Origin of the sequence: Clostridium sp. B9 (assembly GCF_050509515.1) — a bacterium.
Lineage (GTDB): Bacteria > Bacillota > Clostridia > Clostridiales > Clostridiaceae > Sarcina.
Genome location: NZ_JBNWKA010000003.1, coordinates 2,356,687 through 2,414,357, shown reverse-complemented (window position 1 = coordinate 2,414,357; position 57,671 = coordinate 2,356,687). Strand labels below are relative to the sequence as shown.

General features: G+C 28.6%; 52 protein-coding genes, 3 pseudogenes and 1 riboswitch (2 of these 56 only partly in view). Of the genes and pseudogenes, 40 read left to right on the top strand and 15 right to left on the bottom strand.

All coding sequences use genetic code 11. The annotated features are described in order from the left end of the window. A protein-coding gene (locus ACQZHJ_RS10765; RefSeq protein WP_430485554.1) for a SulP family inorganic anion transporter crosses the window boundary here: on the bottom strand, positions 1-358 show its beginning. The gene continues 1,295 nt to the left of window position 1, outside the view; only the first 358 of its 1,653 coding nucleotides appear in the window; its start codon is at positions 356-358; its stop codon lies off the left edge, out of view. A gap of 215 nt (positions 359-573) precedes the next feature. On the opposite strand from ACQZHJ_RS10765, the gene ACQZHJ_RS10760 reads away from it, so the two are divergent. Together ACQZHJ_RS10760 and ACQZHJ_RS10755 are read left to right on the top strand one after the other, a co-directional pair. Further along, a complete protein-coding gene (locus ACQZHJ_RS10760; RefSeq protein WP_430485553.1) occupies positions 574-1,209 on the top strand; it encodes a hypothetical protein in 636 nt (211 codons plus the stop codon). A gap of 170 nt (positions 1,210-1,379) precedes the next feature. After that, positions 1,380-1,916: a hypothetical protein gene (locus ACQZHJ_RS10755; protein WP_430485552.1), complete on the top strand. Its 537-nt coding sequence runs from the start codon at positions 1,380-1,382 to the stop codon at positions 1,914-1,916. A 20-nt stretch (positions 1,917-1,936) separates the two neighbouring features. Here ACQZHJ_RS10755 and ACQZHJ_RS10750 read toward each other — a convergent pair whose 3' ends face one another. After that, entirely contained in the window at positions 1,937-2,665 is a 729-nt protein-coding gene (locus ACQZHJ_RS10750) for a polysaccharide deacetylase family protein (RefSeq protein ID WP_430485551.1), read from the bottom strand. A gap of 173 nt (positions 2,666-2,838) precedes the next feature. Between ACQZHJ_RS10750 and ACQZHJ_RS10745 the strand changes: the two genes are divergently transcribed. Both ACQZHJ_RS10745 and ACQZHJ_RS10740 read left to right on the top strand, forming a co-directional pair. Continuing rightward, complete coding sequence (locus ACQZHJ_RS10745; protein WP_430485550.1) at positions 2,839-3,132, top strand: hypothetical protein; 294 nt, start codon at positions 2,839-2,841, stop codon at positions 3,130-3,132. A 12-nt stretch (positions 3,133-3,144) separates the two neighbouring features. Next, positions 3,145-4,029 (top strand): selenium metabolism-associated LysR family transcriptional regulator, encoded by an 885-nt coding sequence (locus ACQZHJ_RS10740; protein ID WP_430485549.1) that lies wholly within the window; start codon positions 3,145-3,147, stop codon positions 4,027-4,029. A gap of 58 nt (positions 4,030-4,087) precedes the next feature. Here the strand turns inward: ACQZHJ_RS10740 and trhA are convergent, their stop codons facing one another. Beyond that, a complete protein-coding gene (trhA, locus tag ACQZHJ_RS10735) occupies positions 4,088-4,735 on the bottom strand; it encodes a PAQR family membrane homeostasis protein TrhA (protein WP_430485548.1) in 648 nt (215 codons plus the stop codon). A 238-nt stretch (positions 4,736-4,973) separates the two neighbouring features. On the opposite strand from trhA, the gene ACQZHJ_RS10730 reads away from it, so the two are divergent. From ACQZHJ_RS10730 to ACQZHJ_RS10720, 3 genes are all read left to right on the top strand, one after another. Continuing rightward, positions 4,974-5,528 carry a DUF1836 domain-containing protein gene (locus tag ACQZHJ_RS10730; protein ID WP_430485547.1) on the top strand — a complete coding sequence of 185 codons (555 nt, stop codon included), beginning with the start codon at positions 4,974-4,976 and terminating at the stop codon, positions 5,526-5,528. 72 nt (positions 5,529-5,600) lie between these two features. Beyond that, positions 5,601-6,116, top strand: coding sequence for a hypothetical protein (locus ACQZHJ_RS10725; RefSeq protein WP_430485546.1), 516 nt, complete (start codon positions 5,601-5,603; stop codon positions 6,114-6,116). A gap of 123 nt (positions 6,117-6,239) precedes the next feature. Further along, a complete protein-coding gene (locus ACQZHJ_RS10720; protein WP_430485545.1) occupies positions 6,240-6,686 on the top strand; it encodes a dUTP diphosphatase in 447 nt (148 codons plus the stop codon). 55 nt (positions 6,687-6,741) lie between these two features. Here ACQZHJ_RS10720 and ACQZHJ_RS10715 read toward each other — a convergent pair whose 3' ends face one another. After that, positions 6,742-8,673 (bottom strand): ABC-F family ATP-binding cassette domain-containing protein, encoded by a 1,932-nt coding sequence (locus ACQZHJ_RS10715; protein WP_430485544.1) that lies wholly within the window; start codon positions 8,671-8,673, stop codon positions 6,742-6,744. Positions 8,674-8,839: 166 nt separating this feature from the next. Here ACQZHJ_RS10715 and ACQZHJ_RS10710 point away from each other — a divergent pair, with 166 nt between their 5' ends. Continuing rightward, positions 8,840-10,132 carry an aminotransferase class V-fold PLP-dependent enzyme gene (locus tag ACQZHJ_RS10710; RefSeq protein WP_430485543.1) on the top strand — a complete coding sequence of 431 codons (1,293 nt, stop codon included), beginning with the start codon at positions 8,840-8,842 and terminating at the stop codon, positions 10,130-10,132. A 179-nt stretch (positions 10,133-10,311) separates the two neighbouring features. Then, on the top strand, positions 10,312-10,674 hold the full coding sequence (locus tag ACQZHJ_RS10705) for a C-GCAxxG-C-C family (seleno)protein (RefSeq protein ID WP_430485542.1): 363 nt from the start codon (positions 10,312-10,314) through the stop codon (positions 10,672-10,674). A gap of 120 nt (positions 10,675-10,794) precedes the next feature. Here the strand turns inward: ACQZHJ_RS10705 and ACQZHJ_RS10700 are convergent, their stop codons facing one another. After that, positions 10,795-11,997, bottom strand: a complete 1,203-nt coding sequence (locus tag ACQZHJ_RS10700) for a 6-phosphofructokinase (RefSeq protein ID WP_430485541.1) — start codon at positions 11,995-11,997, stop codon at positions 10,795-10,797. 401 nt (positions 11,998-12,398) lie between these two features. Between ACQZHJ_RS10700 and ACQZHJ_RS10695 the strand changes: the two genes are divergently transcribed. The 4 genes from ACQZHJ_RS10695 (at position 12,399) to ACQZHJ_RS10680 (ending at position 18,682) form a co-directional block, all read left to right on the top strand. Further along, entirely contained in the window at positions 12,399-12,806 is a 408-nt protein-coding gene (locus ACQZHJ_RS10695) for a Fur family transcriptional regulator (protein ID WP_430485540.1), read from the top strand. Positions 12,807-12,894: 88 nt separating this feature from the next. Further along, positions 12,895-12,996: riboswitch (purine riboswitch) on the top strand. A gap of 75 nt (positions 12,997-13,071) precedes the next feature. Beyond that, positions 13,072-14,466: an NCS2 family permease gene (locus tag ACQZHJ_RS10690; RefSeq protein ID WP_430485539.1), complete on the top strand. Its 1,395-nt coding sequence runs from the start codon at positions 13,072-13,074 to the stop codon at positions 14,464-14,466. Positions 14,467-14,699: 233 nt separating this feature from the next. Next, a complete protein-coding gene (locus tag ACQZHJ_RS10685; RefSeq protein ID WP_430485538.1) occupies positions 14,700-17,123 on the top strand; it encodes an FN3 associated domain-containing protein in 2,424 nt (807 codons plus the stop codon). Positions 17,124-17,290: 167 nt separating this feature from the next. Further along, positions 17,291-18,682, top strand: coding sequence for an MATE family efflux transporter (locus tag ACQZHJ_RS10680; RefSeq protein WP_430485537.1), 1,392 nt, complete (start codon positions 17,291-17,293; stop codon positions 18,680-18,682). A gap of 67 nt (positions 18,683-18,749) precedes the next feature. Here ACQZHJ_RS10680 and ACQZHJ_RS10675 read toward each other — a convergent pair whose 3' ends face one another. The 3 genes from ACQZHJ_RS10675 to ACQZHJ_RS10665 form a co-directional block, all read right to left on the bottom strand. Beyond that, a complete protein-coding gene (locus tag ACQZHJ_RS10675) occupies positions 18,750-19,559 on the bottom strand; it encodes a metal ABC transporter permease (protein ID WP_430485536.1) in 810 nt (269 codons plus the stop codon). Between the two features lies 1 nt (position 19,560). Continuing rightward, a complete protein-coding gene (locus ACQZHJ_RS10670; RefSeq protein ID WP_430485535.1) occupies positions 19,561-20,238 on the bottom strand; it encodes a metal ABC transporter ATP-binding protein in 678 nt (225 codons plus the stop codon). A 73-nt stretch (positions 20,239-20,311) separates the two neighbouring features. Beyond that, complete coding sequence (locus tag ACQZHJ_RS10665) at positions 20,312-20,647, bottom strand: hypothetical protein (protein ID WP_430485534.1); 336 nt, start codon at positions 20,645-20,647, stop codon at positions 20,312-20,314. A gap of 166 nt (positions 20,648-20,813) precedes the next feature. On the opposite strand from ACQZHJ_RS10665, the gene ACQZHJ_RS10660 reads away from it, so the two are divergent. The 8 genes from ACQZHJ_RS10660 to ACQZHJ_RS10625 all read left to right on the top strand — a co-directional run bounded on the left by ACQZHJ_RS10660 (position 20,814) and on the right by ACQZHJ_RS10625 (position 29,472). Then, on the top strand, positions 20,814-21,212 hold the full coding sequence (locus ACQZHJ_RS10660; protein WP_430485533.1) for a DUF6762 family protein: 399 nt from the start codon (positions 20,814-20,816) through the stop codon (positions 21,210-21,212). A 20-nt stretch (positions 21,213-21,232) separates the two neighbouring features. Further along, positions 21,233-23,032, top strand: a complete 1,800-nt coding sequence (gene pepF, locus ACQZHJ_RS10655) for an oligoendopeptidase F (protein WP_430485532.1) — start codon at positions 21,233-21,235, stop codon at positions 23,030-23,032. Between the two features lie 16 nt (positions 23,033-23,048). Then, the gene (locus tag ACQZHJ_RS10650) at positions 23,049-24,080 is read left to right on the top strand and encodes a rhomboid family intramembrane serine protease (RefSeq protein ID WP_430485531.1); all 1,032 of its coding nucleotides are present in this window, start codon (positions 23,049-23,051) and stop codon (positions 24,078-24,080) included. Positions 24,081-24,726: 646 nt separating this feature from the next. Further along, positions 24,727-25,698: a YkvA family protein gene (locus ACQZHJ_RS10645; protein ID WP_430485530.1), complete on the top strand. Its 972-nt coding sequence runs from the start codon at positions 24,727-24,729 to the stop codon at positions 25,696-25,698. 12 nt (positions 25,699-25,710) lie between these two features. Further along, positions 25,711-26,343 (top strand): viroplasmin family protein, encoded by a 633-nt coding sequence (locus ACQZHJ_RS10640; protein WP_430485529.1) that lies wholly within the window; start codon positions 25,711-25,713, stop codon positions 26,341-26,343. Positions 26,344-26,419: 76 nt separating this feature from the next. Beyond that, positions 26,420-26,581 carry a YtxH domain-containing protein gene (locus ACQZHJ_RS10635; RefSeq protein ID WP_430485528.1) on the top strand — a complete coding sequence of 54 codons (162 nt, stop codon included), beginning with the start codon at positions 26,420-26,422 and terminating at the stop codon, positions 26,579-26,581. 307 nt (positions 26,582-26,888) lie between these two features. Next, positions 26,889-28,190: a helix-turn-helix domain-containing protein gene (locus tag ACQZHJ_RS10630; protein WP_430485527.1), complete on the top strand. Its 1,302-nt coding sequence runs from the start codon at positions 26,889-26,891 to the stop codon at positions 28,188-28,190. 16 nt (positions 28,191-28,206) lie between these two features. Next, positions 28,207-29,472 carry a helix-turn-helix domain-containing protein gene (locus ACQZHJ_RS10625; RefSeq protein ID WP_430485526.1) on the top strand — a complete coding sequence of 422 codons (1,266 nt, stop codon included), beginning with the start codon at positions 28,207-28,209 and terminating at the stop codon, positions 29,470-29,472. Between the two features lie 393 nt (positions 29,473-29,865). Here ACQZHJ_RS10625 and ACQZHJ_RS10620 read toward each other — a convergent pair whose 3' ends face one another. Beyond that, entirely contained in the window at positions 29,866-31,926 is a 2,061-nt protein-coding gene (locus tag ACQZHJ_RS10620) for a helix-turn-helix domain-containing protein (protein WP_430485525.1), read from the bottom strand. 137 nt (positions 31,927-32,063) lie between these two features. Between ACQZHJ_RS10620 and ACQZHJ_RS10615 the strand changes: the two genes are divergently transcribed. From ACQZHJ_RS10615 to hemL, 13 genes and pseudogenes are all read left to right on the top strand, one after another. Then, positions 32,064-32,345: a GIY-YIG nuclease family protein gene (locus ACQZHJ_RS10615; protein ID WP_430485524.1), complete on the top strand. Its 282-nt coding sequence runs from the start codon at positions 32,064-32,066 to the stop codon at positions 32,343-32,345. After that, positions 32,323-32,943 carry a hypothetical protein gene (locus ACQZHJ_RS10610; protein ID WP_430485523.1) on the top strand — a complete coding sequence of 207 codons (621 nt, stop codon included), beginning with the start codon at positions 32,323-32,325 and terminating at the stop codon, positions 32,941-32,943. Before ACQZHJ_RS10615 ends, ACQZHJ_RS10610 begins: the two co-directional genes overlap by 23 nt. Positions 32,944-33,157: 214 nt before the next feature. Beyond that, the gene (locus tag ACQZHJ_RS10605; RefSeq protein WP_430485522.1) at positions 33,158-33,931 is read left to right on the top strand and encodes a formate/nitrite transporter family protein; all 774 of its coding nucleotides are present in this window, start codon (positions 33,158-33,160) and stop codon (positions 33,929-33,931) included. A 184-nt stretch (positions 33,932-34,115) separates the two neighbouring features. Further along, complete coding sequence (locus ACQZHJ_RS10600; protein WP_430485521.1) at positions 34,116-34,814, top strand: Crp/Fnr family transcriptional regulator; 699 nt, start codon at positions 34,116-34,118, stop codon at positions 34,812-34,814. 323 nt (positions 34,815-35,137) lie between these two features. Continuing rightward, positions 35,138-36,154, top strand: coding sequence for an anaerobic sulfite reductase subunit AsrA (asrA, locus tag ACQZHJ_RS10595; protein WP_430485520.1), 1,017 nt, complete (start codon positions 35,138-35,140; stop codon positions 36,152-36,154). Then, entirely contained in the window at positions 36,147-36,938 is a 792-nt protein-coding gene (asrB, locus tag ACQZHJ_RS10590; protein ID WP_430485519.1) for an anaerobic sulfite reductase subunit AsrB, read from the top strand. The genes asrA and asrB overlap by 8 nt, the downstream gene beginning before the upstream one ends. 11 nt (positions 36,939-36,949) lie before the next feature. Next, entirely contained in the window at positions 36,950-37,930 is a 981-nt protein-coding gene (gene asrC, locus ACQZHJ_RS10585) for a sulfite reductase subunit C (protein WP_430485518.1), read from the top strand. Between the two features lie 192 nt (positions 37,931-38,122). Beyond that, positions 38,123-39,325: a glutamyl-tRNA reductase gene (hemA, locus tag ACQZHJ_RS10580; RefSeq protein WP_430485517.1), complete on the top strand. Its 1,203-nt coding sequence runs from the start codon at positions 38,123-38,125 to the stop codon at positions 39,323-39,325. Next, a complete protein-coding gene (locus tag ACQZHJ_RS10575) occupies positions 39,289-39,948 on the top strand; it encodes an NAD(P)-dependent oxidoreductase (RefSeq protein ID WP_430485516.1) in 660 nt (219 codons plus the stop codon). Before hemA ends, ACQZHJ_RS10575 begins: the two co-directional genes overlap by 37 nt. A 20-nt stretch (positions 39,949-39,968) precedes the next feature. After that, entirely contained in the window at positions 39,969-40,844 is an 876-nt protein-coding gene (gene hemC / locus ACQZHJ_RS10570) for a hydroxymethylbilane synthase (RefSeq protein ID WP_430485515.1), read from the top strand. An 8-nt stretch (positions 40,845-40,852) separates the two neighbouring features. Beyond that, positions 40,853-42,332 (top strand): annotated as a pseudogene (gene cobA / locus ACQZHJ_RS10565) (uroporphyrinogen-III C-methyltransferase). Positions 42,333-42,388: 56 nt separating this feature from the next. Continuing rightward, positions 42,389-43,354: a porphobilinogen synthase gene (hemB, locus tag ACQZHJ_RS10560; protein ID WP_430485514.1), complete on the top strand. Its 966-nt coding sequence runs from the start codon at positions 42,389-42,391 to the stop codon at positions 43,352-43,354. Between the two features lie 62 nt (positions 43,355-43,416). After that, positions 43,417-44,694 (top strand): glutamate-1-semialdehyde 2,1-aminomutase, encoded by a 1,278-nt coding sequence (gene hemL, locus ACQZHJ_RS10555; RefSeq protein WP_430485513.1) that lies wholly within the window; start codon positions 43,417-43,419, stop codon positions 44,692-44,694. 364 nt (positions 44,695-45,058) lie between these two features. Here hemL and cls read toward each other — a convergent pair whose 3' ends face one another. Both cls and ACQZHJ_RS10545 read right to left on the bottom strand, forming a co-directional pair. Continuing rightward, complete coding sequence (gene cls / locus ACQZHJ_RS10550) at positions 45,059-46,489, bottom strand: cardiolipin synthase (protein WP_430485512.1); 1,431 nt, start codon at positions 46,487-46,489, stop codon at positions 45,059-45,061. Positions 46,490-46,599: 110 nt separating this feature from the next. Then, entirely contained in the window at positions 46,600-48,204 is a 1,605-nt protein-coding gene (locus ACQZHJ_RS10545; RefSeq protein WP_430485511.1) for a GTP pyrophosphokinase, read from the bottom strand. A gap of 345 nt (positions 48,205-48,549) precedes the next feature. Here ACQZHJ_RS10545 and clpB point away from each other — a divergent pair, with 345 nt between their 5' ends. From clpB to ACQZHJ_RS10520, 5 genes are all read left to right on the top strand, one after another. Beyond that, a complete protein-coding gene (clpB, locus tag ACQZHJ_RS10540; RefSeq protein WP_430485510.1) occupies positions 48,550-51,150 on the top strand; it encodes an ATP-dependent chaperone ClpB in 2,601 nt (866 codons plus the stop codon). A 259-nt stretch (positions 51,151-51,409) separates the two neighbouring features. Further along, a complete protein-coding gene (locus tag ACQZHJ_RS10535) occupies positions 51,410-52,090 on the top strand; it encodes a DUF969 domain-containing protein (protein WP_430485509.1) in 681 nt (226 codons plus the stop codon). A 14-nt stretch (positions 52,091-52,104) separates the two neighbouring features. Then, positions 52,105-53,034, top strand: a complete 930-nt coding sequence (locus tag ACQZHJ_RS10530; protein ID WP_430485508.1) for a DUF979 domain-containing protein — start codon at positions 52,105-52,107, stop codon at positions 53,032-53,034. Positions 53,035-53,161: 127 nt separating this feature from the next. Next, complete coding sequence (gene pcp, locus ACQZHJ_RS10525; protein ID WP_430485507.1) at positions 53,162-53,803, top strand: pyroglutamyl-peptidase I; 642 nt, start codon at positions 53,162-53,164, stop codon at positions 53,801-53,803. Then, positions 53,803-54,243 carry a gamma-glutamylcyclotransferase family protein gene (locus ACQZHJ_RS10520; RefSeq protein WP_430485506.1) on the top strand — a complete coding sequence of 147 codons (441 nt, stop codon included), beginning with the start codon at positions 53,803-53,805 and terminating at the stop codon, positions 54,241-54,243. The genes pcp and ACQZHJ_RS10520 overlap by 1 nt, the downstream gene beginning before the upstream one ends. Before the next feature lie 72 nt (positions 54,244-54,315). Here the strand turns inward: ACQZHJ_RS10520 and ACQZHJ_RS10515 are convergent, their stop codons facing one another. The 4 genes and pseudogenes from ACQZHJ_RS10515 to ACQZHJ_RS10500 all read right to left on the bottom strand — a co-directional run. Continuing rightward, complete coding sequence (locus ACQZHJ_RS10515) at positions 54,316-54,495, bottom strand: alpha/beta-type small acid-soluble spore protein (RefSeq protein ID WP_430485505.1); 180 nt, start codon at positions 54,493-54,495, stop codon at positions 54,316-54,318. Positions 54,496-54,778: 283 nt separating this feature from the next. Continuing rightward, on the bottom strand, positions 54,779-55,753 hold the full coding sequence (locus ACQZHJ_RS10510) for a P1 family peptidase (RefSeq protein ID WP_430485504.1): 975 nt from the start codon (positions 55,751-55,753) through the stop codon (positions 54,779-54,781). Between the two features lie 74 nt (positions 55,754-55,827). Next, positions 55,828-56,136, bottom strand: a pseudogene (locus ACQZHJ_RS10505) (ECF transporter S component); the annotation flags it as partial. Between the two features lie 120 nt (positions 56,137-56,256). Next, positions 56,257-56,580: pseudogene (locus ACQZHJ_RS10500) on the bottom strand (ECF transporter S component); the annotation flags it as partial. A gap of 492 nt (positions 56,581-57,072) precedes the next feature. Here ACQZHJ_RS10500 and ACQZHJ_RS10495 point away from each other — a divergent pair. Then, positions 57,073-57,671: the 5' portion of an HDIG domain-containing metalloprotein gene (locus ACQZHJ_RS10495; protein ID WP_430485503.1), read on the top strand. It continues 58 nt past the right edge of the window; only the first 599 of its 657 coding nucleotides appear in the window; its start codon is at positions 57,073-57,075; its stop codon lies off the right edge, out of view.

The window sequence follows — 57,671 nt, the reverse complement described above, 5'->3', positions numbered from 1 at the left end:
AACTACCAAATTTTAAAATTCCAAATAAAATAAGAATAATACCAGCCATAAATGTGGCGATTATTAGCCCGTCTATACCATGGTCTTGGATAATGCCAAAGACTATAACAACGAATGCTCCAGTAGGTCCACCAATCTGAACTCTACTTCCACCTAGTAATGAAATTATGAAACCAGCTATAATTGCTGTAATAAGACCTTTTTCTGGAGATACACCAGAAGAAATACCTAATGCAATTGATAGTGGTAAGGCTATAATAGCAACTATTATACCCGCAATTAGATCTTTAAAAAATTGTTCTTTTGATAATCCATTTTCTTTATCACCTAATAAAGAAAGTAACTTTGGTTTGTACATTGAAATATATCAACTCCTTTAAAAACAGTCGACTTCTATTATATTACTTAATGAAATGTTTTACAATTTCGTAAAACGATTTTAAACGTTATTAATAAGGTAATACTATGGGTTTACAGAAAGTTTACAAAATAATTTATATAAGTAACCTATGTTACGGAATACTAAAATAATATAACATATAATTAAAACATAATTTGATTTGAGGTGAAAGTATGAGTTTATTTTTAGGAAAAATACATTTTTGGTTGTTTGATAAAATAAGATGGTTTGAAAACTTAGAGGGAGAAACATTAGAAATTGCTAAAAAACATGATATGCCAGTAGATAATTGGGTAGAATATGCTAGTGAAAGATTTGGTGAAAAAACTCCTAATAAACCATTAGATGCTTTAATAGATGAAGGAAATATTCATGGTTGGTTAGAGGCTAGAATAAATGCTGCAGAAGGTAGAGGCGCTTATTATATAACATCAATGCTTAAAGAAAATAAAAATGTAAAGAGTGAATTAATAGAGTTATATAAAGATAATGGAATTTCAAATGCTGAGGAGTGTAAGGAATTAGAAAAAGAAATGAATGCACAAGATATATACACTGCATTAAATAATTATATATTAGACGGTATGCCTTGTGATAGAGTTAATAAGCTTTTAGAGAATTCAAGTGAAAAAGTGTCTTGGGAAATGACTACAGATTTACACAAAAGATTTTGGGATGATGTTCAAGGCGATGTTTCTGTATTCCATGAATTAAGAGATGCATGGACAGAAACATTTATTAGAGAACTAAATCCTAACTTTACTTTTGAAGTGTATGAAAATGGTGAAAAGGCAATTTTGAAGGGGTAATTGTATAAATAAATAATATTTTAAATTGCGTTTTTTTAGTAGTGATTATTTGTATATAAAGTAATCACTACTTTTATATTACAAAATAAATTTCAAAATTATTATAAGTATGGCACTTTATCTTTAGACTACATATTATAATTATATAATATTTAACATAGGAGGATAATATGTATTTAGCTCAAGGTGCCATTATAAGTATGGACTTAGGTAAAGGGCATATTATTGGAAAAAATACATCAGATGAATTTGAAAATAAAATAAAAGATAGCATATGTTATTTTTTAAGAAATTTTTTAAACAAAGAAAGTTTTAATTTAATTGATTGTACCCCATATGATGAATTATCTTTGTGTAATGGAGAAGATCTTAAAAATAGGGTTAAAAGAGCTAACTTAAGTGAATCTTCATTGCATTTAACTTTGAATGTAAAAAAATCGAAGGATAATTCAATTCAATGTTCAATCAATGAATTTGACTCAAAGGGGTACAAATTTGCTAAAAGAATATGTGTGGTTTTTGAAGAAAATAATTATAGGAATAAGGGAATAAAATATTCTGATGTATATAATCTTTTGTATATTAAAAAACCATCAATAATAGTAGATTTAGAGTTAACTATAAATGATGGTGAAGATATGGTTAAAAAATGTGCTACTATAGCTAAGATATTAGTAAATGCTATATTAAGTTTGGGAACAAAATAATAAAAGCTGAGGAGTATTTCTCAGCTTTTATTTTTTAGTCTATATATTTCAGGTGTGTTTTCATCTATAACTTCAAAGGAATATCCTGATTTTTTGAAATAGTCAATTATAGATGGTAATGCCTTAGCAGAGTTTTTATTTATATATCCACAATGCATTAGAAGGACCGCACAATCATCTTTGGTAGAGGATTTTCTTAATAGTGAACTAGGAGAAAGATTAGGGCTTAGACCATCTGTGCTATCTACAGTCCAATCATATATCTTAAACCCGTTAGAGTGAAGGGAATCAACCATAGCCTTGCTTAGAGTATAAGTACTATTGTTAGTTCCAAATGGAAATCTTAAAAGAAAGACCTTTTTACCTATTATGTTTTCTATTGCAGCTTGGGTCTTTAAATTTTCTTCAAGAAAAGATTTATTGCTTTGATAAACTTTATTTCTTTCATGAGTAAAAGTATGTAGACCTATGGCATGACCCTCATCATCCATTCTCTTAACTAAGTCAGGATGCTTTTCTACTAATTCTCCTATTAAAAAGAATGTTCCTTTAACATCATTTTCTTTTAATGTGTTCAATATGCTTTCAGTTACACTTCCAGCAGGGCCATCGTCAAAGGTTAAATAAACCTTTTTTATAACTTCTTTAGATTCAGATGGAGGTTCTTCTGCTGCTGATACAATACTTATGTTTGCTAGTAATATAAATACAATAAATAGAATGATTTTTTTTGTTGATAGATGTTTCATAATTTTCTCCTTTTCTTTTATATTTGTTACCTCTTAGTTTAGTATTTTCAAAAAAAATTTAAATATTATAAAAGTACTATCTATTATTAAATAATTGATGTTTTTTATTTAGAGTACTTTGTGTTATAATAAATAAAATAAAAAATATCAAAACATAAAGAGAGTGATAATATATGGAGAAGTATTTAAAGATAGTATTAGGAATAATAGTACTAATTATAGTTGTACAGCTTGCTTTATTTGTTTTACCTTGGGTTATAGGTGGAATATTAGTATTATGGCTTGTAGGATGGATATACTTTAAATTTATAAGGAAATATGTAATTAAATATAAGCAAAAGAAAGGTGAAACAGAAGAATTCACTTATACATTCACAAAAGGTGAAGAAAAGAAAACAGAAGCAGAATATGAGGATGAAGGTCCCGTTATAGATGTTGATTTTGAAGAAGTAAAAGATGATAAATAAGGATTTGAGTATATGAATTTTAGAAAATTAAAAATATTTTTTGAGACAGCACAATGTCTCAATATGACAAAGGTTGCAAAATCTATGTACATAAGTCAGCCTTCAATCAGTCAAGCTATTGCTGAATTAGAAAGTGATCTTGACGTTAAGCTTTTTGACAGAATAGGTAAAAAACTATATTTAACTCATGAAGGAGAAATATACTTTGAATACAGTAGAAGGATATTAAATCTGTATGAGGAGGCAAATAATACTATAAAAAGCAATAAAAGTGGTCAAAAAGGAAAAATTGTAATAGGGGCAAGCACTACCATAGGAATATATATATTACCTGAGTTAATAAAAGAATTTAATGAGGCTTATAAAAATATAGAAATTTCTTTGATAATAGAAAATACACAAATAATTGAAAAATTAATTTTGGAGAACAAGGTTGATATAGCATTGGTAGAAGGTAATGTTACATCTCAAGAAGTAGAAGTTGAGAGTGTTGGAAAGGATGAACTTGTTTTTATAGCTAATCCTAATAATCCTATTTTCTCAAAGGAATCAATAAGTTTAAAGGACTTAGAAAATGAAAAGTTTATAATGAGAGAAGCTGGAAGTGGTACAAGAGAAATTGTAGAAAACTATTTAAAGAATAGAGACTGCAATTATAAAGTTTATATGGAACTTGGAAATACAGAAGCTATAGTAAGAATAGTTGAAGCTGGATTAGGCATTGCTTGTGTTTCATGTAAATCTATTGGGGAAAGAATAGAGGAAAATTCAATAAAAGAAATTTGTATTGATGATGTTAATATTAAGAGAGATTTATATCTTATATACCATAAAGATAAGTTCATATCAAAGAATATGGAAACATTTATAAATGAAATTAAAAGTACAAATATATAAAAAAAGGATATTGCGCTATTACTTAGTGCGATATCCTTTTTTATAAGTATAAATAGTTTTATAATAAGTAAAAATATATTGAAATAAAATGACACAAACTACCTAATAAAATGAAAATATGAAATATTTCATGAAAACCTAAAGCTTTAAATTCTAAAAATTTTGGCTTTATAGCATAAATTATTCCTCCTATTGTATAAATAACACCACCTATTGCTAACCAAACTAGAGCTGTAGTAGGAATGTGTTTAAAGAAGGGAATAGCGCCTAAAGATATCCAACCCATACCTATATACATAAGTGTAGATAATATTCTCGGGCAGTTAAACCAAATCATTTTAAATAAAACACCTAAAACTGTAAGGGTTATTATTAAAGTAGTTATAAATATTTGAGGCTTTCCTTCAAGACCAATTAAGCAATACGGCATATAACTTCCACCTATAAGAATGAAAATCATAGAGTGGTCTAATCTTCTTAGAAAGGCGATAGTTTCTTTTTTTGCATTTACTAAATGGTATATAGCAGATGCGCTATATAGTAATACTAAGGCGCAACCAAATAATACAACTGATAGCAGTGGTAATCCAATTCCATATATATAAGTAGCTTTTATTGTTAAGGCTTCTAGTGCAACAAGTGATAAAATGGCTCCAAATAAATGGGTAAATCCATTTAAGGGTTCTCTAAAAAATGAGTTCTTCATAATATACCTCCAAACAAAATGGTATGTAGTTTTTAAAACTACGTATTGTCATGTTATAATTATCATCTAATTTTACAAAAAATTCAACCTCCAAAAAAGGTAAAAATTTAATAATTTTTATAGAATACTTCCATATTGCTTGAAATTTTGCTTGAATACTAATAATATAATATATATAGGACAAAATGTAGTTTTAAAAACTATGTTATAGATTATCCTTGTTAAGGAGGAGACTTTTTTGAAATTAAATAATATATTAGATGAGTTAAATTTAGATAAGACTATAAATCTTGAAGATATACCAGAATTAGATTTATATATGGATCAAGTTATTCAGTTGTTTGAAAATAAGCTTGGAGATAATAAAAGATTTGAAGATGATAAAATACTTACTAAAACAATGATTAATAACTATGCAAAAGGGAAGTTATTAATGGATATAAAAAATAAAAAATATACTAAAGAACATATAATACTTATGTGCTTTATATACAATATGAAAGGAATATTAGCTTTAAGTGATATTAAAATAGCTCTAGAAAATATTGTTGAAAAATACAATAATAAAGAAATGGATAATGAAGAAGTTAGAAATCTTTATAAATTATATTTAAATGGACATTCAAAGAATATACAAGATATGAAAGAGAACCTAGATGTTGATTTAGATAACCTAGGGGAAGCGTTTGAAGGTTTGGATAAAGATGAAAAGAAGATGATTTTAGCGGCTGTTTTAGTTGATAAGGCTAACATGTATAAGAGAATAGCTGAAAAAATATTAGATACAAAATAAGTAAAATAATGTAACATTTAGAAAAAGGTAGTCATAATATGTAGTATCATATGATAATTTAGGAGGCAAATTATGGACTACAAAGATTATAGATGTAATTGTAACTGTGGAGAGATGGATGATATAGAAGAATTATTTGAAGATTTTGGCTGTCATAATGACTACCATTGTGGATGCTGTGATGACCCAAGAGATTGTTGTAAGAGACCAGAACCAAAACCAATGCCTAAAAAGGGTACAATAGAAGTTCAATGTCTTTTAGGATGTTCTGATGGAGAACCAATAAGTGGAGTTCCAGTTGAATTATATAAAATAGATTGTAATACTGGATTTGAACTTGTTGATTGTAAATATACAGATAAATGTGGAAAAGCTGTTTTTAAATGTTTAGATGATGGATTATATGCAGTAAAACAACCTGTAGATCCTTGTTATTTTGAAGCACCTCAATATTACCCATGCTATGAAGTATGCATATCTCCAAGAAATAAATTTGGAAGAGTTTGTGTAATAAACAATTTAAGAAAAAGAGAAAATTGTAACAGACCTCCAATTTGTTGCAGATGTAAAAAGGATGGCTGTAGATAATTAAGCTTATAGCAATTAATGAAAGCTCACAGAGATAATTCTGTGGGCTTTAAATTATCAATATTAAATTATATAATAAAGAGAAACTTATTTGAATTACATAATGAAAGGATTAGTTTAAGTATGAAGATTAGAATAAAATATTTTGAGGAAGCAATAAAGCTAAAGAAGATAGTGAAGGGAAATTGGATAGACGTTTATTCAAATAAAGATGTCTTTGTTAAAGAAGGAGAAAGAGCTATGATTCCTTTAGGATTTGCATTAGAATTGCCAAGAGGATGGGAAGGGCATTTAGCACCAAGAAGTTCTACATTTAAAACTTGGGGAATAATTCAAACAAATTCAGTAGGTGTTGTTGATGATACATATATAGGAGATAATGATCAATGGCATATGCCTGTTTATTGTCTTCAAGGGAAAGATACTGAAGAGAAAGGATCTTGGATTAGAAAAGGAGATAAGATAGGTCAGTTTAGAATAATGGAAGTTATGCCAGAGTTTGAATTTGAAGAGGTTGAATCATTTGGGAATGAAGACCGTGGTGGCTTTGGTTCAACTGGTACAAAATAATATCAAAATATAAAAAGCTACTATAATATTATAGTAGCTTTTTATATTTTAAACTTTAATCTTCAAGAGATTCTGAAAGGTCTTCCCAAGTAGCATAAAGAGAATCTATTTCATCTTGAACTGCTTTAATTTCATTGTTTACTCTTATACTTTCTTCAGGATTAGAGTAAACTTCTTCTTTGCAAAGCATTCCTTGAAGATTTTCAAGTTCTTCTTCTTTTTGAGGAATAAGCTTTTCAACATCCCTTAGTTGTGCTCTTAAAGCTCTTGCTGATTTTTCGGCAGTTTTTTTCTTCTTTCTCTCTTCTTTAATTTGAGTTTTGGTTTTTCCTTGGTTTATTTCATCATCTAAATCTTCATATCTATTAGGATTAGCCTTTTTATCCATGAAGTAGTTGTAGTTTCCAAGGTAAGTTTTTAGACCATCTTCTTGAAGTTCAACTATTTTATTAATAACTTTATTTAAGAAGTATCTATCATGAGATATTACTATTAAAGTGCCATCATAACTTAATATAGCATCCTCTAGAGCTTCTCTAGACATTATATCTAAGTGGTTAGTTGGCTCGTCAAGAAGTAGAAGGTTAGACTTAGAAAGCATAAGCTTTAATAAGTTTATTTTACATTTTTCTCCTCCACTTAGTAGTGATATTTCTTTAAATACATCATCACCAGTAAATAGGAAAGATGCTAAATAGTTTCTAACTTCAGTAGTAGTAAGATGAGGGAAGTCATCCCAAACCTCATCTATTATTGTTTTAGTTATATCAAGATTTGATTGTTCTTGATCATAGTAACCAGTAAAAACATTTTTACCTAGGGTTACTGAACCAGAATCAGGTTTAACCATATCCATTATAATTTTAAATAGAGTAGTTTTACCTCTACCATTTTCACCGATTAATGCAACCTTTTCACCACGTTTTAAATCAAGGTTAACATTTTGGAATAATAAGTTTTCATAGCTCTTTTTTAGATTTTCTATATGAAGAACATCGTTTCCGCTTTTAACTAAGGTTTCAAAATTAATTTTAGAAGCTTCTTTTATAACTTCAGGAGCCTCTAAACGTTCCATTTTATCAAGAGATTTTTGTCTACTTTCAGCAGCTCTGATACTTTTTTCTCTATTAAATGAACGGAATTTTTCTATTATCTCTTCTTGTCTTTTTATTTCAGTTTGTTGAAGAGTATATGCTTTAAGTCTAGTTTCTATATCTTTTTTTCTAAGTTCTAAGAATTTTGTATAACTAGCATTATAACAATGTACTTTACCACCTACAAGTTCAAAAGTAGAATTAGTTACAGCATCTAAGAAGAATCTATCATGGGAAATAACAAATACAGTTCCTTTATAGCTATTTAGATATTCTTCTAACCATTGTATAGCTTCTAAGTCTAAGTGGTTTGTAGGCTCATCTAAAAGAAGTAAATCTGGTTTTCTTAAAAGTAATTTACAAAGAGCAAGTCTAGTTTTTTGTCCACCACTAATATTTATTATTTTAGTATCAAAATCTTCTTCTAAGAATCCAAGTCCTTTAAGAACTCTAGAAATTTCTCCTCTAAAAGTATATCCACCTCTATTTTCATAAAGTTCTTGAGATAGAGTATAGTCTTTTATAAGTTTATTGTGATATTCTTCTTTGGAAGCATCATAAGGTTCATTTAGTTTTTCTTCCAACTCTTTAATCTTTTTCTCAAGTTCAGTTAAAGAAGAGAATACAGAAAGCATCTCATCATATATAGTATTTTCACTATCTAAAGATAAATTCTGAGAGAGATAACCTATAGTTTTATTTTTATCTAAGAATAATTCACCATTATCATAATCAAGTTGTTTGGTAAGAATTTTAAATAAAGTTGATTTTCCTTCTCCGTTTGGTCCTATTAATCCAACTTTATCTCCTTCATTTATATTAAATGTTACATCTCTTAAAATCTCATCAATACCAAAACTTTTACTTAAATGTCTACAGCTTAAAATTATCATTTTAAAACTCCTATCATTGAATATTAGTATTAATAATTACAATTATACTAATAATGTCTACTTTCATCAAATTAAATATATAATCTTTCAAGGAATTAAGAGAAATCCACTTTTAAGCACCTAAAATTAGATTTTAGAATAGTATATACTATTGGAGTGATGAATTATGAAGAACACTAATAATTATAGAAGTTTATTTATAGGTATTGATGATGAGATATCCATTTATAATGGAAATAAAATTGTTCCTATTAATTTAGATAATGGTGCAACAACACCAGCTTTAAAAGAATGTATGAAGTGTGTATCTGATATGCTTTATGTATATAGTTCCATTGGAAGAGGAAAAGGATATAAGGCTAAATTTTGCAATGAGTTTTATGAAAATTCAAGAAAAAAGATACTAAACTTTTTTAATGTAAAAAAACAAGAAGATTATACTGTTATATATGTTAAAAATGCAACAGAGGGATTAAATTTATTAGCAAAGTCATTAGTAAATAAAAGAGATTATGTTATAACCACTAGAATGGAACATCATGCAAATGATCTTCCTTGGAGGGAGAATTGTAATGTTTTATATGTAGATGTTAATGACAAAGGCTTGTTGAATAAGGAAAAATTAGAATCTCTAGTTAGAAAAAATAGAGGGAAAGCAAAGTATATAACAATAACAGGTGCTTCAAATGTTACAGGATATTTAAATCCAATAAATAAAATAGCAAAGTTGGCTCATGAAAATGGAATGAAAATAATTGTAGATGCAGCTCAGCTTGTTGCTCATAAAGAAATAAATATGGGTGGAAGTGGAGATGATGATCACATTGATTTTTTGGTGTTTTCAGCTCACAAGATGTATGCACCTTTTGGGTGTGGAGTAGTAATAGCCTTAAAAGATGATATAAAAGATAAGGAACCTTTATTAAGGGGAGGAGGAGCTGTTGATTTAGTTTCTGATAATAAGGTTTATCTAGATAGTGAACCAGAAAGGTTTGAAGCAGGTACCCCTAATATAATAGGAGTATGTGCACTTTTATCTGCTATAAGAATAATTGGTTCTATAGGATTTGAAAAAATAGAACAAGAAGAGGAACGATTAAGAGATTATTTATTATATGGATTGGAAAGTATGCCAGATATAATAACATATGGGGATTCTAATTATAAAGAAAGAATCGGAGTAGCTGTGTTTAATGTTAGAGATGTTCATCATGATATAATATCTGAGAGTTTAGCTGATTTAAGAGGAATAGCAGTTAGAAACGGAACATTTTGTGCTCATCCATATGCAAGAAGACTTTTGGGAATAAAAGATGAGGAATTTTGTAAGTATGCATATAGTAATGAAATAAGACCAGGCATGCTTAGGGTAAGTTTAGGACTATATAATAGTAAAGAAGAGGTAGATGAGTTTTTAAATACTCTTGAAATAGTAAAAAGAAAAGATTTTAAACTATGATGATTAACGCTGTATCTATTTAAATATTAATAAAATTCTTATATTATATGTAAGGAAGGTTATTTTATATTTATAATTGATACAGCTTATTTTATGTGATAATGTTACATAATTTTATTGCATAAAATGTTATCATTATATTATAAGAAACAAGATATGAGTAAAGGAGAAATTAAAAAATGAAAAGACCATCAGAATATCACAAAGAAGGATATACTTGTGCAGAGGCTATTTTAAAATCATATAATGAAGAGTTTGGAACAGACATACCAGTTTCATTAGGTAGTGGTATGGGAACAGGTGTAACTGTTGGAAGTCTTTGTGGAGCAGTAAATGGAGCTGTTTTAGCAATAGGATTTATAAAAGGTAGAGAGAGTAATGAAGAAAAGAATGAGGCAAGAACTTATTCTAGAGAGTTAATGAATAAAGTTAGAGAAAAATACAGCTCAGAAATATGCCTTGATTTAAAGAAAAATAAAATAAGTTGTGCAGAAATAATAGATTTTTCATATGATGCTTTAAAAGAATTATTAAATAGTTAGAGTAAGGTCTAGTGTTGTTTACTTCTACATAAATGATTAAATAAAGTTAAAACATAAGAAAAAGACATGCAAAGTGCATGTCTTTTTCTTATGTGGGTAATTTGAAAATAATATCTGATTTTATAATACAAAACTATGATAAAGAGGAAGAGAATCTCTATCCTCGAAATCGCTAATTAATGGTTTTAAATATTCTAAGCCTTCTTTAGTAATATTGTTTCCTTCGGCGTTAATCCATTCAGTAGGGAAGTATTTTATATTATTGGCGATTTTATCTGCTTCTACTAGGAATGTAGAACTTTTATATGGAAGAGATGATTCTCTTTTTATAGCAACCATATAGCCACCTTCTTCTTTAACAGAAACTTCTAAAGCTGCTTGTCCTACCATAACTGCCTCATTTACATCTATTTGAGATGCTGAGTGCATAGCACATCTTTGAAGAGTATTAAGTTCTAATGACTTTACTCTATTAGTAATACTAGCTTGGATAATTAAGTTCTTTAGGTAAGCACCAACACCACCTAGCTGAGCATGACCAAATGAATCACCACTAGCTGCTGTTTCAGTAAGAAATTTTCCGTTTTCATCTCTTATTCCTTCTGAAGCCACAATATAAACATGATTTTTTTCTTTAAATATTCTAGCTACATCATTTAAAAATTGAGTAACTGAGAAAGGCTTTTCTGGTAAATAAACTAAATCTGCACATTGCTCTCCGTTAATTGTTGCTAATGCTCCAGCAGCTGCTAACCATCCAGTATCTCTTCCCATTGTTTCTACTATAAATATTCCGTTATTAGTATAAACCTTAGAATCTAGATAAGTTTCTAAAACTGAAGTGGATATAAATTTAGCTGCACTTCCAAAACCAGGAGTATGGTCTGTATGCATTAAGTCATTATCAATAGTTTTAGGAATTCCAAAGAATTTTATATCAACATTCTTTGCTTTAGCATAGGCATTTAATTTTGCTGTTGTGTCCATTGAATCATTTCCACCAACATAGAAAAATGCTTTTATATCAAGAGCATTTAAAATCTCAAGAAGCTTTAAGTATTCCTCTTCACTTTCTTCTAATTTCTTTAATTTATATCTACAAGAACCTAAACCAGAAGCAGGTGAACTTTTAAATCTCTCTAACTGTAATTCATCCATTTCTGATAAGTTTATAATAGTCTTATTTAAGATACCTTCAATACCATTTAATCCACCATAAACATTATCATATAATTTAAGTTCCTTATTAGCTTTAACTAGTCCATAAACACTCGCGTTAATTACTGAAGTTGGACCACCTGATTGAGCAATAATACAATTCATTTTAAAAAATCTCCCCTTTAAATTAAATACAATATTACGTATAAATTGTTAAATGTGTTACACTATTTCGCCAAATGTAATACTCTGTTTACTAATATACACTAAATTTTATGAAAAATAAAGCCTAAAATACAAAAAAATATATATTTATTTATCATAATACAGTTAATATGATATACAAAAGCGCGCTGTAACTGGGTTAGACTAAAATGTATATTAATAAAATTAATGTGCTATACTATTGGATAAATAGAGTAGTATAATTATGAAAACATTTTCTTGAAATGAGTTTTAATACACAGATATAATAAATAAAGAATTTATAAATATAATATTATTGAATCAGATTTAATATGATATAATTTATAGTAGTCATTTAAATATTATTTTAGGAGATAGTTATGGATATAAAAGCAATATTTAAAGCTAAAGGTGTAAAAGTCACTAAGGCTAGGTTATTAATATACAAATTATTAAAAGAAAATGATAGAAGCATTACAGCTGATTATATATATAGTAAATGTAAAGAAATAAACCTTTCTACAGTTTATAGAACACTAGAAATATTTTTAGAAAAAGGCTTAGTAGATAAATTTGAATTAGGAGATGGAAAAAGTTCATTTAAGTTAAAAGCAGATGATGTACATAAACATATATTGGAATGTGATATGTGTCATAAAGAGATAGAAGTACCATGTCCTATGAAACAAATTGAAGAGTTACTTAGAAATCAAACTGGGTTTAAGGTTAAGGAGCATAACCTTACTTTAAAAGGTGTTTGCGAAGAATGTATGTCGGATAAAAAGTAATTATTATAATAAAGTAATAAAATAATATGGAAAAAATTAACTTGAATAAAGTGTTTACAAAAATAAAATAAGGACGTATAATCATTAATAATAAATTAAAAACATTCCCCATATATTTCTGAAGATAGGGTTCAGATGTTTCTACGAGATAACCGTAAATATTCTCGCTATGGGTAAATCGGCATATTAATGAACTTTAGTTAGTATTGGTTTACCTAAAAATCAATACTAACTTTTTTTATACTAAAATTGGAAGGAGATACAGATGACGAATTTACTAGAGAGAGTTTTTAAACTGAAAGAAAACAAAACAAATGTAAAAACAGAAGTAATAGGAGGATTGACTACTTTTGTAACTTTTGCATATGCATTATTAGTTATTCCGAATATTCTTAAAATAGGAGGAATGAACTCGTTAGGTGTAAAAGGAGATGCAGCAGCAAACTTAACTATGGCAGGTGATCCAATTATTGCTTCAGCTTTTGCTTCAGTATGTGTGGCAGCAGCTGTTGGTACTTTGATAATGGCATTTTATGCTAATTTGCCTTTTGTATTAGCACCAGGATTAGGACTTGTATCATTTTTTGCTTATAATATATGTTTAAAATTAAATTTTTCTTGGCAAGAAGGATTAGCAGCAGTATTTATATCTGGAATTTTATTTATAGTTATTACACTTACATCTATAAGGGAAAAAATAGTACACGCCATACCGGAAAATCTTAAGTTTGCAATAACAGCTGGAATTGGACTTTTTGTAGCCTTAATAGGGTTAAAAGATGGAGGAATAGTTAAGGCTAATCCAGCAACTTTAGTATCTTTCGGAGATTTTACAGATAAATATGTACTTCTTACAATAATAGGACTTATAATAACAGCTATATTAGTAGCAAGAAAAATAACAGGTGGAATGCTTTTAGGAATAATAATAACAACAGTTATAGGAATACCTATGGGGGTTACTAATTTAACAGGTATGCAATTATTCACTGCTCCTCAAATAGGAGATACATTCTTTGCTATGGATATTAAGGGCCTTTTAATGAGTAATGGAGATAGTATATTTGGAGCATTACTTACAATATTCATGGTAGTAATAACATTAAGTTTAGTTGACTTATTCGACACAATAGGAACATTAGTTGGAACAGCACAGAGCTCAGGAATGTTAGATGAAGATGGACAAGTTAAGAATTTAAGAAAAGCATTAGCATCAGATGCTGTGGGAACTACAGTGGGAGCAATGCTTGGAACTACTACGTTAGCAACTGTCGTTGAATCAGCAGCAGGTATATCAGCAGGAGCTAGAACAGGGCTTTCAAATGTAGTTGTTAGTATTTTGTTAGTTATATCATTATTCTTTAGTGGAATAATAGGAATAGTGCCACAAAGTGCTACAGCACCAGCCTTAATAATAGTTGGCGTTTTAATGATGGGAGCTATAACAGAGATTGATTTCTCAGATTTTACAGAGGCGGTACCAGCATTCTTCACAGTAGCAATGATGCCATTTACATATTCTATAGCTAACGGAATAGCTATAGGAATGATTTTCTATCCAGTAATGAAAATAGCTACTGGAAAAGGAAAAGAAGTTCATAAAGTTATATACATATTTGCAGCATTATTTATATTAAGATTTATATTAATGCCAGATTAATCAATAATTATAATAAAATGAGAAGTTGTTAGTACAAATGAAGCTGATAATAACTTAGAATAATTAGACTTCAAATTAGAGAATTTATATTCTTTGATTTGGGGTCTTTTTATTATTTTTGGATAAAATCACAAAAAAGAACTTATAGAGAAAAACTTAATAAAACCTAAAATTTGTTCATTGTTTAATCAGATTATATTACTTAAAATGAGGGTTAAAAGGAGGGCGAATTTATGATTAAATTTGAAAAGAAGAGTAAGGGCAATTTAACAATAGTAAATATATATAACTTTATAAGAAAAACAGTATATCCTAGTGGGGAATTTGTAGAGGATGATTTTCAAACTGTAATACAAGAGATTGAACTTATAAAACAATATGGGTTTCCTGCAACTTATGCATTAAAGCATGATGCCTTAATTGACCAAAGGTTTTCGGGCATTATTAAGGAATCAATAGATGAGTATGATGAAGTTGGTGCATGGTGGGAAATAACAGAAGAACTAGCTACAAGGGCAGGTGTTAAATGGAAAGGTGAAACTCCTATTGATGACCATGTTGATAAAGGGTATTCTTTAGGATACTCAAAAGAAGATAGAATAAAAATGGTTGATATCTACATGAGGGACTTTAAAGAAGTATTTGGATATTATCCTAAGACAGTAGGTTCGTGGGTTATGGATATTATAACTTTAACCTATATGTATGAAAATTATGGAGTTATAGGTGGTGCTTTATGTAGAGATCAAATAGGTACTGATGGATTTACTCTTTGGGGAGGATACTTCAATCAAGCTTATTATCCAAGCAAATTAAATGAATATATTCCAGCTCAGAGCAAGGAAATGCAATTAGATATGCCTATTTTTAGGCTTCTAGGGCCAGATCCTATATATAACTTTGAAGAGGGATTAAGACCAGAACTAAAAGGAGTACACACTTTAGAACCGGCATGGATAATTGGTCAAAGTAAGGAATGGGTTAATTGGTTTTTTGAGTGCTTAAATGATGAAGAAAGTTTAGGCTTTTCTTATGCTCAAGTTGGACAAGAAAATACATTCCTTTGGAATACTATGTATAAAGGATACGAGGTTCAAATTGATCAAGTTTCAAAATTAGAAAAAGAGGGAAAGGTAAGAGTTGAAACATTAAAAGAAAGTGCATTGTGGTATAGGGGTAAATATAATTTAACACCTCCAACATCTTTTGGGGCACAAAAGGATTGGAATACCTATAATATGAAAACTCTTTGGTATAATAGTAGATTTTATAGAACAAGTCTTTTATTTGAAAATAATGAGCTAACAATAAGAGATATACATCTATTTAATGAAAATTATAAGTCGAGATACTATGATGGAATACTTAATAGTAATGAGAGTATTTTTGATGCATTACCACTTATGAGACCTCATTACTGGAAGAATGAAATTGAGACTAGACCTGAGGTAAGCTTTGTTAAAGCAAAAAGAATTGGTGTATATGAAAAATTAAGTGGTAAAGAATTAATTTATAAAAAGCTTGGAGAAACTTCATATAAACTTAATTGGAAGATTGAAGAAGAAGGAGAGGTTGAGTTTATATGCAATGAGGATTCTATTAATATTAAGTTTAGTGGAAATATAAAAGATAAAGGAATGCTTTGCATAAATACACTTCCTGTTCTTAAAGAACTAAATTCTAATAGCTTATTGTGTGAGCATAATGATTTTAAGTATGGTATATCTTTGTTAAAGGGTGAATTCATTTTGGATGAGGATTCAAATATTTTAGTAACTAGTGAAAATGGTGAGATAGTTATTAATCTAAATACTAGCAATGTAGATATGAAAGAGTATGAATTTTTTAATGCTGAGTATTTAGGAGATAGAGAAAATTTAGATTCGTATATACCTGAATATAAAAGATACACTAAGAGTAATAAAGTAATGTTAAGAGCCTTTAGACCTATAGTAAATGTTGATACATTACTAGTTAATAAACCATTTACTCAAGAGATACTTTTAGGAAAGAAAGATAAAAAGGGAGAAATTAGATATACTTTAGATGGTTCAGAGCCGAATAAAGATTCATTGCTTTATAAAGAACCTATAGTAGTTAAGGATAGAGCTTTCGTAAAAGCTAAAGTATTTAAAGATGGATTTAAACCAAGTAATACTATTGAAAGTAGAATATATGTAACATTGCCTATAGTGGATATAAAAGGTTTAACTAATCCAACTGATCATTATATGTATAACAAAAGAGGAGTATATGATCTTATAGATGGAGAGAAAGGAAGTCTTCATTATACGGATGGTAGATGGCTTGGATATACAGAGGATATGGAGGTTGTAGTTGACTTAGGGGAAGAAAAGAGTATAAGTGAAGTAATGGTTGGATTCCTTCAAGACACTAGAGCTTGGATTTATTATCCTAAGTTTGTTGAATTTTATTATTCTATAGATGGGGAAAGTTTTGAATTTTTAGATAAAGAGGTAAAAGAGAAAAATGAAAAGAGAGTAGAAGTTGGCAAAAAAGATATAACTTCTAATAAAAGTGTTAAAGCTAGATATATCAAAGTTTTTGCAAAGAATGAAGGGATTTGTCCAGAGTGGAGTATAATGCCTGGAGAAGAACCAACATTCATGTTTGTTGATCAAATAACAGTGTTATAGAGTGAAATAGAATAGAGTAACATAGAATTATATGTATTTATGGTGTAAGGATAATAAAAAATAGGATAAAAATAGTTTTCTATAAAATAATTTTATATATTTAGATTAAGGTTTAGATGCATTATAATGTGTAAGAATAAAATTTTTTGAGGTACGTAGGGGGAAAAATGGACAAGCGAATTAATTTGACAGAAGGGAAGATAACAAGCAACCTTATAAAACTTTCCATACCTATAATGGCAACATCATTCATACAAATGGCATATAGTATGGCTGATATGTTATGGGTTGGAAGGTTAGGAAGTAACGCTGTGGCGGCAGTTGGTACGGCTGGGTTTTTTCCTTGGTTAGGTATGGCCTTTGTAATGATATCGAAGGTTGGAGCCGAGATAAAAGTAGCGCAAAGCTTAGGAAGAAATGATATTGAAAGCACAAAAGATTATATTAAGAGTGCTTTTCAAATCAATATTTTATTAGCAATATTATACTCATTGATATTATTAATATTTAATAGTTATTTGATTGGGTTCTTTGATTTAGGAGATGTAGAAGTTATTCATATGGCTGAAACATACCTTATGGTTGTAGCAGCAGGTATGATATTTGGATTTTTAAACCCAGTTTTCACTGCAGTATTCACTGGATCAGGTGATAGTAGAACTCCATTTATAGCAAATACAATAGGCTTAATATTTAATATAGTTTTTGACCCAATACTTATATTTGGAGTAGGTATATTCCCGGAAATGGGCGTTTTAGGGGCTGCTTTAGCTACGGTAATAGCACAAGCTATAGTTGCAATTAGTTTTTTATATATAATGATTAGAAGTAAGGCTGAATATTTAAAAGTAAATATATTTAGTGGAGTAAAAATAAATTGTATGAAAACATTATTCCATATTGGCCTTCCAGCAGCATTACAAAGTGGATTATTTACTGTATTCTCTATGTTTATAGGAAAAATAGTAGCAATTTTTGGACCGGTTCCAATAGCTGTTCAAAAGGTAGGATCCCAAGTTGAGGCTATAGCTTGGATGACTGCAGGAGGAATTTCTACAGCATTAAGTACATTTGTTGGACAAAACTATGGAGCTGGTAAATTAAAGCGAATAACGAAAGGGTTTAAAATAACCATGATTATTTCTTTATTAGTAGGAGTTTTTGCAACATTTGTTTTAGTTGTATTTGGAAGACAAATATTTGCTATATTTATACCTGAGGCTCAGGCGATAGAACTTGGAACGGATTATCTTAAAATATTAGGATATTGCCAGATTCTTGTTTGTGTTGAAATAACAACTACAGGAGCTTTTAATGGATTAGGTAGAACCTATATACCATCAATAGTAAGCATCTTATTAACAGGTGCAAGAATTCCACTAGCTTATATTTTATGTAGACCTGAAGTTTTAGGTCTTGATGGTATTTGGTGGGCCATAACAATAACAGGAGCTTTAAAGGGAGTTGTAGTTTATGCTATTTACAGATACCTATATAAAAAGAATAAGTTATTTAAAGTTTATAAAGATGAAAATGGAATAGAGTGTGTAAATTATTAATGAGGATTTATAGAAATAAATAAGAAAAAGGCTATATGAAAATAACTTTTCATATAGCTTTTTTAAATTATAATTTCTTTCTATTTATTATTAGTGATATTATAAGTACAAAAACTGATGTTAAAGCTATTGTACCACCTGGTGCTAAGTCGAAGAATGATGCTAAGAATAATCCACTTAAAACATCTATAACACCTATTATCATTGATATAATGAGAGATTTTGTAAATCCTTTTTTAAACTGCATTGCAGTAGCAGCTGGTATAACAATTATTGAAGAAATAACTAATATCCCCATAACTCTTATTGAAACTGAAATAGTAGCACCTACTATTATTGTAAATACATAGTTTATAAGCTTTGTATTTATTCCTGCAACCCTAGCACCTTCTTCATCAAAGGTAGTGTAAACTAACTTATCATATAAAGCAAAAATTCCTACAAAACAAAGAAGAGAAACAATTGCGATTATCATTAAGTCGCTTCTTGAAACAGTAAGTATACTTCCGAATAAGAAGGAGTTAACTGTTGTACTAGCCTTGCCACTACTAACTAATATTAGTGCTAATCCTAAACTGAATGTAAGTATAATTGACATTGATAGTTCAGCATATTTTTTATAATAATTTCTTAAAATTTCTATAAGTAATGCGCAAATAGTAGTAAATACAAATGCTGTTAAAAGTGGATTGAATCCAAATACTAATCCTATGGCAACACCTGCAAAGGATGAGTGAGAAAGAGTATCCCCTATCATTGAATATCTCTTTAGAACTAGGAAAAGTCCTATGCAAGGGCATAATAGAGATATTATGAATCCAGCCATAAATGCATTACGCATAAATTCAAATTGAAACATACTTTGTATAATCGACATTTTATAAAGAGCCCTTTCTATCTAAATTCTTTTTATTAAGTTCAGTTATGAAATCCTCAGTTTTTAAAAGTTTAGCTGAAGCATTTTTTAGTTCTAAAATATATGATGAATATTTTAATGACTTTTCTATGTTGTGTTCAACACAGATTATAGTCATATCTTTTTCTTTATTTAATTTATAAACTAGATCATATATATCTTTTTGTGTTTTTTCATCTATACCAGTGGAAGGCTCATCTAAGATTAAAATACTAGGATGACCTATTAGGGCTCTAGCTATAAATATTCTCTGTTGTTGTCCTCCAGAAAGAGAACCTATTAATTTGTTTTTAAATTCTAGCATATTAACAGCTTTAAGAACTCTATCAATTTCATTTTTATCCTTTATCTTTAAAGTTTTTAAATGTACTTTTAAAACTTCATATACAGTTATGGAAAACTGTGAGTTAAAGTTATCAACTTTTTGAGGGACATATCCAACGCTATTTAGGTTAATTTCTATATTTCCTTCAATAGGTTTTAAATATCCTAAAAGAAGTTTTAAAAGAGTAGTTTTTGAACTACCATTTTCTCCTATGATGGATATAAACTCATTTTCTGGTAAAGATAAGTTTATATTATTAAGCTGATAAGGCTTAGTTCCAGTATATGAAAAACATAGGTTATTTATTTTTATCAAATCGTATCACTCCTAGTATAATTCTAAAGTAAATTATACATTGAAATTGGGACACATGCAAATAATTTGCATTCTAAGTTAGTGGGACAATCTCCTTTAAATCCCAGATTGAGTTACCACCACGTTCAAAATAAGCATTACATGTCATTGACCTATGAGGTTCATCATAGCTAAGGCCTTTGATTTCAACTACTGCAAGGTTTCCATCTAAGAAGGAAAGCTCAAAGTTATGGACAGTTAAAAAGCTGTTTTCAACATTCCCTTTAGTAGATAAATATTCTGTTGCGAAATATAAATCCTTGCATTTTTCTCGAACATAAATTTTATTACCTATAAAAGCTAAAGAAAATATTATTATGAATAAGGAAGATATAAAAACTACAATACGTCTAATTACAAATTTATTCATGGAAACCTCCTTTATTATGTCTATAGGGATATATTACCAAATATTTACAGAATAATAAAGTATAAATAAAGCACATATTATCAACATATAAAATATATACACTTGAAAATATAATGAGAAAATTTATAATTAGTATATATGACAAAACAGGAAAGGATGATATAGTATGGATTTTTCTTCATTAGTTATAATGGAAAAAGATAAAGAAACAGGAGCTATAAAAGGGAATTTAGGAAGTTATTCAGTAGGAGATGGAGCTAATTATGTTAAAAAACTTTATTGTGTAGATGGAGATGTTAGTTTAGTCTTTGATACAGATAAAGATGTTTTAGAATGGGAATTTTCTGCAATATATGATTTGTTTAATGTGGAAGCTCTTACTTCATTAGGATATATAGTAGAAGAAGACGATGAAGAATATAATCCAACTTGGGTAGTCAAATTTAAATTTGATGAAGAACATGAGGAAATGAGAGCAGTAATAAATGAAATTTGCTCAATAGTTAATGAACAAATGAATAAGGTATTTGAGGATATAAAGGGTAAAGAAGAGGAATATAAGTAATTTTGAAAGGAGAATTTAAAATGAGTGAGGTTAAAAAATTAAGACAAAGAGCTGAAATTCCAGAATGCGATAAATGGAGAATAGATAAGATTTATAAAAATCCTGAAGCTTGGAATGAGGATTTAAAAGAATTAAAGGAAAAAGCACCAGCACTAAAAGAGTTTGAAGGAAAATTAAATGATAAGGAAAACCTAAAGAGTTTTCTTAAATTAAATGAAGAGCTTAGTAGAAAACTAGGTAAATTATATGTTTATGCTCATATGAGAAGTCATGAGGATACTGGAAATTCAGAGATGCAGGCTTTAGTGAACAAAATAGATCCATATTCAGCAGAGTTCTCAAGCTACACAGCTTATTTTGTTCCAGAAATACTAAGTTTAGAAGATGGAACAATAGAGAAATTTATAAATGAAGATGAGGATTTAAAGGTTTATAAGATTTTCTTTGATAAGATATTAAAAGAAAAACCACATATATTATCAAAAGAAGTTGAAGGAGTTTTAGCATCAGTTTCTGACTGCTTAGGAGCTGCTGAGAGCATATATTCAATGCTTACTAATGCTGATATGACTTTTGGAGAAATCACAGATGAAACTGGAGCTAAGGTTGAACTTTCAGAAGGAAACTATAGTAGCTTCATAAAGAGTAAGGATAGAAGAGTTAGAGAAGAGGCTTTCAAACTTTTATTTGGAACTTACAAAAAGTATGGAAATACTTTAGCAACAAGCTTGGCTAGTTCTATAAAAAATTTAGTTTTTGAAAGTAAGGTAAGAAAATATAATAGTTCTTTAGAAGCATCATTAAAGCCGAATGATATACCAGTAGAAGTTTATTATAATGCTTTAAAAACAGTTGATGATAACTTAAAATCTCTTCACAGATATGTTTCTATAAAGAAAAAGTTATTAAACTTAGATGAAATTCACATGTATGATTTATATGTTCCAGTTATAGAAGCTGAAAAAGATCATTTAGAGTATAAAGATGCTATTGATTTAGTTGAAGAAGGATTAAAGCCTTTAGGAAAGGAATATTTAGATATATTCAATGAAGGAATAAATGAAGGTTGGATAGATGTATATGAAAATAAAGGAAAAAGAGGAGGAGCTTATTCATGGGGTTCATATGACACAATGCCATATGTACTTTTAAACTATAACTATGAACTAAATGATGCTTCAACTTTAGCTCATGAAATGGGTCACTCAATTCATTCCTATTATACAAGAAAGACTCAACCATATATATATGGTGATTATAGTCTTTTCTGTGCAGAAGTTGCTTCAACAACTAATGAGATATTACTTATACACCATTTAATAGAAAAAGAAACTGATAAGAATAAAAAGCTATATCTAATAAATCAAGAGCTTGAGCAAATAAGAACTACAGTGTTTAGACAACTTATGTTTGCTGATTTTGAACTTAAAACTCATGAAGCTATAGAAAAAGGGGATTCTTTAACTTCTGAAGATTTATGTAAGATATGGATGGATATAAATAAGAAATATTTTGGAGAAGAAATGATAGTAGATGAAGAAATAGCTATAGAATGGGCTAGAATACCTCATTTCTATTCAGATTTCTATGTTTATCAGTATGCTACAGGATATGCAGCAGCAGCTTCATTTGCAAATTCTATATTAAAAGATGGAGAAAAAGCTGTAGAAAAATATAAGGAATTCTTAAAGGCCGGTGGATCAATGTATCCAATAGACACATTAAAGAGTGCTGGAGTAGATATGACAACATCTAAGCCTTTAGAAGATACATTAAAAAGATTTAGTGAACTTTTAGATATGTTAGAGGAAATAATTTAGAAAACGAGGATAGGCTATGAGTAAGTTTGAACAAGATTATTTTAATCTACTGATAAATAATTACGGTTTTTATGTAGAAGAACTAAAGGGAAAAGACAATAAAGAATTGTGGATAGCTATAAAAACAGTAAATAATGAGGGAAAATATGCAGTGATAGTTTCTAAATCTCATGAAGAGGAAGAGAACTTTGCCATAGCAGAAGAATATTTAAATAGTCTAAATACTAAATACTCATTACACAATATTGTTCTTTATAGAGAAGCTCCAAAAGTGGAGGGAAGTACAGAAAATTTCTTTATAGATGAAAATTATCATAGAGTTTTAGTAGATATAAATAATAGAGAAGTATTAAAAAGTGATATAACTTCGGAGCCTTTGGTTAAAATTTTAGATTTTTTAATAAAGAAAAATGAAGAACCTAAGGTCCCTTGGTATAAAAGATTAAGGTGTGAAAAAGTAACTGGGATTTTAATAGGCTTAAACGTAATTGCATTTTTAGCCTGTGTTATTGTGGCTACTATTTTAGGTGATGGATTCTTTAAAAACTTAGTAGAAATTCATCCACAAGTTCTTTACTGGATGGGAGCAAAGCATAATAATGCCATACTTTTCGATGGACAATATTATAGACTTTTAACATCAATGTTCCTGCATGCAGGAATAGTACATCTTTTATTTAATATGTATGCTTTATATATATTAGGTGATTTCATAGAAAGAATATATGGATGGAAAAAATACTTAGCTATATATTTTGTTTCAGGTATAGTAGCTGGATTATTTAGTTTATACTTCTCACCTGTAATGGGTGTAGGTGCATCAGGAGCAATATTTGGTCTTCTAGGAGCTGCCTTAGTATTTGCTTACTACGAGAAAGAAAGAATAGGAAAAGGCTTAATAACAAATATAATAGTAATAATCCTATTAAATATATTTATAGGATTAGGAATGCCCAATATAGACATCTCAGCACACTTCGGTGGATTTATAGGTGGAGCTATACTAGGACTATTCTTCCACAATTATAGAGTTATAAAGAAATCTTAAAATGAAATAGAGAGTTATATTTAAATTAGTTGAGGATTTCTATATATATGTGAAAGACCATCTTAATAAGCACTTAGAGTTTCATTGTATATGGAAAAATAATAGCGTTAAGAGACTTTTTAATATGAAGCACATTTTCTCTACGTTCAAATGTGTAAGTTCAAGATACCAAATTAAAAATTTGGACTTTCACTTAAGCGATAGCGAGTTTAAAAGTCTTAGCTATTCTTTGGGAATAGACAATAGAAACTCTTTGCGAAATTAAGTTAGGTCTGAATATATATCTAGAAACTAACAACTAATTAAATGTAAAAACACAAGAAATCCTCTGCCTGTTTAGGCAGAGGATTTCTTGTATATAATATTTGGTTTGGAGTAATTAAAAGTTTATAACACTGTTCTAGGAACAATTTTTATTATACATATTAAAAATTATAAGTCTAATCAATTCTATAAGTTTTACCAATGTAATTTATGGGATATTTTCCTTTAAGTATATTTATTTCATATAATATTTCAAAATAGGGTTATTATCTTATTAATTTAAGAAAGTATTGTTATTACAAGAAGGGAGTGTCTTTAAAATTATACTTAAATAAGATATACTAAAAGATGTTAATTTATCATAAATAAGGGGAGATGTGCTTTGCAAATTTCAAATATAGATGTAAAACTAAATAGTAATGATTTAATGAGTTTTATTAATGATTTTGTAAAAATAGAAGGATTAGAAATAAAAACTTTAAGAATAAACAATACTATAGAAGTTGAAGGAGTCTTTAAGAAGATATTAGCCTTAGGCTTTAAGGCAACCATAGAAATATTAGGAGTAGAAGGAGATAATTTAGAGGTAAGATTTTCAAAAGCTAAGCTTATGAGCCTTGGTATTTTAAAGCCATTTAGGAAAATAGGACTTAAAATAGCTTTAAAAGGATTCAAAGAGCAAGGAATATTAGTTAAAGAGGATAAAATATTAATAAATTATAAAAACATACTAGGGAAAATACCATTCTTAAATTTAAGTTTTAGAGAATTAAAAATTGAAGGGGAAATGCTTAAAATAGGAGTAGAACAGATTGATGTTGAACTTTCAAAAGTAAAAGAGCCTTCTTTAGAAATTGAAGTTAGAGAAGAAATAGAGCAGGAAGAAAAGACTGATGATTATATAATGAGTATAAATGTGGAAAAGGTTGAAGATATGTACACAAGTAGTAGAGAATATGTAACAGAGCATATCCCAGAAAAAGCTCAGCCTTATAAGGACTATATAATGTTTATACCAGATATTGTAGCTTTAATATTTAGACTATTAAAAGATTCTAGAGTACCTATGAAAACTAAGATGATAGTTGGAACATCAATTGCATATGTAAGTTGTCCTTTTGATATTATACCTGATAAGGTTCCATTCATAGGAGCATTAGATGATGTTAGTGTAGTATTCTTTGCATTAAATAGAATTATAAATGATGTAGATATAAATGTTATTCTTGAAAATTGGCAAGGAAAAAATGAATTTGTAGTTATACTTAGAAAATCAGTTGATTTCTTAAGCGGATTTACAGGAGCAAATAATTTAGATAACATATATGAAGTTATAGATGCAATAACAAATTAAAGGAGTGGAAAAATGGCAAAAAAATATTATGCTATAGCGAAAGGAAAATCAGGAGAGCCTAAAATAGTTTTAACATGGCCTGAATGTCAAAAAGAAGTTATAGGATGTAAGGGAGCAAAGTATAAAAGTTTCACTTCTATGGAAGAGGCTGAAAACTTTATTGCACTTCATAATGGAAACTCTACTTTTACTGAAGTAAGAGGAAATGAAGAAGAAATAAATGATGATGCTATCTATATATATGTAGACGGTAGTTTCATGGTTCATAAAGAAAATTATTCTTATGGTCTTGTAGTTGTTAAAAATAATGAAGTGTTATATGAGGATAATGGAGTGGGCTGTGATAAGGAAGCTATAGCCTTAAGAAATGTATCAGGTGAAGTAGAAGGAGCTATGAAAGCAACTGAATACGCAATAGAGCAAGGATATAAAGAGATAATACTTTGTTATGACTATCAAGGTATTGAAAGTTGGGCTCTTGGAACTTGGAAAAGAAATAATAGAATAACTCAAAATTATCATGCTTTTATGCAAAAAAGATTTAAGGAAATTAATGTGAGATTTAAGAAAATAAAGGGACATAGTGGAAACAAGTTTAATGATATGGCGGATATACTTGCTAAAAAAGCATTAGAAAGCATTTAATAGTATGAATTACCTCTTATAAAATGAGTAGTATTAGATAAACTAATTATGAAGTATTAATAAAGAGGTGATTATTATGGCAAATAAGTTAATGACAACTTTAGCAATAGGTGCAGTAGGTGCAGCTGTTGGAATGATGGTTACTCCAAATTTAGACAGAAGAACACAGAAAGCTATTAAAAAAGCTACAAAGAGAATGATGGATGCAGCAGGTGAATCCATGGAATGGATGAAGTAAAAAGAAGCAGCTATATTAGCTGCTTCTTTTTATTAAAAATTTTGTATATATATAGAAATTTTTTTTATTTGTAGAGAAAATTTCGATTATAATATATAATAATTTTAAAGAATAAGTATAATAATTTTAAAAAATATAAATATAAATTATAAAACTTTAAACAGGTTATGAAAAGTGTTAAAAAAAACACAAACATATATATGTTTTTACAAAAATACCGAATAATTGACATGAAAACCTAAATTTATGTTATAATTTAATTGGTTGTGGATGTTAAAATAATAACAGTAAGAGGATGATTTAAGCTATGGAAATATTATCATTGGGAGAAAAAATTAAAAGAAGAAGAAAAGAATTAAATATGACTCTTAAAGAGTTAGCGGGAGAGAGGATTACCCCAGGTCAAATAAGCTTAGTTGAGTCAGGAAGATCAAATCCTTCAATGGATCTTTTGGAGTATATTGCTCTTACATTAAATACTTCCGTTGAGTACTTAATGGAAACTGAGAAAACTCAAGCAGAAAAAATTTGTTTATACTATGAACAAATAGCTGAGGGAGCTATTTTAAATGGTGATATAAAAAAGGGTGAAAAGTTCATAGAATACGCAATATATTATGCGGATAAGTATGATTTAACATATAGAAAGGCTAAAAATTTAGCTTTAAAAGCAGAAATATTTTTGAAGAACAAAGAATATGTTCTTGCACAGCAATATTTTCTTTCAGCTAACATGTTGTTTTTACAAATAAATAGTAATGTAGATATGGTAAAAACTTATTTAAATATTGCTAAAATAAGCATACATTCAAAGGCATACTATTCAGCAAATTCATATTTAAGAGAAGCTGAAAAGATATATATAAATAATAAATTAACTGAGGATTTATTATTAGGAGAAATATATTATTTAATATCTAAGACATATTTCTTTATTGAGAATATGCAAAAAGCTATTAATTTTGCGTTCCTAGCAAAAAGTGAATTTGAAAAAGTTTACAACAAAAAGGCCTATGCTAAGAGTTTAGAACTATTGGCAGAAGAGCATGCAAAGGTTGGAGATTTAGAGAGTGCAATAGCCTATTCTAAGCAAAGCCTTAATGTTTATAAAGAACTAGAACAATTAGATAAGATAAGTTCAATAGAGGATTCTTTAGGAAAATTATTCTTTGAATTTGACAATATAGAGGAATCTTTTGAGCATTATAATAGAGCTATGAAAATAAGAGAAGAGAACACAGATTCAAAACTTTTAGATACATTGTTTAACCTATGTGAGAATCATATAAAAACAAAGAATATGGTTAAGTGTATAGAGATTCTTAATGAGATTAAGAATAAATTGAATGTAAGTGATGTTGATAGACTTATAGAATACAAGGTCTTAACATTCAGAATAGAAGTTTTACAAAATAATATAAAAGAAGCTGAGAGCATATTATTAGATACTCTTGAGATTGCAAAAAGAAATGATATGAAGAAAAAAGAAGCAGATATATCTATAAGGTTAGGTAAGTTCTATTTAGAGCTTAAGAGAGATTATGAAGCTGCAAAGTATTTGGATAAAGGGATAAATAATTTAAAAAATTTAGGCGTAATTAAAAGTTAAGGTATAGGTGAGAGTAATGGATTTTTTATCTACTGGTGAGAAAATAAAAAGAGCTAGAATATATAAAGGGTTAACATTAAAGCAACTTTGCAAGGATGACATATCTATATCTAGAATGAGCTGTATTGAAAATGGAAAAGTGAAAGCAGATAGATGGGTCTTAGAGCTAGTTGCTGAAAGATTGGAGTTAGATTTAGAATATCTTCTATGTGATGATATAACACAATTAAACAACTCTATAGAAAAGTATAGTGAGAAAGTAATATTAGAAGAAAGTGAAGCGGATGAGATAAAAGAGTACTTAGAATATTCAATGAGTAAAGAGTACGATGATATATCAGCTAAGCTTATGCATATTTTATTTAGGAACTATACAAATTTAAGGGAGTTTAGAAAAGCTAAAGAGCTTTTAAATGATTATTCTAATATATATGAGAATAATAAGAAAGGTAAGAAAAAATACTATGAAGATTTAGCTTTATATTTTATGGTTAGAAAAAACTTTTCAGATGCAATAACGTATTATAACATGTTATTAGATGCTATAATAAAAGAAGGCGTGGATAAGCAAAATAACTACTATATAGAGAGTGCTAATTGTTTAGCTATATGTTATTACAGAATAGGACAACTTGATAAATGTAAAGAACTTTTAAAATCAATATTTAAAACTACTAATATTTCACCAAATAATAATGTATTAGGTGAAAGTTATGGACTTTTATCTATTCTTGATTTATTGAGTGGAAATGATAATGCTTTTAAAGAAAACTTTGATAAATATAATAAATTATCTATGTACAAATCATATAATTGGAAAAGATTAAATAGTTTGATTATAGATGCTTTATTAAATAGAGATAAAGGTAATGAAGCATTAGAGTTAACTAGTAAATCCATAGATGAAATTAATAAAGATGATAAAATAGCATATATAGAAATGCTTTTATTCATAATAGATGTTTATAATAATAATGGACAAATAGATAGGGTTAGAGAATATTGTGAATTAGCTTTAGAGTTAGCTATAAATAAAAATAACATGTTCTTTATAGAAAGAAGTTATTATTTTAAGGCAGAACTTAGTAAGCATGAGAAGAATGATATGCAATGGGAAATGTATATGAATCTAGCAACAGATCTTCTGCTAAAGTTTGGTTCTTATGAGGAAAAGAAATCTAGATATCTAGAGATGGCAGATCTTTATCATTATTTAGATGATACCAATGAGGCATTAAAATATTTAAGTTTTGCAGTTAAAGAAGTGGATAAACTATATTAGGATAAGATAGAAAAGCCTTGGTCTATAAACCAAGGCTTTTCTATCTTATTGTTATTAAATAAGCTTATTTCTTTATACAAAAAAGAATCTAGATTTACTAGATTCTTTTTTGTATATATTAATCTATATGAAAAATATCCATTGTCTGTTGTAAAAAACTAAGTTTGCAATTAAAACAATTTAAATTAATAGGTCTAAAAAATTTTTTTAGCCTTGCCATAAATAATACCTTCTTTCATATCTTCTCTCTTTATGTTTATATTATATACCTTAATTGATAATAAAATAATTTGCATGTATGTCTTAAAAAATGTACAAATAGGAGAAGTCATTCAAGAAGGAAAGTTCTAAAATGGCAAAAAAGTACCTGTTTTTAGTGGTAATTATACAAAATCACACTTTTTTTAGTATAAATAGTTCTGCACAATACCCCTGAAGTGTAGTTTGTATATTCAAAATTGTATTTTTTTTAGCATATTCAAATTCTATCTTAGGGAAAGAGGCTTTAAATAAGATTTCTTTCTCCTCTTTTTTTAATCTTTTGGGTTTACCCATAGAGAGCCAATAGTTAAATGAAGAACCAAAGTTTTCTCCAATGGTATATTTAGTTATTCTAACGTCGCTTTCTAAATCAATTAAGTTTATAGAAATTTTTTTATCAACAAGATTTTTGATACCTCTAAGCTTAGTAAAGTTTTTGAAATCTATTAATGAATCTATTTCGTCGTTGTAAGTATAGATTAATAGCTGATATTCATCCTCAGACTTCGTAAGTATATAGCCATCCCCGTGGTAAAGTAGAGTATTTCCTAGTTTACTTAAAAAGTAATAAGCATAATATGATGGCTTTTTAATTCCCTTATCATTTACCATAGCAGGATATCCAAAGAACACTTCGTTTGTTATATCTATTTGTCTATCTAATGCATCAAAGGCTTTTATGAAGTTTAGCTTATGAGTAGAATTTATAGTGTTGTGTATTATAAATGGAAGCATATAAGCTGTATCATAAATTAAATCTATTTTGTCATTAGGGGTATAAGCATCTTCTATTAAGCTTAATTCATATTCTTCAAATAATTGATTTAAAGCTTCTTTAAACTCATCATTGAATGTTGAGGTTAACTGAAATCTTAAATCCTTAAGATCAAAGCATTCAACTTCACTAAAGAAATCTAAGAATGATTTAAACATTTCCAAAAAGTTCTCCTTAGAATACCCATTATGATTTAAAATTATTAGAGGAATTAAATCAAGTGAAGAAATATAATCGAAGATATCAAAGGTTCTAGTCCAGTTGAAGAACTTAGAACCAGGGAATATACCCATGTCTGATGAAAATACATTAAGTAGTCTTACATAAGTATAACCAATTTGTTCTTGCAAATCCTCAACTATATCTTGATTATCTTCTAAAAGTAGGTCAAAAGCATCCCCTATATTTAGCACTTCTTTATAATATTGGTTAAATTCTTCACCTTCTTTTTTCATGTTTAGTGTTAATTTGTGAATCTTATCTTCGTAGTTAAATCTAGGATAATCATCTAAATAATAAGAGAGCTCTTCTAAACTTTCTTCCAAAGGATAATATGTTATTTCTTTTTGACGATTATATTCCTCTTCAGTTATTTTATGTTTCTTTCTAAATTGAAGAGGAGTACAGTTATAATATGCTTTAAAGTGCTTATTAAAATAGCGAGTATGAGAAAATCCTATATCATAGGAAATCTCAGATATTGACTTATCACTATCAAGTAGAAGTTTAACGGATTCCTCAACTCTAGTTAAATTTAAGAGATCGGTAAAACTTAAACCAGTTGCATATTTTATTTCATGAGATAAGTAGTGAGTACTTAAAAATTCCGTATTTGCAATATCTTTTAGTGTTATATTTTTATTATAGTTATTAAAAATATACTTAGATATTCTATGGTATCTTTCAAGAAGCATATTATTTTCATTTATATCTTCATTTTCATAAAGAAGATAGTGGAAGTTATTCAAAAGGTGGAATAGAAGTTCAACTAAAGACTTCTCAATAAATTTATCATAATCATCAACCTTTTGAGCATCTTCGCATAGAAGGATTGATAAAAATACTCTAAGTTTATCATAGGATTCATCACTTTGAGCTCCTTCATCTGATGTATTTGTATAAAAAAACATATTTCCAATATCACTATAGTATTTTTCAAAAAAGTGAGGATCTATTTTGAATATTAAAACTCTATTATCCTCATTTGAATAAAGTCTATGTGTTTGTTCTGTATTTACTATTTCTATTTCATCCTCAAGTATTTCGTAACTATCAGTATCTATATCAACTTTAACACTACCTTTAAGAACATAGATTATTTCTATGGCGTCATGCCAGTGAAGTGGATAATTTTTTATGTTTGCATAATGTATAGTTACTGGAATATCTGAAGGGAAATTCACATATTCTTTTCTCATTAAAAAACTCCTTTATAAATAAAGTTTTGCTTAATAATATTATATCCTAATAAAAAGTAAAAATAAAATTTGGAAAAAATCATTACTTTAGTTGATAAATAAAAAAGTATGATTTAATATAAAAAGGGTGATGAAATTTGAATTACGTGTACATATTAAAGTGTAAAGATGATTCTCTTTATACTGGGTGGACAAATGATTTAGAAAAGCGAATAAAGGCACATAATAGTGGAAAAGGAGCAAAATATACTAGAGGAAGAGGACCGGTTAAGTTAATTTATTTTGAGGAATTTCAAGAAAAAAGAGAAGCTCAAAGTAGAGAGTACTACATAAAAAAAATGACTAAAAAACAAAAATTAGAGCTTATAAAAAACAAGGAGATAGAGGAGGAACTTTATGAAGAAGAAATTAACATATGATATTTATTTTGAAATAATATTTTATTTATTACTTGCTGGATATCTTATATATTCGCTTGTTAATAAGGATATGATATTACTTTATTCAACAGCATTAACATTTATAACATTAGTATTACCAAGAATAATTACTAAAATATTTAAGATAACATTATCACCATTTTTAAATAGTATGATTATAGGATTCATATTTATTTCAATGTTTTTAGCAAAGATGAATAATTTTTATGCTATACCACATTGGGATACTTTCTTACATGTTTTATCAGGAATATTAACATTTGTTTTAGGATATATGATTTTCTTATGTCTTAATGATTATAAAACAGACAATGTTAAACCAATTCTTATAGTAGTGTTTGCACTTATATTTGGAATAGCTTGTACAGCTTTATGGGAAACATGGGAATTCTTCACAGATCAAACTTTTGGGTTAACGGCTCAAATAAGCTTATTTGATACTATGAAGGATATAATAACAGGAAGTATATTCCCAATAGTATTATCACCAGTTTTAAATAGCTATTTAAAAGGAAAGTCTAATAAGTTATTTCAAGAGTTAACTGATTTTATGAAAAATAATAATAGAAGAAAATAATATTTAGAGTTATATCAAATCTAATGAAAAAGTTTTATTAGGTTTGATATAACTCTTCTTTTTTTGTCTAAATTTCTGTAAAATATTGATTTGATATTAATAAAATATGGATAAATGGTTAAAAATTCTAAATTGTGTATTTTTATTATGGTTAATAGCCTATTTTTACTTTAGAATCTTATAGGAAGGTTTTTTAGTAGGGGAGGCTTTAACATTGTTTAGTGAAGAATTTAGTAAAGTGAATAGTGCTGGCCAAGGAAAAATTGAGCTATTAGATAACAGTAAGGGGCGTTATCTTGTAGCTGCAATTATGGCTGGAATTTATGTAAGTTTTGGTATAATGCTTGCATTTACTATAGGAGGACTTTTAGATGCAGTTGATTCACCAAGCACAAAAATAATTATGGGGGCATCCTTTGGAGTTGCACTTAGTTTAGTTGTATTTGCAGGATCAGAGCTTTTTACAGGAAATAACTTTGTAATGACCATAGGTATGCTTTATAAAAAAATAACTTTAAAACAAAGTTTAAAAATATGGGGAATGGCATATTTAGGAAATATGATAGGATCGTTGATATCTGCAGTTGCTTTTATAGGCGCTGGACTGGCTGTCGGAAGTGTAAGTGAATTTATGATTAAGACGGCTTCTATAAAGATAAGTTTACCTCCAGAGCAACTTATTATAAGAGGAATACTTTGTAATATTTTAGTTTGCTTATCTGTTTGGTGTACTTATAGACTAAAAACAGAAACAGCAAAACTTATAATGATATTTTGGTGTTTATTTGCATTTGTAACTGCTGGATTTGAGCATAGTGTAGCTAATATGAGTTTGATAGCCATAGGTATTATACTAACAAAAGGGATAGAAATATCAGTATCAAGTTATCTTTATAATCTACTGTTTGTAACAATAGGAAATGTTTTGGGTGGAGTAATAGTAGCTTTAGCATATTATTATATATCAAATAAAAGAGAATCAAAGTAGTAATAAAAGCATCTAATTAATTTAGGTGCTTTTATTTTTAACTTATTTATTGAAGAAAGTTTATTTAATTTATGTTATAATAAGCAACAAATATTAAAGAATATAGATTAGATAATGAAAAATATTATTTTATTAGTATTTAAATTTATATAATGTTTGTTTTATATGAAAAGTAGGAGATATTATGAACAAAATAAGTTTAGAACATTTAAGAGAAATAAGTTTTTTTTCAGGGCTTAAAGATGATACTTTAAATTACATATCACAAAACTCTAAGGTTTTAAAAAAGAGAAAAGGGGAACATATCTTTAGAGATAAGGATATTGTAGAAGATATTTATATAGTTATAAAGGGGAAAGTTACACTTTATAAAATGAATGAATATGGTCAAAAAAGAATAGTTTATATATTAGGAGAGGGCGCTTTCTTAAATGAGGTAGTGGTTGATGATTTACCTTCTTCTATAAATGGCGAGGTTTTTGAAAATGCTATTATTTTAAGTATAGATAAAAGTAAGCTTATGAAGGGGATGGGCGAAGATTTTGAGCTTACAAAGGTTGTGCTAAATGAAATGAGTAAGAAGATTAGAAGACTTTATAGGCAGTTGAAGAATGTTACACCAATAAAGTTAGAAAAAAGAGTGGCTGCAAAGCTTTGGAAATTAAGTAAAGACTATGGAAAAGAAGTTGATGAAGGTACACTTATAGATTTGGATATAAGTATAACATATTTGGCAGATATGTTTGGATCTCCAAGGGAGAGTGTTTCAAGAGCTATAAAAACTTTAAGAGATGAAAATTTAATAATTAAAAATAATAAAAAAATAATAATAACTGATAGAGATAAAATTTCTGCATATTTTAAATCAATATCACTTGATTAAAGAGATAAGGTGCTATATCATAGTAATTCAAAAAACTGCTTTATAAGTTTTTTGAATTTTGATATAGCATCTTAATTTATTTCTAGAAATAAATACTAACTTAAAACATAGACATTTTTTTTAAAAGCGAAGTTAGTATTTAGTGTAACAAAAATCACATCATGTTTTTGAATTTCTTTTTATAATAATGATTGTTAAATTATTAATTATCAAAAGGGATTTAATCTAAAGAAGTTTAAATTATTTGATTAAAAGAAAAATTAAGACAATATTTTGGTTATTATAATTAGAATAAAATAAGTTAGTTTAAGAGGTGTTTTATTATGGGCTTAAGACTTACAAAAGATAATTTTGATAAGGTATTAAACTGTCTAAAAGACGAGTATAAGATATACGCTCCTAAAGTTATGGTTGGTAAAGGAAGATTTTCTGATACTAATATGACAAGATATGGAGAGATAAATTCTATAGATGATATAGAATTTAATGAAAAATCTTCTTTTTCTTATAAAGAAGTATTATTGCCAATAACTCAAACTTTATTCTTCTTTACAGAGGATAAATTCAGTGAGGCTAGTGTTGAAGAGAAGAAATTATTAATATTCCTAAGAAGCTGTGATATGCATTCTTTAAGAAGAATTGATGATATATATTTAAGAAACGGATTTGAAGATCCATATTATAAAAAATTAAGAGAAAAAGCAAAGTTCATTGTTATGGGATGTGAAAATAGCTTTGAAAATTGTTTCTGTGTAAGTATGGGGACTAATAAAACTGATGAGTATTCAGCTTATATTGGATTAAAAGATGAAGAAGTAGTATTAGATATAAAAGATAAAGAATTAAAAGAATTATTTAGTGAAGTTCAGTCAAGTGAAGAGGAAGTTATTCCAAAATTTGTTGAAGAGAATGAGACTAAGGTTAATATTCCAGAAGGAATGAGCTTGAACTTAATTAAATCAAAAGTTTGGGATGAGTATTCAGCAAGATGTATAGCTTGTGGAAGATGTAACTTTGTATGTCCAACATGTACTTGCTTTACTATGCAAGATATATTCTATAAGGATAATGAGAATGCAGGAGAAAGAAGAAGAGTTTGGGCTTCTTGTCAGGTTGATGGATATACTGATATGGCTGGTGGACATAGCTTTAGAAAGAGTCATGGAGATAGAATGAGATTTAAGGTTATGCATAAGGTATATGACTATAAAAAGAGATGGGGATATCATATGTGTGTTGGATGTGGAAGATGTGACGATATATGCCCAGAATACATATCTTTTTCAGAGTGTGTAAACAAACTTGAAGATGCTATAGAAGAGGTGAAAGATAATGCATAATGAATATACTCCATTTATATCAAAAATATTAAATGTAAAAAAACATACAGATATAGAATATACTTTTAGAATGGAATTTAAAGGTGAGGTTAAGCCAGGACAATTTTTTGAGGTTTCATTACCTAAATATGGAGAAGCTCCAATTTCAGTAAGTGGTATAGGAGAAAACTATGTAGAACTTACAATAAGAAGAGTTGGAAAAGTAACTAATGAAATTTTTGAAAAGTATGAAGGAGACAAGCTTTTCCTAAGAGGACCTTATGGAAATGGATTTGATATAAATAACTATAAAGGAAAAGAGGTTATAGTTGTAGCTGGAGGGACAGGACTTTCACCAGTTAAAGGTATAGTAGATTACTTCTCAAAAAATCCTAGTGATGCCGAAAGTTTTACACTTATAAGTGGATTTAAAGGCCCTAAGGATATTCTTTTCAAGGATGATATGAAAGAATGGGAAAAGAATATGAATATGATTATAACTGTTGATTCAGCAGAAGAGGGATATGAAGGGCATACAGGACTTGTAACTACATTTATTCCAGACTTAGAAATAAAAGATATGGATAATGTACAAGTTGTAGTTGTTGGTCCTCCAATGATGATGAAGTTTACAGTTTTAGAATTCTTAAAAAGAGGAATTAAAGAGGAAAATATTTGGATATCACAAGAAAGAAAGATGTGTTGTGGCTTAGGTAAATGTGGTCATTGTAAGATAGATGATACATATATTTGCTTAGATGGTCCAGTATTTAACTACACTAAGGGTAAACTTTTAATAGATTAGGAGGAAGGACTATGTCTTTAGATATAAATACTAAAAAACTTAAAAAGAATGCATTCAGAGTTACTAAAAGAAGAGGATATACAGCATCAAGAATAAGAGTTCCAGGTGGGCATTTAGATGCTAAGCTTTTACTTAATATACAAGAAATAGCTGATACATATGGAGATGGTACAGTTCATATAACAACAAGACAAGGTTTTGAAATACCTGGAATAGATATGAGGGATATTCCAGAGGTAAATAAAAAACTTCAGCCTATAATAGAAGCTTTAGAAATAAATCAAGAAAATCCTGGAGATGGATATAATGCAGCTGGTACAAGAAATGTATCTGCTTGTATAGGAAATAATGTTTGTCCATTTGCAAATTATAATACAACAAACTTTGCGAAGAAAATAGAAAAAGCTATATTCCCAAATGATTTGCATTTTAAGATAGCTTTAACAGGATGTCCAAATGATTGTATTAAGGTTAGAATGCATGACTTTGGAATTATGGGAATGACTGAGCCTCAGTATGAGAGAAGTAGATGTGTTTCTTGTGGAGCTTGCGTAAGAGCTTGTAAGAAGAAAGCAACAGGAGCTTTAAGCTTTGAGAATTTCAAAGTTGTTAGAGATGGAAGCAAGTGTATTGGTTGTGGAGAGTGTGTTATGAACTGTCCAACTAGTGCATGGACAAGAAGTGAAGAAAAATATTACAGACTAGCTATAATGGGTAGAACAGGAAAGAAAAATCCAAGATTAGCAGAAGACTTTATCCTATGGGTAGATGAAGAAAGTATAATAAAGATAATTTTAAATACTTACAAATATGTTACTGAATATATAGATAAAAATGCTCCAGGTGGAAAAGAGCATATAGGATATATAATTGATAGAACAGGATTTATGGAATTTAAAAAATGGGCTTTAGAGGGTGTTACCCTTTCAGAGAAGGCATTAATGAAAAATAATGTTTATTGGAGCGGAATACACTACACTAATGGATTTTAAGAAAAAGCACTCTATATAGAGTGCTTTTCCTTATATGTTTGTATATAGGCTTTTACTTATAGCATATATATATCTTTTTGATATAGTTAATAATATATAATTTATTGGGTATATATAATTTTTGTGATATTATAAAATAGAATATTTTAATATTTTTTTAACAAGGATAAGAGAAAAATTAGGAGGCATTTAATGATAGGAATTATAGGGGTTAAAAGAAATATAAATATAGAAATAAGAGAAAAATTAGCCTTATATCCTAAAAGACACAAAAAGTATGTAGACAAATTACTAAGTTCTTTTAAAGAGGTTGTTATAGTAAATACCTGTAATAGAACAGAAATTTATTTTAGCTTTCAAGATGAAATTTCTGAGGATGAGATATTTAGAATAGTATTTGAAGCTTTTGAATGGGATGAAAATTTAAGAGAATATATGTTCTTAGCTAAGGATAGAAGAGCAGTAACCCATCTTATGGAGGTTATATGTGGATTTCATTCAAGAATATTAGGTGAAGATCAAATATTGGGACAAATAAAAGATGCTTATAAGAAGGCAGTTGAGGATAGGAGTATTTATTCAGAATTACAAAAACTATTTGAAAGTGCTATTTCTTGTGGTAAGAAGTTTAAGACTGAGTGTAGGATGTTTGAGGTGCCAGTATCTTCAGTATCAATATCTTTAAATAGTGCTCTAGAAAAAGGGTGCAATAGATTTATGGTTCTTGGATATGGAGAAATAGGAAAGTTAGCTATAAAACATTTGCTTTCACATAAGATTGAAGAGATATATTTAGTTGTTAGAAACAAAGAAAAAGCGAGTGATGTAGATAAGAGATACATAAAGGTAGTTGATTTTATAGAGAAAAACGATTTTATAAATGATGTAGATTGTATAGTTTCCTGTACTTCTGCACCTCATACTGTTGTTAGATTAGAAAATATTTCAGAAGAGGGAAATGACCTTTTTATATATGATTTAGCAGTTCCAAGGGATGTAGATAAAGAACTTTCAGATTACAATAGGGTAATTCTTAGAGATATAGATGAGATAAGTAGAATTGATGATAAGAATAAAATTATAAGAAAAGAAAGAATGGAAGAGTATAAATATATAGTAGAGGAAAGTATAGAAGAGTACATAAATTGGCTTAAAGTTAGGGAGATTTCAAGTAAAATTAGAGCTATAAAGCAAAGAGAAAATGAAATTTGTAGCGAGAGAATAAAAACCTTTGAAAATAAAGGACTTGGAAAAGAAAATAAACTAGCAGAAAGATTGATAAAGAGTACAGCAGATGCTTATGTAAATAGAGCTATAGAAATATTAAAAAGCGAAGTTATAGAGGGAAGTGAGAAATCTTGTATAGAGATAATAGAGAAGATTTTTTTAACTTAGTCCCTATAAATATAATTAGCTCGAAGTTTTTAGTGAAAATTATAGGTGGTGGAAAAGCTGCTTACATAAAAGCTAAAGGGTTGTTAGAAAAGGGATGTTTTGTACATATATTATCAAAGGAGTTCTCTGAAGAGGTTCTATCATTAAAAAACAGTAATTTAACTCTTGAGATAGGAATCTATTATAAGGAGTTTATTAAAAATTCACATTTAGTAATCATAGCAGTAGATGATTATGAATTGGTTAAGGAAATATGTAATGATTGTGATGATGAATACAAAATATACATAAATTCTTCAGACTACAGAAATGGAATGGGATCTATTCCATATAGCAAGTCTTATAAAAATTTAAGTTTCTCAATTAGTAGTAAATTAGGTTCACCAAAAGTTACAAGAGAGATTGGTAAAGAAATAGAACAGATAGTAGAAAAAAATGATGATTATTCAATAATTGTTGCTAATATTAGAAATAAAGCTAAACTTGAAGAAAATAAGAAAGATATTATAGATTTTGTTTCTGGAAAAGAATTTAAAAAAGCTATTTGTGAAAATAGAGAATTTGAATGCTTAAAAAATACCTTTGGAGAAGAAGTTTCTAAGCGTTTAATGAATATAAAATAAATATAGATGAGGTTAAGTGTATGGATTTAATAATAGGAACTAGAAAAAGTAAACTAGCTCAGGTTCAGACAGAAAGAGTAATGGAACTATTAAAAGAAAAGGTTAATGTAGATAGTAAAAAACTTTTAGTCATGACTGAGGGGGATAGAAGATTAGATGTATCTTTAAATAAAATAGGAGGAAAAGGACTTTTTGTTAAGGAAATAGAATTAGCGCTTTTAAATGGAGAAGCTCATGGAGCAGTTCATAGCATGAAGGATGTTCCTTATGAATTACCTAATGAATTTGAATTAGTTGCTATGCCGGAGAGAGAGGATATTAGGGATGCTTTTGTTTCATTAAATGGATCAACTTTATCAAATTTAAGAAATGGAGCAAGAATAGGAACAAGTAGTATAAGACGTGCAGAGCAATTAAAATTATTAAGACCAGATTTAGAAATAGTACCTATAAGAGGAAATGTACAGACTAGAATGAAAAAAATAGTTGATGAGAATTTAGATGGTATTATACTAGCTGCTGCTGGACTTAAAAGACTTGGGATGGAAGATGTGATAAGTGATTACTTTGATCCAATGGTGTTTATTCCAGCTATAGGGCAAGGTGCATTAGGAATAGAATGTGTAAAAAATGGAGAATTTAATCATTACTTTGAAGCCCTAGATAATAAGGAAGTCAGAGTTACTGTTGAAGCAGAAAGAAGTTTTATGAGAGAGTTAAATGGTGGATGTCATAGTTTAATAGGGGCATATTCAGAGACTAAAGGAAATGACCTATATATGATTGGAACGTTTGCTGTAAATAATAAGATAGTAAAAAAAGATATAATTGGGAATAAAGAAGATAATATTTTACTAGGTAAGAAGCTAGCAGAAAAAATATTATCAAATGCTTAGGAGGAACTATGAAGAGTAAAGCTTATATAATTGGAGCACGAACCAGGAGATGAAGAATTATTAACATTGAAGGCTATAAATTCGTTAAAGAAATGTACAGCTGTTTTATATGATAGATTAGTTGGGAATAATATATTAAATTATTTAAATGATGATTGTGAAATATACTATTGTGGAAAAGAACCAGGATGTCATTATAAAACACAGGAAGAAATAAATGAAAGTATAGTTGAACTTGCGAAAAAAGGGCATGTAGTTGGAAGAGTAAAAGGTGGAGATCCATATGTCTTTGGAAGAGGTGGAGAAGAAGTACTAGCTCTTCAAGAGGAGAACATACCTTTTGAAGTTATACCAGGAGTTACCTCTCCTATTTCAGTATTGAATTATGGAGGGATTCCTATAACTCATAGGGGATTAGCTCAAAGTTTCCATATAGTAACTGGGATGTCAGCAAGAACTTTAAATGTAAACTGGGAAGCCTTATCAAAAGAAAATGGAACTTTAGTTTTCATGATGGGACTTTCAAATCTTGAAACTATAGTAGAAAAACTTTTAGAAAATGGTAAAGATATAAATACTCCTTGTGGAGTTGTTATGAGAGGAACAACATCTAAGCAAAGAAAAGTTATAGGTACTTTAGAAAATATTGTTTCTAAAGTTAGAGAGGCCAAATTAGAGTCTCCTTGCATAATAGTTGTTGGAGAAGTTGTTTCATTAAACGAGAAATTATCATGGTATGAAAAACTTCCACTGTTCGGCGCCAATGTATGTATAACTAGATCAAAGAAGCAATCAGAGTCTTTAAAGTGGAAGCTAAAAGAGATGGGAGCAGAAGTTACAGAAATTAATTCAATTGAAATAAAGGATACTTCAAAAAATTTAGATGAATATATTAAAGATTTAAAAGTATATAATCATGTGGTATTTACATCAGTAAATGCAGTTAATATATTCTTTGAATACTTATTTAAAAATAAAATAGATATAAGAGAGTTAAGAGGGAATATTTCAGCTTTAGGAAGAGCAACAGAAAAGGCTTTAGAGGAAAGAGGAATAATTCCAGATATAGTAGGAAAAGCATTTACTGCTGAGGGACTATTTAATGAAATGAGAGAAAGTATTAAAAATGGAGATAGAGTTTTAATACCATGCTCTTCTATAAGTAGCCCTTATTTAGTAGAAGAATTAAACAATTTAGGGGCAGAGTGCACAAGAGTTCACATATATGATACTTTATGTGGAAAAGTAAAAAATCCAAGAGCCTTTAGTGAGGTGGATATGGTATTATATACAAGTCCTTCAACTGTTAAAAATATGGTGGAAATTATTGGCTTAGATGCTATGAAGGAAAAAGAAAGCATATCTATCGGACCAATAACTTCTAATGCCTTAAGGGAAAGAGGAATAGAGTGTAAGGAGTGTAAAATACATTCAGAAGAAGGATTTTTAGAGGAAATAGAGTCTTTTTGGAAAGAACTAAAAAATTAAGTTGTGGTAAAATTAAATATGAACAAAATTACTAAAAATGGATTGGAGGAAGAAAAATGATAAAAAGAGGAAGAAGATTAAGAATAAACGAAGAGATGAGATCTTTAGTTAGAGAAAATTCTTTGACTGCTAATGACTTTATATTTCCTATTTTCGTAGTGGAAGGGGAAAATATAAAAGAAGAAATAAGTTCATTACCAGGAAATTATCATGTTTCTTTAGATAGATTAAACGAAATAGTTGATGAAGTTGTTGCTTTAAATATAAAGGGAGTTATTATTTTTGGTCTTCCAGATCATAAAGATGCTTGTGGTTCAGAAGCTTATTCTGATGAGGGAATAGTTCAAAAGGCTATTAGAAAATTAAGAAAAGATTATGAAAAACTTCTAGTAATAACAGATGTTTGTATGTGTGAATATACAAGTCATGGTCATTGTGGAATAATAGAAGGAAAAGATGTAGATAATGATAAGACTTTAAGTTTCTTAGATAAAATAGCAGTTTCACATGCAAAAGCTGGTGCTCATATGGTGGCTCCTTCAGATATGATGGATGGAAGAATATTATCTATGAGAAACGCTTTAGATGAAGCTGGGTTTGTTAATGTTGGAATAATGAGCTATTCTGCAAAATATTGCTCAGCATTCTATGGTCCGTTTAGAGAAGCTGCAAATTCAGCACCTCAATTTGGAGATAGAAAAACTTATCAAATGGATCCAGCAAATTCTAGAGAAGCTATAAAAGAAGTGGAACAGGACATAGAAGAGGGTGCGGACATTGTTATGGTTAAACCTGCCTTATCATATTTAGATATAGTTAAGGAAGTTAGAGATAGAGTAGATGTACCAGTTTGTGTTTATAATGTAAGTGGTGAGTTTGCAATGGTTAAAGCAGGTGCTAAGCTTGGACTTATAAATGAAAAACAAGTAGCTTTAGAAATGCTTTTATCAATGAAGAGAGCAGGAGCTGATATGATAATAACTTATTATGCAATTGAAGCAGCTAGATGGTTACAAGAATAGTTTAAAACTATAATATAATCAAAAAGTATTTGGTTAATAATCTTATAGTTAGGAGAATAGATATGAACAGAAATAAAGAGATATTTGAAGAATCAAAAAAATATATGCCAGGTGGAGTAAACAGTCCTGTTAGATCATTTGGAAGTGTTGGAATTAATCCTCCAATAATAAAGAGTGGAAATGGTGTTATATTAACAGATGAAGAAGGAAAAAAATATATAGATTTTGTTTTAGCATGGGGACCTATGATTTTGGGTCATTGTGATGAGGATGTTGTAAATGCTATACAAAAGACAACTGCTGAGAGTATTGCATTTGGAGCATCTACAAAGTTAGAATTAGATTTAGCTAAACTTTTATGTGAAACTTTAGACAATATTGACATGATAAGAATGGTTAACTCAGGAACTGAAGCAACAATGAGTGCCATAAAATTAGCTAGAGGATACACAAAGAAAGATAAGATAATAAAATTTGCAGGATGTTATCATGGACATTTTGATGGATTCTTAATAGAAGCTGGATCAGGAGTATTAACAGAAGGAATACCAGGGTGTCTAGGTGTACCTAAGGATAGTATAAAAAATACCTTAATAGGAATATACAATGATGGAGCGCAAGTAGAAGAGCTATTTAATAAATATGGAGATGATATAGCTGCTATAATAATAGAGCCTGTTGCAGGAAATATGGGAGTTGTAAAGTGTGATCCTAAATTCATGAGAAAGCTTAGAGAACTTTGTGATAAGTTTGGAGCACTTCTTATATTTGATGAAGTAATGAGTGGGTTTAGAGTAGCTTATAAAGGAGCTCAAAGTTTATTTGATGTTAAACCAGATTTAGTTACATATGCTAAGATAATGGGAGGTGGACTTCCTTGTGGTGCATATGGTGGAAGAAGAGAAATAATGGAGAATCTATCACCATTAGGAGGCGTTTATCAAGCAGGAACAATGTCAGGGAACCCAATAGTTATGAGTGCAGGACTTGCTACTGTAAACAAACTTAACTCAAATCCAGAATACTATAATCATATAGAAAAAATAGGATCTAAATTAGAAAAAGGTCTTTTAGAAATAGCTAATAAGAAAAAAATTGGTCTTGTTATAAATAGACAAGGTGGAATGATGACTTTATTCTTTACAGATTTAAAAGAAGTTAATTCTTACGATGATGTTAAAACATGTAATGGAGAAAGATTTAAGAGATATTTCTTACATATGTTAGAGAATGGATTTAATATACCACCTTCACAATTTGAAGCAATGTTCTTAAGTGTAAAGCATACAGAAGAGCATGTAGAAAAATTCCTAAAAGCTTTCGAATCTTTTGAAGGATAGAATTTTTAATTTAGCCTCTGTTTTAAGTGTTTGTTGATTTCTAGCTATATCTTCAGACCTAACTTAATTTCGCAAAGAGTTTCTATTGTATATTCCAAAATAATAGCTAAAGCTTTTAAACTCACTAGCGTTCAAACAGAAAAAGCTTCTTAACGCTATTATTCTTCCATAAACAATGAAACTCTAATGCTCATTAAGATGGGCTTTTATCTATATCTAGAAATCAACATTACTTTAAAATAGAGATTAAATTAAAAGATACAGAGAATATTAATATGCTACTAAAAAGACTCTTAGTTAAAATATCTTAACTAAGAGTCTTTTTGCTTATAACTTTTATAATGTTTATCTAGTTTTTATTATTCTACATAAGTGGAGAGACCAGTCTTATAAGGGATTCTCCTATTTTAGAGACTCTTGAACGGTGTCTAAATTTATCAAGTTCTACTTTTTCGCAACATTCCATATCTTTATAGAATTGATTTTCCATTTTTTTTGTTATAGTTTCATCATAAATAAATATATTACTTTCAAAATTTAATGAGAAACTTCTTATGTCCATATTAGCAGTACCTATACTACAAATAGAAGAGTCAGACATTATTGTTTTAGCATGCAAAAATCCATTGTTATAAAGATATATTTTAACTCCAGAATTTATTAATTCTTCAAAATATGAATTAGCAATCCAAGCCATGAAAGCATGGTCAGGGTTACCAGGTAACATTATTTTTACATCAACTCCTGATAGTGCTGAAAGTTTTAAGGCTTCAAGCATTGGTTCATCTAAGACAAAGTATGGTGTTTGAATGAATAAACTTTTTTTAGCAGAGTTTATTATTTTGAAGTATCCATTTTTAATCTGTTGTTCTACATGGTCAGGACCAGATGAAACTATTTGTGCACCAGTAATATCATTAGGAATATTAGAGTCATTAGGAAGTAAAAAATACTTTTTAACATCTATATCTAAGTCGCTTTCGGTAGCATAGCTCCAGTCAAGTAAAAATCTTCCTTCTAAATCATTTATTGCTAATCCTTGGATTTTTGTATGGGTATCACGCCAAAATCCTATATTTTTATCTTTTCCAAGATACTCATCTCCAATATTAAATCCACCTAAGAATGCCACTTTTTTATCAACAACTAGTATTTTTCTATGATTTCTGTAGTTTATTCTAAGATTTATGTATTTAAATAGTCCGGGGAAGAAAACTTTAAATTCTCCACCTGCAGCTTTAAATTTTTCTATATGCTTATTGCTTATAGAATTTCCTATGGAGTCAACTAGAAGTTTAACTTCAACACCTTCTTCAGCTTTCTTGGTTAAAAGGTCAAGAAATTTTTCTCCTATATCATCACTTTTAAATATGTAGAATTCCATGTGTATAAAGTCTTTTGCTTCACTTATACTCCTTAGCATATCATTAAATAAGTCATTTGCATCAAAATGTAAATCAATATGATTATGCTTTGTATATGTTGAGTTATCATTATTGAAGTTCATCATGATTAAGTCTTTATACTTTATAGATGCTCCTTCTAGGTTGAACTCTTCTTTAAATGAATTTAGATATTTTTGCTTTGTCTTGTCACTTACTATTTTTCTTTTAAATGTTCTTTCTCGTGTTATGTTTTGACCAAACAAAATGTAGAATATAAATCCAAGTACAGGTATAAAAGTTAAGATAAGAATCCAAGCCCATGTGGTTGAAGGGTTCTTTCTTTCAAAAAAAATAATTGATAATATCAATAAAATGTTTATGCCAAACATTATATTTATAAAAGTATGCATAAAAACCTCCTTAGTAGTTTTTTATAAGACTATGTTTTAAAACATAGTTCTTAATAAAATAATTTACCAGCTTTAAGTAGAGGAGTAACTTAAGACTGGTAAATTTAGAGTTATCTTATATATAGTTGCTCTAAAAGTTCATTTGTATTTACAGTAGAGTTCTTATTGCTTGTTGCAATAAGCTTTATTCCTTTATAACTTATTCTAAGTTTACATCTACTATTTTTAAGTTCATTTGCAAATTCAAGAATAGATGAAGTATCTATATCCATATTAAATACACTTAGTATAGTAAGATAAAGATATTCTGTATAAATATATTTATGATCTGCATAGTCATCATAAGAATCTATATTTTCGCATATGAACTTAACATAATCATCTATATCATTAAAAATTTCAGAAAGTTTATCTCTATATATAAATTTTAAAGAATCTATTTCTAAGAAAGATTTGCTTAAAGCAGATAATATATCTTCTTTAATTATAAATACTTCTTCAGAAGAGAATTTTAAATAAAGATTTAAATAAGAATCTCTTTTAGAGAAGATTGTTTCTAAGTATTTTATAAATGAATCAAAGTCTTCTCTATTGTTTCCAGGCTCTATTTGGAATAATATCTTAAAGAATAAGTTCCAGTGAAAATCATAGTTCATAGCATGTGCTAATTTATTTCCTATACGAGTAGAGAAGTCAGATTCAAAATCAATAGGTTCAATTCCTATAGATAGTTTGTTTTTAAATGATATAGAATCCTTAAATACTTCATTTAATCTTACTGAAGTATTTACAAATGTATTGTAGTATTCCTGTGGTGTATTGCAGTTATTTTTAGTGAATATATAATCTATTATTATGTCACAGGCATTTCTAAAATCTACAGATATTCCTAAATCATGTTTTACTTTAGAAGAGTATATGTCATAAATCATTTTAGAAAGAAGAATTTCTATGCCTTCTTTTTTTAGTCCCATTCCAGGATTATTATCCATATGAGAATTTACATGATTAAATATTGTAAGTAATTGATTATCTATTAAACATAAATTGTTTTTTATAGAATGTAATATGTTTTTATAAAATTTATCTCCTAAAATCATATTGTAGTTTTTATAGATTATTTTATGTTCAATTTCTCCCCAAAAGTTATTTACCATTGATTTGATTTGAAGTTCGAAATTGAATCTTTCACCTTCATTTAATATAAAACCATCGACTCTATATAGTTCAAAACCATTTTTTTGTTTTAAAGGTTGATGTTCATTAAGGTCTAAAAATATATTTGGACTTTGAGCAGAATAAGAGTAGCCCTCTTTATTAGTAGAATTAAACACTGCTCTTATAAATTTAAAAATATGTTCTTCATCTTCTATAAATCTACATTCAATCCTAACACCAATTAAATCAGAAAGATTTTTTAATAAATCATCAGCTGAATCATATTTTAAATAGTAATTATGTCTTATTATTTTTTCTTTTAAGCTTGATGCAGATTTTACTCTTGTAGATATATTGAAAAAACCTTCACAAGAATTTTCAAGCAAAGAGTAGAAGAAATCATCAAGTAAGTTTGCACTATATGCTAACTCTTTCTTTATATCTTTAAGTAAATCTAAAGTACTGTTAGTAAATTCAAAAACTTTTAATTCCAAGTCTAAAACACCATCCTTATTAGTTATCTTAATTAAGTCAGTATACTTTAATGATAACAACATATGTTAAGTATAACAATATAATTAATTAAAATAATATTAGTATTAAAAACATATAATTATAATTACTTACTATTAAAGAGAAAAAAATCAAAATTATATAGAAAAATATTATGAATTTTTTATTGGTCAAAAGCAGTTAAGATAAAGTTTTTTTACTAAAATAAGAATAGAATAAGATTTTTAATAATAAAAGCTATTATTTAATAAATTATTTTTAAAGAAAAACGATTGCTAATTAATATATTGGTAAAGATTATAAAAGTCAGAAATAGACTTTGACTTTCTTTGACTTTTGTAGTATTATAATTACATAAGAGAAACACAAGAGAATATTGAGGTGATAAAATGAATGCAGATAAAATGACATTAAGAGTACAACAAAGTTTAAATGATGCTTATGAAATAGCAGTTAAATATAACAATCAACAATTAGATGTAATCCACTTATTTTCAGCATTAGTGAATCAAAAGGATGGATTAATACCTAATATATTTGAAAAAATGGGTGTTAATATAGAGTCATTAAAAAATGACATTCATGTTCAAATAGATAGAATGCCTAAGGTTTTAGGTGAGGCAGCACAATCATCAGGTGTTACTGCAACTAGAAGAATAAATGAAGTTTTAATAAAAGCAGAAGAAATTTCAAAGCAATTTGAAGATTCATATATAAGTGTTGAGCATGTAATGCTTGCAATAATGGAAATAGATAAAAATGGAGCTGTAGGAAGCATACTAAGTAAAAACAACATAACTAAAGATGGATTCCTAAAAGTTTTAACTGAGGTTAGAGGAAGTCAAAGAGTAGACTCACAAGATCCAGAAGGAACTTATGAAGCTTTAGATAAATATGGAACAAATTTAATTGAACTTGTTAAACAACATAAGTTGGATCCTGTAATAGGAAGAGATGAAGAAATAAGAAGAGCTGTTAGAATTCTTTCAAGAAAAACTAAGAATAACCCAATACTTATAGGAGAACCTGGTGTAGGTAAAACTGCTATAGTAGAAGGATTAGCAGAAAGAATTGTAAGAGGAGATGTACCAGAAGGTTTAAAAGATAAAGTAATCATTTCATTAGATATGGGTGCTTTAATTGCTGGTGCAAAATACAGAGGAGAATTTGAAGAAAGATTAAAAGCTGTATTAAAAGAAGTTCAAAGTTCAGAAGGAAAAATACTTTTATTCATAGATGAAATTCACACAATAGTTGGAGCTGGTAAAACAGATGGAGCTATGGATGCAGGTAATTTAATCAAACCATTACTTGCAAGAGGGGAACTTCATTGTATAGGTGCTACAACTTTTGATGAGTACAGACAATACATTGAAAAAGATAAGGCTTTAGAAAGAAGATTCCAACCGATTATAGTTGAAGAACCAACAGTTGAAGAAACTGTATCAATTTTAAGAGGATTAAAAGAAAGATTTGAAATTCATCATGGAATTAGAATTCATGATTCAGCAATTGTTGCGGCTGCAAAACTTTCTCATAGATATATTCAAGATAGATACTTACCAGATAAAGCTATTGATTTAATTGATGAAGCTGGTGCAATGATTAGAAGTGAAATAGATTCTCTTCCAACTGAATTAGATATTATAAGAAGAAAAATTCTAATGCTTGAAACAGAAAAAGAAGCATTATCAAAAGAAAGCGATGAAGCTTCAAAAGCAAGATTAGTTGCTTTAGAAAAAGAACTTGCTGATCTTCAAGATAAAAATGATGAAATGACAATTAAGTATGAAAAAGAAAAAGCTCATATTTCTGGAATAAGAGATTTAAAAGCTGAGTTAGATGAAGCTAGAGGGTTAGCTGAACAGTATGAGAGACAATATGATTTAAATAAAGTTGCTGAACTTAAATATGGAAGAATTCCAGAACTTGAACGTCAAATAAAAGAACAAGAAGAAAATATGGAAAAAGATAATGAAGGTGCATTATTAAAAGAAGAAGTTACTGAAAATGAAATTTCAGAAATTATCTCAAAATGGACTGGAATTCCTGTTACTAAACTTGTTGAAAGTGAAAGAGAAAAACTTTTAAGATTAGAAGAAGAATTAAGAGAAAGAGTAATAGGTCAAGATGAGGCTACAACAGCTGTTGCTAATGCTGTAATAAGAGCTAGAGCAGGACTTAAAGATGAAAGAAAACCAATTGGTTCATTTATATTCTTAGGACCTACTGGTGTTGGTAAAACAGAACTTGCTAAAACATTAGCTAGAAACTTATTTGATAGTGAAGATAATATTGTAAGAATAGATATGTCAGAGTACATGGAAAAACATGCTGTATCTAGATTAATAGGACCTCCTCCAGGATATGTTGGATATGAAGAAGGTGGTCAATTAACAGAGGCTGTTAGAAGAAATCCATATTCAGTAATACTATTTGATGAAATAGAAAAAGCTCACGATGATGTATTTAACTTATTCCTTCAAATATTAGATGATGGTAGATTAACAGATAACAAAGGTAAAACTGTTGATTTCAAAAATACTATAATCATAATGACTTCTAACATAGGAAGTAGTTATTTATTAGAAAATAAATCAGCTGAAGGTGTAGAAGAAGATGTTAGAGACAATGTAATGAACGAAATGAAATTAAGATTTAAACCAGAATTCTTAAACAGAGTAGATGATATTATAATGTTTAGACCATTAAGTAGTGAAGGAATTAAGAAGATTATAGATATATTCTTAAGAGATGTTGAAAATAGATTAAGAGAAAGAAATATAACTTTAGAGGTTACAGACAATGCTAAAGCAATATTAGCAGAGGAAGGATATGATCCAATCTATGGAGCAAGACCATTAAAAAGATATATCAGTAATGTCTTAGAAACTGAAATAGCTAAGAAAATAATTGGTGGAGAAATCTATGATGGATCTATTGCATTAATAGATGGAGCAGATGAAAAAATAACTGTTACAAGAAAATAATAAATTTTCTTAAATGAAAAAGAGTCTACATATATGTTTAACGCATATATGTAGGCTTTTTTTATATTGTAAAATTTTAATAAATTGAAAAATTTTTAAGAACAATATGGAAATAATAATATAAATAGGAATATTTTAAAGAATGTTCATAAAATACTATAGAAAATTGATAAATTTATCATTATAATTGTTTACAAGGAACGAGAATAAAAATTTTAACGATTAAATAATAATAAATTAAAAAAGGAGAGATGACAAAGTGGAACTGATAGGTATATTAATTGTAATAGTAGGATTTGCTTTAAAGTTTGATACTATAGCGGTTGTACTAGTAGCAGGATTGGCAACAGGATTAGTAGCAGATATGAGTGTTTATGAGATATTAGAAAAGTTAGGTTCAACTTTTGTAAGTCAGAGACACATGACTTTATTTATTTTAACACTTCCAGTAATAGGTATGTGTGAAAGATTTGGATTGAAGGAGAGAGCTATAACTTTAATAAAAGGTATGAAGAATATGTCTACTGGAAAGCTTTTAAGTTGTTATCTTTTCATTAGACAAGTTGGAGCAGCTGTATCATTAAGATTAAGTGGACAAGCTCAGTTTATAAGACCTCTTATAAATCCAATGGCTCAAGGAGCTGCAGTTAGTAAATATGGAAAATTAGATGATAAAGATGAAGATTTAATAAAGGGAACAGCAGCAGCTATGGATAACTATGGTAACTTCTTCGGGCAAAATGTATTTTTAGCAAGTTCAGGGGTTCTTTTAATAGCAGGAACTTTAGAAGAATTGGGGTATGGAGTTAGCACTTTAGAAATAGCAAAAGCTTCAGTTCCAATAGCTATAATAGCTTTAATATTAGGAGTTTTACAAAATCGTATTTTAGATAAGAAGTTGAGTAAGAATCTATCAAAGAATACAGAAGAAGTTAAGTAAGGAGGAATAGTACCATGGATATGAAGATGATTTCTAATATATTACTTGAAATATTTTATGTAATAGTTGGTCTTTTAATGTTAAATACGGCAATAGATACATTAAAGGACAAAAATCATAAGACGAGAATTGGAACTGCAATATTTTGGAGCATACTAGCTATTATATTTATTGCAGGGGCATATATTCCACCAGTAATAGTAGGAGGGTTACTTCTTGCAATCGGTGGATTAACAGCAGGTAAGCAAGTTAATATAGGAAACTTAAAAATGCCTAATGTTGATTTTGCAGAAATGCAAGCAGGAAAGTTAAAAAATAAAATATTTATACCTTCAATAGTTATTGCTATTGGATCTTTAGTAATAGCTCAGTTTACTGATTTATCAGGTACTGTAGCTATAGGTATAGCATCCGTAGCAGCAGTTATAGCAACATTTGCTATATTAAAAGCTAAACCAAAACATTTAGTTGAAGATAGTAATAGAATGGTTCAGTCAGTTGGATCAACTAGTATATTACCACAGCTTTTAGCAGCATTAGGAACTGTATTTACAGCAGCTGGAGTAGGGGATGTTATCTCTTCTAGTATATCAACATTTATACCAGAGGGAAATATATTAGCAGGAGTAATTGCATATTGTGTAGGTATGGCAGTATTCACAATGATAATGGGAAATGCGTTTGCAGCATTCTCAGTTATAACAGTTGGAATAGGATTACCATTTGTATTTGCTCAAGGAGCTAATGTTGCTATAGCAGGAGCTTTAGCTTTAACAGCAGGGTACTGTGGAACATTATTAACTCCTATGGCAGCTAACTTCAATGTTATGCCAGCAGCACTTTTAGAAACTAAAGATAAGAATGTAGTTATGAAGTGTCAGAGTTTATTTTCTATAGCATTATTAATTATACATATAGCATTAATGTACTTCCTAGCATTCTAAAGATAATATATAATAAGTGTTTTAAAAATTCTTTGTGACTTAAAATAGCCTAAAATTAAATGAATTTAGAGTTTTATGTCGAAATATTTTAAGTATAAATATATTTAAAGAAAAGGAGAATATGAAAATGAAAGTATTAATTACAGGATTTGATCCCTTTGGAGGAGAAAGCGTAAATCCCGCATTAGAGGCTGTAAAAATGTTACCGGAAAACATAGCTGGAGCTGAGGTTATAAAATTAGAAATACCTACAGTTTTCAGAAAGTCTCTTGAGAAAATAGAAGAAAAGATAGAAGAAATAAATCCAGATGTAGTTATATCTATAGGTCAAGCTGGTGGAAGATTTGGAATAACTCCAGAGAGAGTAGCTATAAACATGGATGATGCAAGAATAAAGGATAATGAAGGAAATCAGCCAATAGATACTACAATATATGAAGATGGTGAGTCTGCTTACTTTAGTAATCTTCCAATAAAGGCTATGGTTAAAGAGATGATTGAAGGAGGGATTCCAGCATCAGTTTCAAATACAGCAGGAACTTTTGTATGTAACCATGTTATGTATGGAGTTCTGTACTTAGTAAATAAGAAATATGAGAATATAAGAGCAGGGTTTATTCATGTGCCGTATATACCAAATCAAGTTTTAAATAAGCCTAATACACCTTCTATGTCAATTAATGATATAGCTAAGGGATTAGAACTCTCTATAAAAGCTATAGTTTTAAATTCAGAAGATATTAAAGCTGTGGGAGGAGCTGTTTGCTAATGTTAGAACCTAGGATAAAAAGAAAAATCTTTGTATATGGAAGTTTAAGAACAGGGTTTTTTAATTATGATAAATACTTAAAAGGAAAAGTTATAAAAAGTGAATTAGGAAGAGTTAAAGGAAAGCTTTATCATATGCCACACAAGGGATATCCAGCCTTAATTGAAGGTGACGATTGGATTTATGGTGAGGTTATGACAATTCTTGATTATGAGAATGTTATAAATTCTATGGATTTAATGGAAGGGTATTTAGGTCTTAATAATAAAGATAATGAATATAACAGAATAGAGATGGAGGTTGATATGATTGGAAAGAAGTCAACTGAAAAATGTTATGTTTATTACTATGCTATGAATGATAAAGAAACTTTTGAAAAGAATAGTGTTTTAATAGAGGATGGTAACTGGAGAAGTTTCATGCTTCAAGAGGTATCCTAGAGAAACATATTAAATATATCAATTAAAATAAGAAGAGAGGAAAATTCCTCTCTTCTTATTTTTTTATGATTTTTATTTCATTGATTGTTCGTATTTTTCTACCATTCTTTTAACCATTTCTCCACCAACGCTTCCGCATTCTTTTGAGCTTAGGTTTCCATTATAGTCTGAGAATGGTACACCCATTTCATTTGCTACCTCATTCTTAAATTTTGCTAATCCGTTTTTTGCTTCTGGAACTAATTGTGCCATTTTGAATTCCTCCTTTTAAGTTAAATGAGATTTTTTGAAAGGTTAAGTTTTTCTTTTCCTTTCGCTATTATGATGTGCAGAAATGGATTTAATAAACTATAAAATAATAGCCAACACAGGATAAAAAAAGTCTAAATGGTATAAATTGATAAAAGAACTTATTATATATAATTTAAAGATGAATTTATTATTAAATATGAGATTTTTATTTAAATAAGATTATCTTTTAGCTCATTTAAATAAAAAACTCAAACAGAATTATTATCTGCTTGAGCCTATATTTTTATACGTTAAATTTTAAATCTTTGAATGCAGTGAATCCATGTGATGAATCAGCCTCTTTTACAGCTTTTATTATGGCTTTTTCCATAACCTGAGCTGCTAAAAGCCCTACAACATTTATATCAGCATCAACTTTATTTGAAGAGAGAGCAAATATTGTATCGCCATCAAACATTGTATGAGCAGGTCTTATAGTTCTTCCAAATCCATTTTGGGCCATGGAAGCTATTTTGTTTATCTGTGCTTTAGTAAAGTTTCCATTAGTAACAATACATCCTATAGTTGTATTTCCTTTAAAAACATCTCTAGGTTTTGAGTAATTAAGAATTAAGCTTTCTTCAGTATTTATGAAGGCATTCATATCCTCACTTAAACCACCAGCAATTATTTTATTATTACTTGGATCGACTATATCACCAAGACTATTAACACCTACGATTGCACCTACTTTTAAATCTCCAACTTGGATAGCATAGCTTCCAAATCCACCTTTCATAGCAAATTTAGGGTTTATGGCCTTACCAACAGTAGCACCAGTTCCACAACCGATATTTCCGTTGATTGAATCATCAAATTCTTCAGCGTGGATACAAGCGTCAATTCCCATTTGCTTATCAGGTCTTACCTTAGAATCTCCGCATACTAAATCAAATAAAACAGCTCCACATACTATTGGAACCTTAGCTACACCAACATCAAAACCAACATCTTTTTTCTCTAAATATTCCATAACACCAGAGCATGAATCAAGTCCAAAGGCAGATCCTCCAGAGAGAACAACGGCATGAACTTTATCAACCATCTCCATTGGATTTAAAAGGTCAGTTTCTCTAGTTCCAGGAGCACCACCACGAACATCAACTCCACCTGAGGCACCTTCTTCACATATTAAAACAGAGCAGCCTGTTGCAGCCACTTTATTCTGAGCATGTCCTAATTTAAATCCTTCTATATCTGTAATCTTTATTTCAAACATTATATAACACCTCACATATAAAGTTATAGCGCATAGCTTTAAAAACTATACGCTAAATTATAATCTATTAAAATTTATTTAAATATTTTTCTAACTCCAAGTACAACTGGTATTGATATTAAAGCAGAAATAAATGCTTCTGGAATACCATTGGTTACACCTATTCCTAATAAAGTAAACTTAGCAGCTTGGTCTGAAATCCCCAAAGCTACTGCATATCTCTCTAAATAGAAAACATATGTTAATCCGAGTACACCAACTGTATTTATTAATGTTCCTAATACGGAAGCAGTACCTATTGATAAGGCTTCTTCTTTATTTTTGTGCTTGAACTTAGTCATAACAAGCATACTAACAACAAAGAATAAAACTGCAATTATAGTTGATGGTACAAAAGAATTTGTTAAAGCAGCTATGCTTATAAATAAAAGTAAACTTAAAACAAGTGAACTTATAAAAGTTGTTACTTTTAAATTTTTCTTAGCTCCCTTAATCATAGAAATGTAAACATAATAACTCACAACACCTATTAATACTCTTGGAACTAAAGCTATAATAGGGTTCCAGAACATAAAGCTTGTTGGGAGTGGTGCGGTAAAAGCTTGGTACATTGAGAATAACCCAAATACTAAACCTATTAATCCCCCTACAATAGGACCCTCAATAATTGCTCCAATAATAACTGGTATGTGCATAATAGTAGCTTTAACAGGTGGTATATTTATAAATCCTAATCCTGTTAATCCTAAGAATATTGATATACCTGATAGCATACCAACAATAACTAGTTTCCTAGTTTTTTGGCGAGTTTGATAAACTGCACTCATTTTCTCTCCTCCGTTCTTATTCCTTCATGGATATAATTCGGTTGTTAAATTTTTAACCGCAAAAATAGTTCAGCTTCTAATCATAGAATACCGACATTGATATTTTATCATTAAGGATGAAATCAATTCAATACAAAAAGGAAAATTTGTGCAAAGATATAAATGGAATAAAAGACAAAATGGCTTGTATAAAGGAATTATAGCTATAAAGTAGTAATTTTCTGACAATTCTTAATATGTATTTAAATTATAAAAAAGTGTTAAAATAATATAAAATTGTAGGTATATATTATTATAAATCTAAAATTTTATATGAAATGTTGTTTGTAAATTATAGAAAAGTAAACATTAAATCTAGAGGTATTAGTACAAAATAATATCTAACTTTTAACAAAGGATAGTTGAAAGTTCATTCATTTAAACGTTTATAGAGTGGAAATGTGTAAAAAATAGGATGAAAAAATAAGAAACTTAGAAAGTGAGGTAAGTATTATGGATGATAAAGAATTATTTGAAGAGATTAACACACATTTATTAGAAGATGAAATTCCTTCAAAATACTTAATTAATCTTAAAGAAAAAGGAATTTTAGAAAAATCATTTTTAAGTATAATTAGTGATTTAGAAAAAGTAGAGCAAGAAGAAAAGCATCACCCAGAGGGAAATGTATGGAATCATACAGTTCAGGTAATAGATGAAGCGGCAGAACAAAGAGAAAAAGCTAATAATAGAAGAGAGTTTATGTGGGCAGCCTTGCTTCATGATATAGGTAAGAAAGCAACTACAAAGATTAGAAAAGGAAGATGGACTGCCTATGATCATGATAGAGTAGGTGCTAATGAAGCTAAGGGGATATTAGAAAATGTTACAGATGATAAAGATTTTATAGAAGGAGTGAGCAACTTAATAAGATATCATATGTCTTATTTGTATGTGGTAAAGAATTTACCTTTTGTAAAACCAGAGGATATTGTTTTAAGTTCAGATGTTTATGATGTAGCTTTATTAACGTATTGTGATAGAATTGGACGTGGAGAAAAAACTCTTAAAGAAAAGATAGAGATTGTGGAATCTATAAATGAATTTATAGA

Bases quoted from the DNA above. Each gene is read 5' to 3' on its own strand.
- ACQZHJ_RS10760 (WP_430485553.1), top strand. From the start codon at position 574: ATGAGTTTATTTTTAGGAAAAATACATTTTTGGTTGTTTGATAAAATA.
- ACQZHJ_RS10755 (WP_430485552.1), top strand. From the start codon at position 1,380: ATGTATTTAGCTCAAGGTGCCATTATAAGTATGGACTTAGGTAAAGGG.
- ACQZHJ_RS10750 (WP_430485551.1), bottom strand. From the start codon at position 2,665: ATGAAACATCTATCAACAAAAAAAATCATTCTATTTATTGTATTTATA.
- ACQZHJ_RS10745 (WP_430485550.1), top strand. From the start codon at position 2,839: ATGGAGAAGTATTTAAAGATAGTATTAGGAATAATAGTACTAATTATA.
- ACQZHJ_RS10740 (WP_430485549.1), top strand. From the start codon at position 3,145: ATGAATTTTAGAAAATTAAAAATATTTTTTGAGACAGCACAATGTCTC.
- trhA (WP_430485548.1), bottom strand. From the start codon at position 4,735: ATGAAGAACTCATTTTTTAGAGAACCCTTAAATGGATTTACCCATTTA.
- ACQZHJ_RS10725 (WP_430485546.1), top strand. From the start codon at position 5,601: ATGGACTACAAAGATTATAGATGTAATTGTAACTGTGGAGAGATGGAT.
- ACQZHJ_RS10720 (WP_430485545.1), top strand. From the start codon at position 6,240: ATGAAGATTAGAATAAAATATTTTGAGGAAGCAATAAAGCTAAAGAAG.
- ACQZHJ_RS10715 (WP_430485544.1), bottom strand. From the start codon at position 8,673: ATGATAATTTTAAGCTGTAGACATTTAAGTAAAAGTTTTGGTATTGAT.
- ACQZHJ_RS10710 (WP_430485543.1), top strand. From the start codon at position 8,840: ATGAAGAACACTAATAATTATAGAAGTTTATTTATAGGTATTGATGAT.
- ACQZHJ_RS10705 (WP_430485542.1), top strand. From the start codon at position 10,312: ATGAAAAGACCATCAGAATATCACAAAGAAGGATATACTTGTGCAGAG.
- ACQZHJ_RS10700 (WP_430485541.1), bottom strand. From the start codon at position 11,997: ATGAATTGTATTATTGCTCAATCAGGTGGTCCAACTTCAGTAATTAAC.
- ACQZHJ_RS10695 (WP_430485540.1), top strand. From the start codon at position 12,399: ATGGATATAAAAGCAATATTTAAAGCTAAAGGTGTAAAAGTCACTAAG.
- ACQZHJ_RS10690 (WP_430485539.1), top strand. From the start codon at position 13,072: ATGACGAATTTACTAGAGAGAGTTTTTAAACTGAAAGAAAACAAAACA.
- ACQZHJ_RS10685 (WP_430485538.1), top strand. From the start codon at position 14,700: ATGATTAAATTTGAAAAGAAGAGTAAGGGCAATTTAACAATAGTAAAT.
- ACQZHJ_RS10680 (WP_430485537.1), top strand. From the start codon at position 17,291: ATGGACAAGCGAATTAATTTGACAGAAGGGAAGATAACAAGCAACCTT.
- ACQZHJ_RS10675 (WP_430485536.1), bottom strand. From the start codon at position 19,559: ATGTCGATTATACAAAGTATGTTTCAATTTGAATTTATGCGTAATGCA.
- ACQZHJ_RS10665 (WP_430485534.1), bottom strand. From the start codon at position 20,647: ATGAATAAATTTGTAATTAGACGTATTGTAGTTTTTATATCTTCCTTA.
- ACQZHJ_RS10660 (WP_430485533.1), top strand. From the start codon at position 20,814: ATGGATTTTTCTTCATTAGTTATAATGGAAAAAGATAAAGAAACAGGA.
- pepF (WP_430485532.1), top strand. From the start codon at position 21,233: ATGAGTGAGGTTAAAAAATTAAGACAAAGAGCTGAAATTCCAGAATGC.
- ACQZHJ_RS10650 (WP_430485531.1), top strand. From the start codon at position 23,049: ATGAGTAAGTTTGAACAAGATTATTTTAATCTACTGATAAATAATTAC.
- ACQZHJ_RS10640 (WP_430485529.1), top strand. From the start codon at position 25,711: ATGGCAAAAAAATATTATGCTATAGCGAAAGGAAAATCAGGAGAGCCT.
- ACQZHJ_RS10635 (WP_430485528.1), top strand. From the start codon at position 26,420: ATGGCAAATAAGTTAATGACAACTTTAGCAATAGGTGCAGTAGGTGCA.
- ACQZHJ_RS10630 (WP_430485527.1), top strand. From the start codon at position 26,889: ATGGAAATATTATCATTGGGAGAAAAAATTAAAAGAAGAAGAAAAGAA.
- ACQZHJ_RS10625 (WP_430485526.1), top strand. From the start codon at position 28,207: ATGGATTTTTTATCTACTGGTGAGAAAATAAAAAGAGCTAGAATATAT.
- ACQZHJ_RS10620 (WP_430485525.1), bottom strand. From the start codon at position 31,926: ATGAGAAAAGAATATGTGAATTTCCCTTCAGATATTCCAGTAACTATA.
- ACQZHJ_RS10610 (WP_430485523.1), top strand. From the start codon at position 32,323: ATGAAGAAGAAATTAACATATGATATTTATTTTGAAATAATATTTTAT.
- ACQZHJ_RS10600 (WP_430485521.1), top strand. From the start codon at position 34,116: ATGAACAAAATAAGTTTAGAACATTTAAGAGAAATAAGTTTTTTTTCA.
- asrA (WP_430485520.1), top strand. From the start codon at position 35,138: ATGGGCTTAAGACTTACAAAAGATAATTTTGATAAGGTATTAAACTGT.
- asrB (WP_430485519.1), top strand. From the start codon at position 36,147: ATGCATAATGAATATACTCCATTTATATCAAAAATATTAAATGTAAAA.
- asrC (WP_430485518.1), top strand. From the start codon at position 36,950: ATGTCTTTAGATATAAATACTAAAAAACTTAAAAAGAATGCATTCAGA.
- hemA (WP_430485517.1), top strand. From the start codon at position 38,123: ATGATAGGAATTATAGGGGTTAAAAGAAATATAAATATAGAAATAAGA.
- hemC (WP_430485515.1), top strand. From the start codon at position 39,969: ATGGATTTAATAATAGGAACTAGAAAAAGTAAACTAGCTCAGGTTCAG.
- hemB (WP_430485514.1), top strand. From the start codon at position 42,389: ATGATAAAAAGAGGAAGAAGATTAAGAATAAACGAAGAGATGAGATCT.
- hemL (WP_430485513.1), top strand. From the start codon at position 43,417: ATGAACAGAAATAAAGAGATATTTGAAGAATCAAAAAAATATATGCCA.
- cls (WP_430485512.1), bottom strand. From the start codon at position 46,489: ATGCATACTTTTATAAATATAATGTTTGGCATAAACATTTTATTGATA.
- ACQZHJ_RS10545 (WP_430485511.1), bottom strand. From the start codon at position 48,204: ATGTTGTTATCATTAAAGTATACTGACTTAATTAAGATAACTAATAAG.
- clpB (WP_430485510.1), top strand. From the start codon at position 48,550: ATGAATGCAGATAAAATGACATTAAGAGTACAACAAAGTTTAAATGAT.
- ACQZHJ_RS10530 (WP_430485508.1), top strand. From the start codon at position 52,105: ATGGATATGAAGATGATTTCTAATATATTACTTGAAATATTTTATGTA.
- pcp (WP_430485507.1), top strand. From the start codon at position 53,162: ATGAAAGTATTAATTACAGGATTTGATCCCTTTGGAGGAGAAAGCGTA.
- ACQZHJ_RS10520 (WP_430485506.1), top strand. From the start codon at position 53,803: ATGTTAGAACCTAGGATAAAAAGAAAAATCTTTGTATATGGAAGTTTA.
- ACQZHJ_RS10515 (WP_430485505.1), bottom strand. From the start codon at position 54,495: ATGGCACAATTAGTTCCAGAAGCAAAAAACGGATTAGCAAAATTTAAG.
- ACQZHJ_RS10510 (WP_430485504.1), bottom strand. From the start codon at position 55,753: ATGTTTGAAATAAAGATTACAGATATAGAAGGATTTAAATTAGGACAT.